At 59.5% G+C, this 56913-nt stretch carries 52 protein-coding genes and 1 pseudogene (1 of these 53 only partly in view); 25 read left to right on the top strand and 28 right to left on the bottom strand.

Annotated elements, in window-relative coordinates; genetic code table 11:
- From CPY51_RS21995 to bcoG, 10 genes are all read right to left on the bottom strand, one after another.
- Positions 1-1497, bottom strand: the 5' portion of a protein-coding gene (locus CPY51_RS21995; protein WP_111162376.1) for a CocE/NonD family hydrolase. Its footprint begins 504 nt before the window's first position; only the first 1497 of its 2001 coding nucleotides appear in the window; the start codon lies at positions 1495-1497; its stop codon lies off the left edge, out of view.
- Positions 1498-1577: 80 nt separating this feature from the next.
- Complete coding sequence (locus tag CPY51_RS21990; protein WP_111162375.1) at positions 1578-3209, bottom strand: ABC transporter ATP-binding protein; 1632 nt, start codon at positions 3207-3209, stop codon at positions 1578-1580.
- On the bottom strand, positions 3202-4029 hold the full coding sequence (locus CPY51_RS21985) for an ABC transporter permease (RefSeq protein WP_111162374.1): 828 nt from the start codon (positions 4027-4029) through the stop codon (positions 3202-3204). Before CPY51_RS21985 ends, CPY51_RS21990 begins: the two co-directional genes overlap by 8 nt.
- Positions 4026-5033 carry an ABC transporter permease gene (locus tag CPY51_RS21980; RefSeq protein ID WP_111162373.1) on the bottom strand — a complete coding sequence of 336 codons (1008 nt, stop codon included), beginning with the start codon at positions 5031-5033 and terminating at the stop codon, positions 4026-4028. The genes CPY51_RS21985 and CPY51_RS21980 overlap by 4 nt, the downstream gene beginning before the upstream one ends.
- A gap of 104 nt (positions 5034-5137) precedes the next feature.
- Complete coding sequence (locus tag CPY51_RS21975) at positions 5138-6730, bottom strand: ABC transporter substrate-binding protein (protein ID WP_111162372.1); 1593 nt, start codon at positions 6728-6730, stop codon at positions 5138-5140.
- Positions 6731-6900: 170 nt separating this feature from the next.
- Positions 6901-7683 carry a carnitinyl-CoA dehydratase gene (locus CPY51_RS21970; RefSeq protein WP_111162371.1) on the bottom strand — a complete coding sequence of 261 codons (783 nt, stop codon included), beginning with the start codon at positions 7681-7683 and terminating at the stop codon, positions 6901-6903.
- Between the two features lie 6 nt (positions 7684-7689).
- Entirely contained in the window at positions 7690-9747 is a 2058-nt protein-coding gene (locus CPY51_RS21965; protein ID WP_111162370.1) for an acetate--CoA ligase family protein, read from the bottom strand.
- A gap of 4 nt (positions 9748-9751) precedes the next feature.
- Entirely contained in the window at positions 9752-10912 is a 1161-nt protein-coding gene (locus CPY51_RS21960) for an acyl-CoA dehydrogenase family protein (RefSeq protein ID WP_111162369.1), read from the bottom strand.
- Between the two features lie 12 nt (positions 10913-10924).
- On the bottom strand, positions 10925-12415 hold the full coding sequence (locus CPY51_RS21955; protein ID WP_111162368.1) for a carnitine 3-dehydrogenase: 1491 nt from the start codon (positions 12413-12415) through the stop codon (positions 10925-10927).
- A gap of 7 nt (positions 12416-12422) precedes the next feature.
- A complete protein-coding gene (bcoG, locus tag CPY51_RS21950) occupies positions 12423-13325 on the bottom strand; it encodes a 3-dehydrocarnitine:acetyl-CoA trimethylamine transferase BcoG (protein ID WP_111162367.1) in 903 nt (300 codons plus the stop codon).
- A 107-nt stretch (positions 13326-13432) separates the two neighbouring features.
- Between bcoG and CPY51_RS21945 the strand changes: the two genes are divergently transcribed.
- Entirely contained in the window at positions 13433-14416 is a 984-nt protein-coding gene (locus CPY51_RS21945) for a GlxA family transcriptional regulator (protein WP_111162366.1), read from the top strand.
- Here CPY51_RS21945 and ggt read toward each other — a convergent pair.
- From ggt to CPY51_RS21915, 6 genes are all read right to left on the bottom strand, one after another.
- Positions 14410-15999, bottom strand: a complete 1590-nt coding sequence (gene ggt, locus CPY51_RS21940) for a gamma-glutamyltransferase (protein ID WP_111162365.1) — start codon at positions 15997-15999, stop codon at positions 14410-14412. The genes CPY51_RS21945 and ggt overlap by 7 nt on opposite strands.
- Positions 16000-16063: 64 nt before the next feature.
- Complete coding sequence (locus tag CPY51_RS21935; protein ID WP_111162364.1) at positions 16064-17443, bottom strand: dipeptidase; 1380 nt, start codon at positions 17441-17443, stop codon at positions 16064-16066.
- Positions 17440-18198 carry an SDR family NAD(P)-dependent oxidoreductase gene (locus tag CPY51_RS21930; protein ID WP_111162363.1) on the bottom strand — a complete coding sequence of 253 codons (759 nt, stop codon included), beginning with the start codon at positions 18196-18198 and terminating at the stop codon, positions 17440-17442. The genes CPY51_RS21935 and CPY51_RS21930 overlap by 4 nt, the downstream gene beginning before the upstream one ends.
- Positions 18195-19214: a ketopantoate reductase family protein gene (locus CPY51_RS21925; protein ID WP_111162362.1), complete on the bottom strand. Its 1020-nt coding sequence runs from the start codon at positions 19212-19214 to the stop codon at positions 18195-18197. Before CPY51_RS21925 ends, CPY51_RS21930 begins: the two co-directional genes overlap by 4 nt.
- A complete protein-coding gene (locus tag CPY51_RS21920; protein ID WP_111162361.1) occupies positions 19211-19912 on the bottom strand; it encodes a creatininase family protein in 702 nt (233 codons plus the stop codon). The genes CPY51_RS21925 and CPY51_RS21920 overlap by 4 nt, the downstream gene beginning before the upstream one ends.
- Before the next feature lie 19 nt (positions 19913-19931).
- Complete coding sequence (locus tag CPY51_RS21915) at positions 19932-20942, bottom strand: GntR family transcriptional regulator (protein WP_111162360.1); 1011 nt, start codon at positions 20940-20942, stop codon at positions 19932-19934.
- A gap of 187 nt (positions 20943-21129) precedes the next feature.
- Here CPY51_RS21915 and CPY51_RS21910 point away from each other — a divergent pair, with 187 nt between their 5' ends.
- From CPY51_RS21910 to CPY51_RS21855, 12 genes are all read left to right on the top strand, one after another.
- Positions 21130-22707 carry an ABC transporter substrate-binding protein gene (locus tag CPY51_RS21910; protein WP_111162359.1) on the top strand — a complete coding sequence of 526 codons (1578 nt, stop codon included), beginning with the start codon at positions 21130-21132 and terminating at the stop codon, positions 22705-22707.
- A gap of 77 nt (positions 22708-22784) precedes the next feature.
- Positions 22785-23723: an ABC transporter permease gene (locus CPY51_RS21905; RefSeq protein WP_111162358.1), complete on the top strand. Its 939-nt coding sequence runs from the start codon at positions 22785-22787 to the stop codon at positions 23721-23723.
- On the top strand, positions 23720-24577 hold the full coding sequence (locus CPY51_RS21900; RefSeq protein WP_111162357.1) for an ABC transporter permease: 858 nt from the start codon (positions 23720-23722) through the stop codon (positions 24575-24577). The genes CPY51_RS21905 and CPY51_RS21900 overlap by 4 nt, the downstream gene beginning before the upstream one ends.
- A complete protein-coding gene (locus tag CPY51_RS21895; protein ID WP_111162356.1) occupies positions 24574-25578 on the top strand; it encodes an ABC transporter ATP-binding protein in 1005 nt (334 codons plus the stop codon). Before CPY51_RS21900 ends, CPY51_RS21895 begins: the two co-directional genes overlap by 4 nt.
- Complete coding sequence (locus CPY51_RS21890; protein ID WP_111162355.1) at positions 25575-26591, top strand: ABC transporter ATP-binding protein; 1017 nt, start codon at positions 25575-25577, stop codon at positions 26589-26591. The genes CPY51_RS21895 and CPY51_RS21890 overlap by 4 nt, the downstream gene beginning before the upstream one ends.
- Before the next feature lie 14 nt (positions 26592-26605).
- Positions 26606-28120, top strand: a complete 1515-nt coding sequence (locus CPY51_RS21885) for a carboxypeptidase M32 (RefSeq protein WP_111162354.1) — start codon at positions 26606-26608, stop codon at positions 28118-28120.
- 173 nt (positions 28121-28293) lie between these two features.
- Positions 28294-29304: a substrate-binding domain-containing protein gene (locus CPY51_RS21880; RefSeq protein ID WP_195909598.1), complete on the top strand. Its 1011-nt coding sequence runs from the start codon at positions 28294-28296 to the stop codon at positions 29302-29304.
- Positions 29305-29549: 245 nt separating this feature from the next.
- Entirely contained in the window at positions 29550-30482 is a 933-nt protein-coding gene (locus CPY51_RS21875) for a sugar phosphate isomerase/epimerase family protein (RefSeq protein WP_195909597.1), read from the top strand.
- A gap of 11 nt (positions 30483-30493) precedes the next feature.
- Positions 30494-31618 (top strand): Gfo/Idh/MocA family protein, encoded by a 1125-nt coding sequence (locus CPY51_RS21870; protein WP_111162351.1) that lies wholly within the window; start codon positions 30494-30496, stop codon positions 31616-31618.
- A 207-nt stretch (positions 31619-31825) separates the two neighbouring features.
- Complete coding sequence (locus CPY51_RS21865; protein WP_111162350.1) at positions 31826-33073, top strand: ABC transporter substrate-binding protein; 1248 nt, start codon at positions 31826-31828, stop codon at positions 33071-33073.
- A gap of 72 nt (positions 33074-33145) precedes the next feature.
- On the top strand, positions 33146-34033 hold the full coding sequence (locus CPY51_RS21860; protein WP_111162349.1) for a carbohydrate ABC transporter permease: 888 nt from the start codon (positions 33146-33148) through the stop codon (positions 34031-34033).
- Positions 34030-34938: a carbohydrate ABC transporter permease gene (locus tag CPY51_RS21855; protein ID WP_111162348.1), complete on the top strand. Its 909-nt coding sequence runs from the start codon at positions 34030-34032 to the stop codon at positions 34936-34938. Before CPY51_RS21860 ends, CPY51_RS21855 begins: the two co-directional genes overlap by 4 nt.
- A gap of 67 nt (positions 34939-35005) precedes the next feature.
- Here the strand turns inward: CPY51_RS21855 and CPY51_RS21850 are convergent, their stop codons facing one another.
- Positions 35006-35557, bottom strand: a complete 552-nt coding sequence (locus CPY51_RS21850) for a glutathione peroxidase (RefSeq protein WP_111162347.1) — start codon at positions 35555-35557, stop codon at positions 35006-35008.
- Between the two features lie 87 nt (positions 35558-35644).
- The gene (locus CPY51_RS21845) at positions 35645-36538 is read right to left on the bottom strand and encodes a LysR family transcriptional regulator (protein ID WP_111162346.1); all 894 of its coding nucleotides are present in this window, start codon (positions 36536-36538) and stop codon (positions 35645-35647) included.
- Between the two features lie 126 nt (positions 36539-36664).
- On the opposite strand from CPY51_RS21845, the gene CPY51_RS21840 reads away from it, so the two are divergent.
- The 5 genes from CPY51_RS21840 (at position 36665) to CPY51_RS21820 (ending at position 43443) form a co-directional block, all read left to right on the top strand.
- Positions 36665-38083, top strand: coding sequence for an aldehyde dehydrogenase family protein (locus CPY51_RS21840; RefSeq protein WP_111162345.1), 1419 nt, complete (start codon positions 36665-36667; stop codon positions 38081-38083).
- 285 nt (positions 38084-38368) lie between these two features.
- Positions 38369-39865: an MDR family MFS transporter gene (locus CPY51_RS21835; protein WP_111162344.1), complete on the top strand. Its 1497-nt coding sequence runs from the start codon at positions 38369-38371 to the stop codon at positions 39863-39865.
- 112 nt (positions 39866-39977) lie between these two features.
- Positions 39978-41441: an MFS transporter gene (locus CPY51_RS21830; RefSeq protein WP_111162343.1), complete on the top strand. Its 1464-nt coding sequence runs from the start codon at positions 39978-39980 to the stop codon at positions 41439-41441.
- Between the two features lie 100 nt (positions 41442-41541).
- Complete coding sequence (locus CPY51_RS21825; protein ID WP_111162342.1) at positions 41542-41835, top strand: hypothetical protein; 294 nt, start codon at positions 41542-41544, stop codon at positions 41833-41835.
- A gap of 561 nt (positions 41836-42396) precedes the next feature.
- Positions 42397-43443, top strand: coding sequence for an NAD(P)-dependent alcohol dehydrogenase (locus tag CPY51_RS21820; protein WP_111162341.1), 1047 nt, complete (start codon positions 42397-42399; stop codon positions 43441-43443).
- A gap of 527 nt (positions 43444-43970) precedes the next feature.
- Here the strand turns inward: CPY51_RS21820 and CPY51_RS21815 are convergent.
- On the bottom strand, positions 43971-44897 hold the full coding sequence (locus CPY51_RS21815; RefSeq protein WP_244598748.1) for a GGDEF domain-containing protein: 927 nt from the start codon (positions 44895-44897) through the stop codon (positions 43971-43973).
- A gap of 273 nt (positions 44898-45170) precedes the next feature.
- Between CPY51_RS21815 and CPY51_RS21810 the strand changes: the two genes are divergently transcribed.
- The 3 genes from CPY51_RS21810 (at position 45171) to CPY51_RS21800 (ending at position 48664) form a co-directional block, all read left to right on the top strand.
- A complete protein-coding gene (locus CPY51_RS21810) occupies positions 45171-45737 on the top strand; it encodes a tyrosine phosphatase family protein (RefSeq protein ID WP_111162340.1) in 567 nt (188 codons plus the stop codon).
- Positions 45738-46146: 409 nt separating this feature from the next.
- Positions 46147-46854 carry an HAD family hydrolase gene (locus CPY51_RS21805; protein WP_111162339.1) on the top strand — a complete coding sequence of 236 codons (708 nt, stop codon included), beginning with the start codon at positions 46147-46149 and terminating at the stop codon, positions 46852-46854.
- A 226-nt stretch (positions 46855-47080) separates the two neighbouring features.
- Entirely contained in the window at positions 47081-48664 is a 1584-nt protein-coding gene (locus tag CPY51_RS21800; RefSeq protein WP_111162338.1) for a Na+/H+ antiporter, read from the top strand.
- A 197-nt stretch (positions 48665-48861) separates the two neighbouring features.
- On the opposite strand, the gene CPY51_RS21795 is transcribed toward CPY51_RS21800, so the two are convergent.
- The 6 genes and pseudogenes from CPY51_RS21795 to CPY51_RS21770 all read right to left on the bottom strand — a co-directional run bounded on the left by CPY51_RS21795 (position 48862) and on the right by CPY51_RS21770 (position 51806).
- Positions 48862-49632 carry an SDR family NAD(P)-dependent oxidoreductase gene (locus CPY51_RS21795; RefSeq protein ID WP_111162380.1) on the bottom strand — a complete coding sequence of 257 codons (771 nt, stop codon included), beginning with the start codon at positions 49630-49632 and terminating at the stop codon, positions 48862-48864.
- A gap of 290 nt (positions 49633-49922) precedes the next feature.
- Positions 49923-50225, bottom strand: a pseudogene (locus CPY51_RS21790) (transposase); the annotation flags it as partial.
- Between the two features lie 67 nt (positions 50226-50292).
- Positions 50293-50787 (bottom strand): SRPBCC family protein, encoded by a 495-nt coding sequence (locus CPY51_RS21785; RefSeq protein WP_111162337.1) that lies wholly within the window; start codon positions 50785-50787, stop codon positions 50293-50295.
- Positions 50780-51130 carry an ArsR/SmtB family transcription factor gene (locus CPY51_RS21780; protein WP_111162336.1) on the bottom strand — a complete coding sequence of 117 codons (351 nt, stop codon included), beginning with the start codon at positions 51128-51130 and terminating at the stop codon, positions 50780-50782. The genes CPY51_RS21785 and CPY51_RS21780 overlap by 8 nt, the downstream gene beginning before the upstream one ends.
- 5 nt (positions 51131-51135) lie before the next feature.
- Positions 51136-51408, bottom strand: coding sequence for a hypothetical protein (locus CPY51_RS34130; RefSeq protein WP_111162335.1), 273 nt, complete (start codon positions 51406-51408; stop codon positions 51136-51138).
- Between the two features lie 41 nt (positions 51409-51449).
- Positions 51450-51806, bottom strand: coding sequence for a VOC family protein (locus CPY51_RS21770; protein ID WP_111162334.1), 357 nt, complete (start codon positions 51804-51806; stop codon positions 51450-51452).
- A 79-nt stretch (positions 51807-51885) separates the two neighbouring features.
- Here CPY51_RS21770 and CPY51_RS21765 point away from each other — a divergent pair, with 79 nt between their 5' ends.
- Positions 51886-52140: a LysR substrate-binding domain-containing protein gene (locus tag CPY51_RS21765; protein ID WP_275540491.1), complete on the top strand. Its 255-nt coding sequence runs from the start codon at positions 51886-51888 to the stop codon at positions 52138-52140.
- Between the two features lie 281 nt (positions 52141-52421).
- On the opposite strand, the gene CPY51_RS34125 is transcribed toward CPY51_RS21765, so the two are convergent.
- The 3 genes from CPY51_RS34125 to CPY51_RS34120 form a co-directional block, all read right to left on the bottom strand.
- Positions 52422-52658 carry a hypothetical protein gene (locus CPY51_RS34125; protein ID WP_420820727.1) on the bottom strand — a complete coding sequence of 79 codons (237 nt, stop codon included), beginning with the start codon at positions 52656-52658 and terminating at the stop codon, positions 52422-52424.
- Positions 52659-52964: 306 nt separating this feature from the next.
- The gene (locus CPY51_RS21755; RefSeq protein ID WP_111162332.1) at positions 52965-53339 is read right to left on the bottom strand and encodes a hypothetical protein; all 375 of its coding nucleotides are present in this window, start codon (positions 53337-53339) and stop codon (positions 52965-52967) included.
- Positions 53340-53543: 204 nt separating this feature from the next.
- The gene (locus CPY51_RS34120; protein ID WP_195909595.1) at positions 53544-53690 is read right to left on the bottom strand and encodes a transposase; all 147 of its coding nucleotides are present in this window, start codon (positions 53688-53690) and stop codon (positions 53544-53546) included.
- A gap of 372 nt (positions 53691-54062) precedes the next feature.
- On the opposite strand from CPY51_RS34120, the gene CPY51_RS21745 reads away from it, so the two are divergent.
- From CPY51_RS21745 to CPY51_RS21735, 3 genes are all read left to right on the top strand, one after another.
- Positions 54063-54398: a type II toxin-antitoxin system PrlF family antitoxin gene (locus CPY51_RS21745; RefSeq protein WP_111162330.1), complete on the top strand. Its 336-nt coding sequence runs from the start codon at positions 54063-54065 to the stop codon at positions 54396-54398.
- A 1-nt stretch (position 54399) separates the two neighbouring features.
- Entirely contained in the window at positions 54400-54885 is a 486-nt protein-coding gene (locus CPY51_RS21740; protein WP_111162329.1) for a type II toxin-antitoxin system YhaV family toxin, read from the top strand.
- A 328-nt stretch (positions 54886-55213) separates the two neighbouring features.
- Positions 55214-56281 (top strand): hypothetical protein, encoded by a 1068-nt coding sequence (locus tag CPY51_RS21735; protein ID WP_146260158.1) that lies wholly within the window; start codon positions 55214-55216, stop codon positions 56279-56281.
- Positions 56282-56913 lie beyond the last annotated feature (632 nt).

The raw sequence follows: 56913 nt of genomic DNA, 5'->3' as shown, positions 1-56913 counted from the left end.
GTATGATGTTGACAGCGACAGGCGGATGCGATGGCCCTTGCCGAAGCGATAGCCGCAGGCATCGAGCATGAGGCGGATATGCGTGGGCGCGCCCGGCGTCATCGGCTGCGGATGTTCGTTGCCATCGCGATGGGCAAGGTTCAGCACGCCAAAGGAGACGCGCGTCGCCGTTCCGTCGGGATGGATATCGACGAGGCGAGCGCAAAGATTGGCGAGTTCAGCCTCGGACCTCAAGGAAATCGTCAGGACCGGTTGGCCGAGATAGTCCTGCGCCTCCGTGAGGGGTGCCGTCTGAAAAGTCATCGAGCCGGCATCGTCACTGCGCTGGTCGATCGCCAGTTCGGCGTCGGGCTTGAGCGTGAACCATTCGCCTGACGCAGTCCCGGTATCGAGCGGGGATTTCAGATAGAGCAGGTGTTCCGGCGCGTGCGGTATCGGCATGCCCTCCATCAGCGAACCGAACTGCTCGACATAGAAGCACTGCATTTCCGGCTTCTGCCAGGTTTCCATCGCCAGCCAGAAGCCTGGATCGACGTCGCGGCGCGGCGCCGGTTTCGGCCCGTCCAGGATATAGGCGCGCACCTGCGGCAGATTTTCAACGCCGTTCTCCTCGCGGCGCAGCCAGCGGTTCCACCATGCGATCGCCTCGCCATGGAAATCGGCACGCGGTTTCGGCCAGGCGAAATGCGGATATTTATGGACCCATGGGCCGATCAGCGCTTTGGATTTGTCGCCGAGACCCTCGACGGCCTTCAGCGGCGTATTGCGATATCCGTCGGCCCAGCCGGCGATGACCAGTGCCGGCACCTCGACAGCGGAAAAATCCTCCGAGATCGAGCCGTGCTTCCAGAAGTCATCGCGACGCTGATGCTGCAGCCACTCCTCCATGAAGAACGGCTCGTTTTCCAACCGCTCCAACCACATCGCTTTCCACCGATCGCCGACAAGGGCCGGATCGGGTGCACGAGACTGGTAGGCAAGCATGGTGGCTGCCCAGGAGAGTTGTGCCGAGAGATGGCAGCCGTTCTTATAGTGGATGTCATCATTGTAGCGGTCGACAGTCGACGCGATCGAGATGATTGCCTTCAGGGCCGGCGGACGAAGTGCGGCTACCTGCAGGCAATTGAAGCCGCCCCAGGAAATGCCCATCATGCCGACTGACCCGTTCGACCAGGGCTGTCCGGCAATCCAGGCGATCAGTTCGCAGGCATTGGCGAGTTCGAGCTCGGTATATTCTCCATCGATGACGCCATCGGATTCGCCTGAGCCGCGAATATCGACGCGCACGCCGGCAATCCCGGCGGCGGCAAAGACGGGATAGGTGGATTCGTCACGCGGACTAGTGCCGTCGCGCTTTCGATAGGGCAGGAACTCGAACACCGCCGGTACCGGGTCCGCTTCGGCGCCATCCGGCATCCAGATACGAGCTGCAAGCCGCGTGCCGTCTTTCAGCGTGATCCATTGGTTGTCGGTGACGGAAAATTCTCGGTCTGTCATGGGCAAAATTTAGCTCTTGTTTAAAGTGTCGAACACCTGCCAAGCGAGTATTCGTCAGTTTGGTCGCTGCTTCCGCAGCCTTAATTCCCTGCGCTTGCCATCTTTCGCGTCGTCAGCACCTTCTCCAGCCAGCCGATTTCCATTTCCGGCACGGACTTTAAAAGCAGGTCGGTGTAATCGTCGAAGGGCGGCGACAGGACCTTGGATTTCGGTCCGAAACGCACCAGCTTGCCGCGATGCATGACCGCCACGCTGTCGGCGATCGCACGGACGATGGCGATGTCGTGGGTGATGAAGATATAGGAGATTTGCGTCTCTTCCTGCAGCCGCATCAAAAGGCTGAGGATGCCTTCCGCCACCAGCGGGTCGAGTGCCGAGGTCGGCTCGTCGCAGAGGATGAGCTCGGGATTGGCGGCAAGCGCCCTTGCTATTGCAACGCGTTGTTTCTGGCCGCCGGACAGCTCAGCCGGATATCGGTCGACGAAGCCCTTGCCCATCTCGATCTGTTCGAGCAGTTCCTTGACGCGCGCCGTCTTTGCCGCGCCACGGAGACCATAATAGAAGGTGAGGGGCCGGCCGATGATCTCGCGCACTGTCTGGCGCGGGTTCATTGCCGTGTCGGCCATCTGATAGATCAGCTGGATTCGTCGAAGGTCGTCGTTCGAACGGCCCTTCAATGCCGGCGAGAGTGCTTTGCCGGCAAAGGTGATCTTGCCTTGCTGCGGCGGCAGCAGGCCGGTGATGACGCGGGCAAGCGTCGACTTGCCGGAGCCGGACTCGCCGACAACCGCCAACGTCTGTCCTTTCGGCACATGCAGCGAGACATCGAACAGCACCTTGAAGCCATTGGAATAGCCTGCGGTGACGTTTTCTACCTTCAATAGGGAATCCGTCTGATCGGACGCTTCCTTGCGCGTTGCTTGTCGAACATTGACCAGCGCCTGCGTATAAGCTTCCCGCGGAGCTTCGATGATCTGTTGGGCGCTGCCATATTCGACCATTTTGCCGTAACGCAGCACCATGATGTCGTCGGAAATCTGGGCAACCACCGCAAGGTCATGCGTAATATAGAGAGCGGCGGTGTTCGTCTCCTCAATCGCATGTTTGATCGCAGCGAGGACATCGATCTGCGTCGTTACATCGAGTGCGGTCGTCGGTTCGTCGAAAACGATCAGCTCCGGGTTCGAACAAAGCGCCATTGCCGTCATGGCACGTTGGAGCTGGCCGCCGGAGACCTGGTGCGGGTAGCGCTCGCCGAAGCTTTCAGGGTTCGGCAGGCCGAGAACCCGGAAGAGATAGAGCGCCCGGGCGTTGGCCTCTTCCTTCGTCATCAGGCCATGTTTCACCGAGGCTTCGATCACCTGGCTCCCCAGCCGATGGGCCGGGTTGAATGCCGCTGCTGCCGATTGCGCGACATAGCAGACCCTGGCGCCACGGACCTTGCGGATGCCGGATTTACCGAGTGGCAAGAGATCGTCGCCGTCAAGCAGCACTTGCCCGCCGGTGATTTCCGCGCCGCCGCGGCCGTAGGCCAAGGCAGAAAGGCCGATGGTCGATTTGCCGGCGCCGGACTCACCGATCAGGCCAAGCACCTTGCCCTTGTGCAGATCGAAGGAGACGCCGTCGACGATGGTGACGCGTTTTGGCGGCTCGCCCGGTGGATAGCTGGTGGCCTCGATTTTGAGGTCGCGGACAGAAAGAAGCTCAGGCATCGCCACGTCCTCCCTTGAGGCTGGAGGTTCGCTTCAAGAGCCAGTCGACCACCAGATTGACACAGATGGCAAGCGCCGCGATCGCGCCGCCCGGAACAAGCGCTGCAGAAATGCCAAAGATGATGCCGTCCTTGTTGTCCTTGACCATCCCGCCCCAGTCGGCCGCCGGCGGCTGGATGCCGAGACCGAGGAAGGAGAGGGTAGAGAGGAACAGGATGGCGAAAGCGAAGCGCAGGCCGAATTCGGCAAGCAACGGCGACAGCGTATTCGGCAGAATCTCGCGGAAGATGATCCAAATCGTGCCTTCGCCGCGAAGCTTGGCTGCCTCCACGAATTCCATCACGGCGACGTCAAGCGCGACGGCTCGGCCGAGCCGGTAGACGCGGGTGGAGTCGAGAACGGCCATGACCAGGATCAGCACGATCAGGTTTTGCGGCAGCACCGCGAGCACCACCAGTGCGAAGATCAGCGTCGGGATCGACATCATCAGATCGTTGAAGCGCGAGAGCACCGCGTCGATCATCCCGCGGGACACCGCTGCGGTGAAGCTCAGAATGATGCCGAGCGAGAACGAGATCAGCGTCGCGCCAAGCGCCACGAACAATGTCGTCCGGGCGCCATAGATCAGCCGCGATAGGATGTCGCGGCCGAGATTGTCGAGACCGAAGAAATACTGGTTGTCTGCCGGCGCCCAGACATCGCCGACGACCTGGGTCTCGCCGTAGGGTGCAAGCCAAGGCGCAAAGATGGCGCAGATGGCTGCGACAAGAATGCCGATGATGCCGACCCAGGCCGTGATGGGGATATCTCTCAATCTCATCGCGGATGCCTCAGCCGTGGGTTGGCGACAATGGCGAGGATATCGGCCACCATGTTGAGCAGGATATAGACGGCCGCGAAGATCAGGCCGCAGGCCTGAACGACCGGCATGTCACGCACCGTCACGGCATCGACCATATACTGGCCCATGCCGGGATAGACAAAGACCACCTCGACGACGACAACGCCGACGACGAGATAGGCGAGGTTAAGCGCAATGACGTTGATGATCGGCGCTAGCGCATTGGGTGCCGCGTGCTTGACGATCGCCCGTGCGGCACTGAGGCCCTTGAGTTCGGCAGTCTCCATATAGGCCGACGACATGACAGAGAGGATCGCAGCACGTGTCATCCGCATCATGTGGGCGAGGACAACGAGCACCAACGTCGCGGTCGGGAGCGCGATGGCCTTCAACCGATCGGCGAAATCCATGTCGGCGTAGACCGTCGCCGGAAAGGTCGCGACGCCGAACTTCACGGCGAAGAACAGGATCAGCAGATAGCCGATAAAGAACTCCGGCAGCGAGATTGCCGCGAGCGAGACGACGTTGATGATCTTGTCCGGTAATCGATTGCGGAAATGGACGGACAGCATCCCAAGCCCGACGGCTAGCGGCACCGAAATGATCGCGGCGAAGCCGGCGAGGAAGAGCGAGTTCCCGAGCCGATTACCGATTTGCTCGCTCACCGAGTTCTTGCTCGCCCAGGACGTGCCGAAATCGCCGCGAACCGCATTGCCGAGCCATTCGACGTAGCGCGTGGTGATCGGCCGGTTCAGGCCAAGTTCCTGCCGGATGTTCGCCACCGCCTGCGGTGTCGCCGACTGGCCGAGGTAGGTTGTGGCGAAGTCGCCGGGCAGGGCCTCGAGACCGCCGAAGATCAGGACCGATACGGCAAACAATAGAACCAGGCTTAGAACCAGCCGCTCGACGATCAGCGCCAGCAGTGGAAAGCGCTCTCGGAAGTTCCTCCCGGGCAAGCCTTCGGTTTCGATGGAATTGGACATGGGAAGGGCGCCTCGCTCTGAGAAAAATGGGCAAGGACCGCGGGCGCTATACCCGCGGTCCAGACCTCAGTTCTACGGGCGGCAAACAGCCGCCGGTTCAGGCATTAGGCGTCCAGCCAGACGCGTGTGGCGACATAGCCGTTCGACATATCGTTACCGATGTCGTGGACGTAGCCCTTCACCTTCTTGCTGCAGGCGTTCACGAAGTCGTTGAACATCGGCAGGATGACGCCACCCTCGTCGCGCACCATCATCGCCATGTCGCGATAGAGTTCCTTGCGCTTTTTCTCGTCAAGTTCCGAGCGGGCCTGTAGCAGGAGCTTGTCGAAATCCGGACGCTTGAAGCGGGTGTCGTTCCAGTCGGCGGTGGAGAGATAGGCGGTCGAATACATCTGGTCCTGGGTCGGACGGCCGCCCCAATAGGATGTCGAGAACGGCTGGACGTTCCAGACATTGGTCCAGTAGCCGTCGCCCGGCTCGCGCTTGACCTCGATGTTGATGCCGGCCTTCTTGGCGCTCTCCTGATAAAGGACAGCCGCGTCGACGGCGCCGGGGAAGGCGACTTCCGACGTGCGCAGCAGGACAGAGCCGTCATGGCCAGATTTCTTGTAGTGGAACGCCGCCTTGTCGGGATCGTAACTGCGCTGTTCGATGCCTTCAGGAAACAGGGCATATGTGCTGTTGATCGGGAAGTCGTTGCCGACCTTGCCGTAGCCCCCGAGGATCTTCTTCACCATCGTCTCGCGGTCCATGGCGTATTTAAGCGCCAGGCGCAGATCGTTGTTGTCGAAGGGTGCCGTGTTGCAATGCATGATGAAGACATAGTGGCCGCGGCCCGCTGTCGAGAGAATGTCGACGGTAGGGGCACGCTTCAGCATGGAGACGGTCTTAGGGTCAACGCGGTTGATATAGTGGACCTGGCCGGAGGAGAGCGCGGCAATACGAGCTGTTGCGTCGTTCATGGCGATGATTTCGACACTGTCGACATAGCCGCGGTCGGTGCGCCAGTCGTCCTTGTTCTTTTCGAAGGTGGCGCGCACGCCCGCCTCAAAGCTTGCCATCTTATAGGGGCCGGTCCCGATGCCGGCATTCGGGTCATCGATGCCGCCGTTCGGCTGGATGACCAGATGGTAGTCGCTCAAAAGCAGCGGCATGTCGGCATTGCCCTCGGTCAGCGTGACCACGAGGTTATTGCCGTCGGCCTTGATATCCTTGACCGACTTCATGACACCCAAGGCGCCGGATTCCGATTTCGGATCTGTATGGCGCTTCAACGTGGCGATGACGTCGTCGATCGTCATGTCCTTGCCGTTGTGAAACTTGACGCCCTTGCGAATCTTGAAGGTCCAGGTGACGGCGTCCTTTGACGGCTCCCAGGATTCAGCAAGCGCCGGGACAGGGGCGCCGGTCAGGGGATCGGATTCGACCAGCATGTCGCCCCAGCAGCGGCCGACGACGAACATGAACTGCGACAGATCCTTGGCGGGATCCTTGCTATCAGTCGCAGCAGCGCCTTCGAGGCCGAGCTTCAGATGCCCGCCCTTCTTCGGCGTCTCAGCAGCTGTTGCACTTGCGGCAAACAGCGTATCGGCGGCGGCGAGCGTCAGGCCGGCGGCCATGGCGCGGCCCATGAATTCGCGGCGGTTCATGCCTCCGGCAGTCAACTGGCCGGTCAGATATTTGGTGTAGTCGCTCATTCCCTGTTCCTCTTCTCTGGTTTGGTATTTTTCTTCACATGCCGGCTGCCGTTTTCGGCTTTTGTTTTCCCGGGATGCTTGCTCCTCATCGACGAACTATACGGAGATATCAGCCAATTCAAAGTGTTGATCGACCTCCGCTGCAATTTCTTCCAGCCATTCGCTGGGTCTCATTTTCCTTTCCATACCGGGTCCCTCTTCTCCGCGAATGCCTTTGCGCCTTCGCGCTGGTCTTCGCTGGAATAGAGGATGTCTACGGATTTGAACTGGCGTTTTGTCACCTTGTTCATCGTGGTGGAAAAGTCGCGGCCCTCGGCCTCGCGGACGATCTCCTTGATCGCCGCATAGACAAGGGGGGGCCCGGTTTCGATCAGACGAGCGAGTTCCCATGCCCGCCCCATCAGATTTTCGGACGATACGACCTCGTTGACGAAGCCCCACCGATGCGCCTCTCGTGCATCCAACCAGCGGCCGGTCAGGAGCATGTCCATGGCGATATGATAGGGAATGCGTTTCGGCAGCTTGATCGAGGCGGCGTCGGCAACCGTGCCTGAGCGGATTTCCGGCAAAGCGAAAGTCGCGTGCTCAGCGGCGATGATCATATCCGCAGATAGCGCGATCTCCAAGCCCCCGCCGCAACAGATGCCGTTGATTGCGGCAATGACCGGCTTGTTCAGATCGCGCAATTCCTGCAGTCCACCGAAGCCACCGACCCCATAGTCGCCATCGACAGCATCTCCAGCGGCCGCAGCTTTCAAGTCCCATCCCGCCGAAAAGAATTTATCGCCGGCGGCGGTGATGATGGCGACCCGCAGGTCGGAGTCGTCGCGAAAGTCGCGGAAGATTTCGCCCATGAGGCGGCTGGTGGCAAGATCGATGGCGTTGGCCTTCGGTCGGTCGATGATGACCTCGAATATGCCGCCGACGCGCCTGGAGCGAATGGGGCCGTTCAACGCACGCTACCTCCTTCGCCTGATCAGAGCGTCCGCCGCGATAACGCCATTGCCGTCGCGCAGAACCATCAACGGATTAATGTCTAGTTCTTCCAGCTTCGCAGCCGTTGCAACGACATAATTTGCCGCTGATGCGACGGCCATCGCGAGCGCGCGTCGGTCGCCCTTTGGTCTGCCGCGGTAGCCATCGAGCAATGTGCTGATTTTCAGGCGCGAAATGGCGAGGAATATGTCTTCCATCGTCGCAGGAAGAACCAAAATTACAGAATCTTCAAGCAGTTCTACAAAAATTCCACCTGCGCCGATCGTGAGAAAAAGACCGGCTATCGGATCGCGCGTCGCACCGATGATCAGCTCAACAACCGGTTTTTCGACCATCGCCTCGACGAGATATCCCGACGCAATCGCGCTCATCGCTTGCGCAGCCGCCCGAACTTCGTCCGCGCTTGCAAGGTTCAGTGCAACAGCGCCGGCCTCGGTCTTATGGGCTATACCGAGCCCTTTCAACGCCACGGGAAAACCGATGTCGACAGCAATGCCTGCGGCCTCTTCGGGTGTATGGGCCGATTTTCCTTCTGGAATCCGCAGTCCAAAGGCCGCAAGCTCCGCCTTTGCCTCGGCTTCCGTCAACACAACGCTGTCACCGTCGCTAAGTGCTACGTCGAGCAACGGTGGCGGCAATGCGCGTTCCCAGGCCTTGCCGATCGCCGCTGCGATTTCGGCGGCAGCCAGCGCTTCGGCAATCCCGCTGAGCGGAACGATGCCTTCGTCCATCAGTCGACCGGCAATCTCTTCCGGCATGTTTTCGGCGAGCGTGGCGACCACGCCAGCGCGCGCTCCCGACGTCTTGGCTGCGGCAATGACCGCGTCCGCCGTCGTCATCCAGTCGGCGCCGTTGCACCGATCCGCACGCGGGAAATCAAGAACGAGCAGGTTCAGCCCATAGTCGCCGGAGAACATGGCGCTGAAAGCCTCTGTCTGGCGGGCAAGGTCGCCCCAGACGAAAGTATGGTAATCGAGCGGGTTGGCGAGTGTCACCATCTCTCCGAGCGAGCGGCGCAGGGCCGGCAATTGCTCCTGCTTCAACGCGCGAAACTCGACGGCCCGACCGACGCCGGCATCAGCCATCAACGAGGCTTCCCCTCCAGAGCAGCTCATCGACGCAATAGCATTGCTGGTGAGCGGACCTCCCAGATGCAGAAGCTTCAACACTTCGATCAGCTCGGGGAGTGTGGCAACACGGCCGATACCGAGGCGTTCCAGCAATGCGGAAGAGACGGCGTCGCTCCCCGCAAGCGAGGCGGTATGCGAAATTGTTGCCTGCCGCGCCGCCTCTGATCGGCCGACCTTCAACACCACCACTGGCTTTCGAAGCACATGAGCGCGGACAGCGAGCCTTTGCAAGGCAGCGAGGCTGTCGAAACCTTCGACATGAAGGCCGACTGCGGTGACGCGGGGATCTTCAAGCACCGCGATCGCAATATCGCAAATGCCGATCTGGGCCTGATTGCCGGCTGTCATCAGATAGGCGATTGGCAGGCCGCGGGTCTGCATCGAAAGATTGAGTGCGATATTCGAAGACTGCGTCAGGATGGCGACGCCGTTTTCGACGCGGATCAGGCCATGCTGGTCCGGCCAGAGCAGTGCACCATCGAGCGCGTTGACGAGGCCATAGCAGTTCGGCCCGATGATCGGCATTTCCCCGGCCGCCTCGACAAGTGCCGCCTGCAGGTCGCCACCATCGGCCAGTTCGCTGATCGCTTCGAGAAATCCTGAGGCATAGCAGACCGCGCCGCCGGCTCCGCGCGACGAAAGCTCTCTGGCGATATCGACGGTCAGCAGCCGGTTGACCCCGACAAAGGAAGCGTCCGGCGCCCTGGGCAGATCGGCGATCGAGCGGTAACATTTGTGTCCCAGCACCTCGTCGAGCTTTGGGTGCACAGGCCATATCTCGCCAGAAAAGCCCATCCGGTCGCATTGCTCGATCACCCGACGCGCTTCCTTGCCGCCGAAGACGGCGATCGATTGCGGTCTGATGAGACGATCGAGCGAGCGTCGAGCCATCAGGTCATGCTCCGAACGGCCGCAAGAGATCGCGACTGATGATGTGGCGATGGATTTCGGAGGTGCCGTCCCATATGCGCTCGACGCGGGCATCGCGCCAGAAACGGGCAAGCGGCAAATCGTCCATCAGGCCCATGCCGCCGAAGATCTGGATCGCCTCGTCGGTGACGCTTGCCAGCATTTCCGTGGCAAACAGCTTGGCGGATGAAATCTCGCGATTTGACGGCAGGCCCTGATCGAGCCGCCAGGCGGCAGCGAGCGTCATCCACTCGGCGGCGTCAATCTCGGTGATCATGTCGGCGAGCTTGAAGGAAACACCCTGATTGGCGCCGATCGGCTTGCCGAACTGCTTACGCTCGGCGGCATAGGCGAGCGCCAGATCAAAGGCTCGCCTCGCCCGCCCGACACAGGTCGCCGCAACGGTCAGTCGCGTTCCGCTCAGCCATCGGTTGGCGATCTCGAAGCCCTTGTGGACTTCGCCCAGCACTTGGCTGGCGGGCAGGCGGCAATCGGTGAAGGTCAGGATGCTATTGTGATAACCCCGATGGGAGACCGACTCGTAGCCCTTGCGAATCTCAAACCCCGGCGTATCGCGATCCACCAGGAAGGCTGTGATCTTCTTCTTCGGTCCCTTGAAGGTCGTCTCCTCGCCGGTTGCGGCAAAGACGATGATGAAGTCGGCGATATCGGCGTGAGAGATAAAGTGCTTCGTTCCGTTCAGGACCCAGTCCGTGCCGTCCGGTCGTGCAGCACATTTCATGCCGCGCATATCAGAACCGGCGTCCGGCTCGGTGATCGCCAGTGCGTCGAACTTCTCACCACGTACCGCAGGGATCAGGTACTTGTCGCGCTGCTCGCCCTCGCAGGCCATCAATATACCAGAGGGGCGTCCGAAATAGACCGTGAGGCCGAGCGAGCCGCGACCAAGCTCGCGCTCGACCAGCGTAAACGTCAAATGGTCGAGCCCGGCGCCGCCGACGGCTTCGGGGAAATTGCAGGCGAAGAAGCCGAGATCGATGCACTTGCTCTTGATGTTTTCACCGAGCTCGCGCGGCACGATCCCTGTGCGCTCGACCTCGTTCTCATGCGGATATATCTCGGTTTCGACGAAGTCTCGGACCGTCTTGACGATCATTTCCTGTTCTTCGCTAAGGCCGAAATTCATGGGCTGCTCCTCCTAGCGCTTCTGTCCGACATGCCGCCCGGCGCCCTCCGGAATGGCAAGTTTGGCATGGCCTGCGGCAATCGCGTTCACCTTCACCAATACCTCCGCGGGAGCGGTAACGGCTTTTCCCTGCTTCGAATCCACATGCAGCAGCATCTGTTCGGCGGTGGCGATCGTCTCGCCGGTCTCAGTATCGTAGAGCGCGTGGAACAGCTGCAGCCGCTTTTCGTCCGCTGACAGGATCTGGCAAGTTGAATGGATCGCCTGTCCGAGCTTGGCCTCGCCGAGATGGCGGATGTGGGTTTCGACCGTATAGTAGCTGTGGCCGGCTTCCACATAAGCAAGATCGACGCCGATGAGCCGCAGCAGCGCATCGGACGTGTCACCGAAGACCTGGAGGTAACGGTGTTCCGTCATATGGCCGTTATAGTCGACCCAGGCGGGGCTGACCTTCGTCTCGATCAGGCGCAGTGGCTGCGAGGTATCACGCGGTGTCTCCGGGTTGCCGCCATCAGCCCAGAGCGTTGCCTCAAAATCCTTCAGTAGCTTGCCCGCGCCCCAGCCCTTGCCGCCGTCGCTGCCCTTCAGCGTCTGCAGTATGCCGACCAGGTTTTCGTCGCGGATGCGTTCGAGTTCGCGGATGGACCGGCCGTCAGCTTGCTCGTCTGATTGCTGGCCGATTTTTTCGACCAGCGCATCGTCGAGATCGACGACGTCGGTAAGTTTTGTCCAAGGCCAGGCCAGGCACGGGCCGAACTGTGCAAGGAAATGGCGCATGCCGGCTTCGCCGCCGGCGATGCGGTAGGTCTGGAAAAGGCCCATCTGCGCCCAACGCAGACCGAAGGAGTAGCGAATGACATCGTCCAGCGTCTCGACGGTGCAGATATCGTCGTGGATCAGCCAAAGGGCCTCGCGCCACAGCGCTTCCAGCAGCCGATCGCCGACAAAGGCCTCGATCTCCTTGGCGATATGAACGCCCTTCATGCCAATCGGCACCAGCCTGTCCATCGCGGCCTTGATCGTCGCGGCGGAGGTCTTTTCGCCGCCGACGATCTCGACCAGCGGCAGCAGGTAAACCGGATTGTAAGGGTGGGCGACAAACAGTCGCTCAGGATGTCGCATGTCGCGCTGCAGCTCTGTCGGCAGCAGGCCCGATGTCGAAGAGCCGATCAGCGCGTCCGGCCGGGCAGCCGCGTCGATCTGGTTAAGCACGCCACGCTTGAGATCGAGCCGCTCCGGCACGCTTTCCTGGATCCAGTCGGCATCGGCAACGGCCGCCTCGATGGTCGTCGTGAATGCCAGTTTGCCCCGGGGAGGAAGTGGCGCGCCGGTCAGCATGGCGTAGGCCTTCTCCGCATTCGCCAACACTTCTCCGACAATCCGCTGCGATTCCGGATGCGGATCGAACACCTTGACGTCGATGCCGGCCAAAAGGAAACGCGCGATCCATCCGCCGCCGATAACGCCGCCGCCGACACAGGCGGCTCTGTTGATCCTCGTCATGGCCACCTCAGCGCTTCGTCAATTTCAGTTTCTTGCGGACATCTTCCGGCCCGATTATGCGGGCGCCCATGCCTTCGATGACGGTCACCGCCTTTTCCACCAGCTGCGCGTTGGTCGCCAGCATGCCCTTGCCGGCATAGAGATTGTCCTCGAGCCCGACGCGGACGTTACCACCGGCAAGGACTGCCGCTGCTGGATAGGCAAGTGCGTTGCGGCCGATCGAGAACGCCGAGAAGGTCCAGCTCGATGGCACGTTATTGACCATCGCCACGAAGGTGTTGAGATCGTCGGGCGCACCCCAGGGAATGCCCATGCAGAGCTGGATCAGCACCGGGTCCTCGATCAATCCTTCCTCGGCCAGCTGCTTGGCGAACCAGAGGTGGCCGGTGTCGAATGCCTCGATTTCGGGGCGGACGCCGAGGTCCGTCATCTTCTTCGCCATGGCGCGCAACATGCCTGGCGTGTTGGTCATGACGTAGTCGCCAAGGCTGAAGTTCATCGTGCCGCAATCGAGCGTGCAGATTTCCGGCAGGCATTCGGCAACGTGGCTGACGCGTTCGGAAGCGCCGGCCATATCCGTGCCCTTGGGGTTCAAGGGGAGGGGGCTTTCGACATCACCGAAGATGAGATCGCCGCCCATGCCGGCGGTGAGGTTGAGAACCACGTCGATATCGGCGGAGCGGATACGATCGGTAACTTCGCGGTAAAGGTCATTGCGGCGGCTGGCGGCACCCGTCTCGGGGTCGCGCACGTGGCAATGGACGACAGCGGCCCCGGCCTTGGCAGCATCGATCGCGGAATCGGCGATCTGCTTCGGCGTGATCGGAACGTGGCCGGATCGGGACGTCGTATCGCCAGCCCCAGTGACAGCACAGGTGATGAAAACGTCGCGGTTCATCGCAAGAGGCATCTTGTTCTCCCTCGTTTCCGACATTACGAGGCAATCGGCGCCAGATTGCTTTGCATTTATGGATGCAGATTATACATTGTTGGAAACAGCAGGATTTCATTTGCTTCATGCTAGCGCCTTCCAACGAGCCACTCGACATTGACTTGCTGGTTTTGCCCGAAACAAACCTGATCTTGATCGCATCGGTGATCGAGCCGTTGCGCGGCGCAAACCGTATCGTCGGCAGCGAGATCTATCGTTGGCGCATCTTTACGCCCGACGGCGCGCCTGCGGATACGACGAGCCGGATCCCCGTGCCCGCCCATGCCGCGTTCCGGCCGGAGAAGGACAGGTTTCCGCTTTTCGTGCTGGGGAGCTACAATTGGCGACGTAGCGCCACCTCGGCGCTGAAGATGCAGCTGTCAAAAACGGCACGTCACCGCTCGATGATCGCCGGCATCGAATCCGGCAGCTGGCTGCTTGCCGAGGCAAGCCTTCTCGACAATTTTTCCGCCACGACCCACTGGGAGGATTTCGAGGAATTCGCCGCCGCCTATCCACAGGTGAGAATGATACGCGACCGGTTCGTCATCGACGGCAAGCGCATCACCACGGGAGGCTCGCTTCCGACGCTCGACCTCATGCTGGAAATCATCCGGCGCCGACAGGGATATTCACTGGCGCTCGAGGTCACGCGGCTTTTTATCTACGAACAGGGCAGTGCGCAGGTCATGCCGTCGACAGCAGGGCTTCGCATGAGCGACACCCGCGTCGCGCACGCCGTGCGGCTGATGGAAGACAATGTCGAGCAGCCGATCGTTCTTGCCCGACTGGCGAAACGGGTGGGCGTCAGCGCCAGGCACTTACAGACGCTGTTCCAGGAAGGCATGGGGGTAGCCCCGCATGTGCATTATCTTGCATTGCGTCTCAATGCTGCCCGCCGGAAAGTGATCGAGACCAGGGCCACCTTCGCCGATATCGCCGCCGCGACCGGCTTCAACTCAGCTTCGGCATTTTCCCGGAGCTACCGGGCTCACTTCAGCGAGAGCGCATCGGACACGCGAAAGCGCCTTCGTCGTCGAACACCGGACGCGAATGACCGGCCTCAGTAGCCGAGCGCCATGCCGTCCTTGCGGTGATCGGACGCGCCAAACAGCACGCCGCGCTCGTGGTCGATCAGGATGGCCTGCGCGCCGCCGATCGGTTCGTCGGCCCATTCGGTGATGTGGCCGCGACGATCGAGGTCGAGCTTCACCGCCTCCGAAATCGTCGGCTCCAGCGTAAGTCTGCCGCCAAAGCAAAAGCTGCGCGGCTGATCGCTTGCCCGCTGCGGGTCGAGATCGCGGTCGAATATCTGGCTGAGCATATGGGCATGGCCACAAGCCTGATACTGCCCGCCCATCACGCCGAAGCTCATCCGCGTCTTGCCGTTTTCCATCACCATCCCTGGTATGATCGTATGGAACGGCAGCTTGCGGGAGCCGATGGCGTTCGGATGCCCTTGCCTGACGACAAAGCCGGCCCCACGGTTTTGCAGCAGGACACCGGAGCGCGGCGCATAGATGCCGCTGCCGAAAGGCATGAATACCGAGTTGATGAGTGAGATCGCATTGCCGTCGCGGTCGACGACCGAAACATAGACGGTATCCCGGTGTGTGGGGGCGTCCCACACGGATAGGTCAGCGGCACGCTCCAGGCTGATTTCGCGGCGCATGGCCTCGATGGAGCGATCCGACAGCAGTTCCTCGACATCGAAGGTGATGTGCTCGGGATCGCTGATCAGCTGGTCGCGGCGGGCATAGCCGGCCTGGGTCGCCTCGGCAAGCAGATGGATGCGGTCGGCCTCGCTGAGCTTCGGGTCCCGCAGGTCGAAACCGTCGAGGATGCGGGTGATCAGCAGCGCCGCCAGACCCTGGCCATTCGGCGGGCATTCGAACAGGTCGCGACCGCGATATTTGCCCGAGATTGGCGTCGTCTCGAAAGCATTGTAGCTGGCGAAATCATCTTCCTCATGCAGACCGCCGAGCCCCTTCAGCACGCCGGTAATCTCCTCGGCGACAATTCCCCGATAGAAGCCGTCGCGGCCGTCGCGTGCGACCGATCGAAGCGTTGCAGCAAGGGCGGGGTTGATCATGCGACCGCCCACGCGCGGTGCGCGACCGTTCGGCAGGAAATAGGCGGCGGAAGCCGGGTTTTTCGCGACCCGGTCGCTATTGCGCTCCCAATCGCGGGCGACGCGCGGCGTCAGGAGGTAGCCATCCTCGGCGGCCGCGATCGCCGGGGCCAGCACACGCGCCATGTCGAATTTGCCATAGCTGCCGACCAGTCGGCACCAGGCATCGATCGCGCCAGGAACGGTAACAGCATGCGGGCTGTCGTCAGGGATATTGGTGAAACCGTGCTCGAGATAATAGTCGAGGCTCGCGCCCTTCGGCGAGCGGCCGGAGCCGTTGAGGGCGACCGGCGTCCCGCCCGCGGCGCAATAGAGCGCAAAGCAATCGCCGCCGATGCCGGTCATGAGCGGGTCGACAACCGATTGCAGCGCGACTGCAGCCACGGCGGCATCGACCGCGCTGCCGCCGGCGCGCAGGATATCGACGGCTGCAAGTGTTGCAAGCGGATGGGACGTCGCCGCCATGCCCTTGTCCGAAATCGCCACTGAACGGCCCGGCTTGAAAAAATCCCGCTGCGTCATCTCAAACGATCCTGCCTCTTTCGATGCCCATGGATGCCATCCAGCATTCGGGCCGTCCAATAAATTATGCGCCGGCTGCGCCGAGCCTCGTCAACAGCATCGCCCAGGCCGTCAGGCCGATGCGAAAGTTTGCCAGCCGGAAAAACTCGTTCGGCGCATGGTAATCCTCGTCGGACGTCGAGAAGGAAAAGAAGATCGCTTCCTTGCCGAGGTGTTTGCGGAAGGACGCGCCGATCGGGATCGTGGCGCCCATGGCAACCCGCAACGGCTTCTGGCCGAGCAATTCCGTCAGGACTGCCTCTGCGACTTCCAGCGCCGGCAGCTTGGGGTCCACGAAGAATGCCTCACTGCCGGGTCCATGCTGATGGATGTCGAGCGTGAAGCCGGGCGGCAGACGCGCCTTGAGGTGTCTCGTGATGACAGCAATGAGGTGTTCCGGCCTCTGGCCGGCAATCAGCCGGCAGGTGATCTTCGCGCTGGCGGAAGAGGGGATCACCGTCTTCGTGCCCTTGCCCTGATAGCCGCCGGAAATGCCGTTGAATTCGAGCGTCGGCTCCAGCCATTGGCGAATGAGCAGTTCGCGGCCCGATTTGATCGGGTCCGGCTTGGAAGAGCCGATCTCGCGGTAGTAGGCGTCGGCGTCGAAATCCGCGGCCTCGATGGCAGCGATGATCGTCGGATCCGGTGGGCTCGTGCCATCCAGGAAGCCATCCACCGACACGCGGCCGTCCCCACCGTGCAGCGAGGCCAACAACGACGCGAGTGCGCCGATGGGATTGGGTGCACTGCCGCCATGCCGGCCGGAATGCAGGTCCTTCGACGCGCCTTCGATGGTGATTTCGAGCGCGACCAAACCACGGCTTGCGACCGTGATCGATGGTCGGTCCGGCCGCCACATGGCGCCATCGGCAGAGATGACGAGATCGCAGGCCAGGCGGTCGGCATAGGTCTGCAATGTCGCTTCGAAGTGCGGACTGCCGGATTCCTCCTCACCCTCGATTAAGACCTTGAGGTTGACGGGAAGTTGTCCCGCCGTCTTCATGAAGGCCTCGGCCACGAGGATCGGGATCAGCAACGGCCCCTTGTCGTCCGACACGCCGCGGGCATAAAGCCGGCCGTCGCGCTCGTCAGGCTCGAATGGCGGCGTCTTCCACTTTTCCAGCGGATCAGATGGTTGAACGTCGTAGTGGCCGTAGACGAGGAATGTCGGCAGCGCAGCGTCAGTGACGATCTCGCCGAAGACCGCGGGATGGCCTCCGGTCACCAGCAACTCGACGGCAGAAAAGCCCGCACGCTTCAGCCGTTCGGCAACGAAATCGGCGGCGTCAGCTATTCCGTCTGCGAAGGCGGGATCGGTGCTGACGCTGGGAATACGGCAGAAGGCCTTGAGATCATCCAGCGCTTCGGCGAAATGCGCGTCGAGATAGGTTTGAATGTCGCTCATTTGCCGCCGTCCACGCTGATGACTTGTCCTGAAATCCAGCCGGCGAAATCCGAGGCAAAGAACATGACCATGGCGGCGATATCGTCCGGCACACCGAGGCGCTTCAACGCGATGGTCTGCAGCAGCTTTGCCTGACCGTCCGCACCCATCGCGTCCCATTGGCGCTCGGTCGTCGGATTGGAGCGGACGAAGCCGGGAGCGACGTTGTTGACCGTGATGTTCCACGCGCCGAGCTCGTGGGCGAGTTGCCGCGTCAGACCGATCTGGCCCGCCTTGGCACTTGCATAAGCCTGGATGCCGGTGAGCGAGATACCAAGGCCGGCACCGCTCGATATGTTGATGATGCGACCGGATTTCTGCTTCTTCATAACCGGCGCCACGGCCTGCGCCATGAAAAAGGCTCCCGACAGATTGACGTCGAAGATCGTTTGCCAGTCTTCCTCCGATATCTCCTCGATCGGCCGCCCGACCTGTCCCCGGACGCCGCCTGCGTTGTTGACCAGCACGTCTATCGAGCCGCAAGAGGTTGCAATGGCCGCGACCGTCAGTTGCACGGCGGAACGATTGCCGACGTCGAGAACATGCGAGTGGACCTTTTCGCCGCAAAGCGAGACGGTTTCCGCCAGACCCTGTTCGTTGACGTCGCAGATATGAACCGCTGCCCCGCGTGCGGCGAAAGCCTGTGCGATCGCTCGGCCGAAACCATGCGCCGCACCTGTGACGATCACGGTTTTTCGTTCGAAGTCGATGTTCATGCCGGTTCCCTCGCAAGCTCATCGAGATTGGCAAGATCGAGCGGCCGCTTGCCATCCTCGATCTCGTGGATCATCGCAACGACCCGCGCTGCAAGCGGCGTCGGGACGCCAAGCGAATGACCGATCTCGACGACGGGGAGAACCTGCGCATCCACCTCGGTCTTGCGTTTGCGGACAGCAAGGTCGCGCCAGATGCCCGAGTGTGATTTCAAAGACTTGCTGTTGTGGGCTACCATCTCGTCGAAGGAACGGGTGGTTTCGGAGGCGGCAGCCGTGGGTGCGAAGGCCGAGGGGTCAAAGCCGTCAAAGGGTTCCGGCACAATATTGTTGGCGGCAGCAACTGTGCCCACCTCGACTGCCAGCCTTGTGAGAACCGGGCGATACTTCGGGTTGGCGAGCACATCGACGATGCTGTCATTGCTGAGAGCAGTCCCGAAGAGCAGGGCGCCGTAGATGAGCTTGCCCCATAGGTATCCCCAGATGTTCTCGGTCAGGATCGCCTTCGGCTCGAATTCTCGCATCATCTCGTAGATCGCCTCGATGCGGCCCGTGAACTTGCCGTCCAATTCGCCGACGACGACGGCGCCATGGCCGCTATAGTGGACGACGCCAGGCTCCAGATAGTCGGCGCCGAAATTGACGAAGCAGCCGATGACGCGATGGATGCCGACGACCGGCGCAATGATCCGTTCATTGAGGCCGTTCTGGGCCGAGACCACATAACCGTCGGACGAAAGATGATCGACCAAAGCGTGGCTCGCCGGCTCAGTGTGGTGTGCCTTCACGCAGAGGAATATGCGATCATAAGTGCCCTCCAGGTCTTCCGGCAGAAAGGCCTTCGCCCGGACGGTGTCCTGGAAAATCGGGCCCTCGATCCTCAGGCCCTTCTCATTGATCGCCGCGACATGGTCTGCTGCGTTGTCGACAAAGATCACCTCATGTCCGGCCCTGATGAAAGCCGCCCCCAGCGTTCCGCCGATGGCGCCGGCGCCCCAGATGACAATCGGATTGCTCATGCCCAGCCTCCTTCGAGAAGCGCGCGTGTCTCCTTGACCGCAACATCCCAGATCGCATGCATTTCCTCATCGGGGCGCTCGTAGTAGCCGCCGAAATTTCCGTCGCCAAGATAGGCCTTGACGGCGTCCGGCCCCATGACGCGCATGCGGGCAAGGTCGATCATCGGTTTTTGTTGCGTCGGCAAGGTCGTGCCGGGCAGGCGGGTCCAGGGAAAATTCTCCATCCAGGACGCATGCGAGGCGACGGTGTCGATCTCCTGCACCTTGGCAAAGGTGTGCGGCGCATTCCACCAGTTGTGGAACTTGACGGCCATGCCTGGGTTATCGGCCATCCATTCGACGGCGAGGCTGCCCGCCGGCTGGTTGCCGCCATGGCCATTGACGATGAGAATACGCTTGAAACCCTGATGCTTCAGTCCGTCGAGAATGTCCCTGACGATACGCACATAGGTTTCCATGCGCAGGCTTATCGTGCCGGGATAGGCCAGAAAATAGGGCGTGATCCCGTAAGGGACGACCGGGAAAACCGGAATGCCGAGCGGTTCGGCAGCGTCGACAGCTATCTTTTCCGACAGGATCGAATCGACCGAGAGCGACAGTTGCGCGTGCTGCTCGGTACTGCCGAGCGGCAGGATCGCGCGGTCGTCGGTCTTCAGATAGGCTTCGATCTGTTGCCAGTTGGTGTCTGAAACTTTCATAATGTGTTCCTCCTAGTCCTTATTCGTCGTTGGTTGCCGGCCGCTTTGGCGGCGCCTCCGCTGGCTGCGTTTGCACACCGGCTGCGCGGATAATGGGGACGACGACCCTCTCGATATCGGCGGTATCGGGTGCGTGGCGATATTCGATGGCCTGGGTGCCCTCTGGAAGCAGGGCGAGGACGGACTCAGCTCCGGAGGCGTAGATCACGACACTTGCACGGGTGAGCAATGCATCCAACCCTTGCGTTTCGAGCGTCGCCGCGGCGATCTCGGTGACATGCGGTGCAAAGCGCTGCACGCCGCTCTTCATGATCGGCAGAAAATCCGGAAAGCGCGACACGACAGCGATGGACGCAAGGGAATCGAGCGACGCCAGCGCCAGCCGCGTTTCTTCGGAGGGCGTAAAACTGATGGTGACGACCTTGGTATTCGGCAAAAGGCCGGTCACCTCGCGGTGGCGGTTGGCGAAGGTGATGGCGAGGTCGGCGGAGTTTGCCCGAGCCTTGGCGAGCGTTTCCCGCTCAATGGCGGCCACGGTCAGCGGCTCGACGGTCACGCCACGGCCGAGCCGCGCTGCGACGAAGCGTGCATAACTTGCCGTCGCTTCCGCAAACAATCCGATCATCACGATCCGAAACTGCGGCCCGATGCTCTCGCGATAGAACACGCGCGAGCTGATCAAGGAGACGAGTTCGGTCGAGCGGATGCCAAGCGCATGGCTTTCGTCGATGAGTTGGTCGATGTGCCGATGTATGCCGCTTGCATCGGCACGGTTTGCCAGCCGCGATTGCAGGCTATCGGTGACGAAGGTACCCGAGCCCGGCCGTGCATCGATCAGGCCCGCGATCTTGAGATCGGCGTAGACCTGGCTGACCGTCATCGGCGCGACGCCAATCTTCTCGGCCAACTCGCGCACCGACGGCAGCGTTTCTCCAGCGGTTAATTCCCCGCAGGCGATGCCATATTCGATGAGACCCTGGAGCTGCGAGCGGATGGGTACCGGCAGATCGCGATCGATGAAAAACTCCATGAATGCGTTCGATCTAGCTGTTATAGTGAACTATGACGATTATCCTGCATCCGCGATTTTGGCATGTCAATTGCCAATCCTACGATCATTGAAACCTATAAGAATTCGATTGACTCCATTGAAAACGCGTGAAATCGTTATAGCCTACAAGAACACTTATTACTTATTTAAGAACAAGGGGAATGCCATGAAAACGATCGCCAAGGCGGCTCTCGTCGCAGCACTTCTTCTCGGCACCAGCGCATCGGCCTATGCGGTCGAGCGCGGCGGTACGATGACCTATGGCCGCTACGCCGACAGCCTTTTCCTCGATCCTGTTCTGAACGACGCCAATGTCGACATCTGGATCCTTTCCAACCTCTATGACACGTTGCTGCTGCCGACGGACGACGGCAAGGGCGTCCAGGCTGGTCTCGCCACCGAATGGAAGGTCGCGGACGACGGCTTGAGCGTGACGCTGACGCTGCGCGACGGCATCAAGTTCTCCGATGGCTCGCCGATCACGGCGGAAGACGTTGCGTGGTCGCTGAAGCGCGCCGCAAAGCCCGACAACGGCATCTGGAATTTCATCGTTGGCTCGGTCGCGGATGTGACGGCTTCAGGCGACAAGACAGTCGTCGTCAAGCTGAAGCACCCCGACCCGGCGATCCTCACGGCGCTGACCGTATTCAACACCAGCATCATGCCGCAGAAGGCGTTCGAAGCCTCGGCGGGTACGACAGACGCCGATAAGGCCAAGGCATTCGCCGAACATCCGATCAGCTCCGGCCCGTTCGTGCTGCAGTCCTGGGATCGTGGCTCGACCATGAAGCTTACCCGCAACCCGAACTACTGGGGCGTCGGTGAAGACGGCAAGCCGCTGCCCTATCTCGATGGGATCACCTTCGAGACCATTCCCGATGACGCGACGCGCATCCTCAAGCTCAATTCCGGCGAACTGGATGGCGCAGAGTTCATCCCCTATTCGCGCGTCGATGAGCTGAAATCGGCAAGCAATCTCGACATGAAACTCTTCCCCTCGACCCGGGTGGAGTATATTACGCTGAACGTGCGGCCTCAGCTTGCCGGCAAGGACAATCCGATGTCCAACCCCAAGGTGCGCCAGGCGCTGAACTATGCCACCAACAAGGAAGCGATCATCCAGATCGTCACCCATGGCGTCGGCACGCCGATGACCTCTTACATGTCGACGGCAACACCGCTGCATACCGGCGACAAGCCGCTGTTTCCCTACGACCTCGACAAGGCAAAGAGCCTGATGAAGGATGCGGGCTTCGCTGACGGGTTCTCGACCAGCATATTGGTGCTCGCCGGCAACCAGGACGAAGTCGGCATTGCGACCGCCCTGCAGCAGATGTGGGCCCAGATCGGCGTCAAGCTCGACCTGCAGCAGGTCGATAATCCGAGCCGCACCCAGCAATATCGCGACGGTACCTTCTCGATGCGCGAAGCGGCCTGGACCGACGATATCGCCGACCCGAACGAGATCACTTCCTATTTTGTCTACTCCCCGACGATCGGCGCATTGCACACGGGCTGGAAGAACGACGAGGCCGACAAGCTGTTCGACGCCTCGCAAAAAGAGATCGACGCCACGAAACGCGCTGCTCAATATGCCCGCATCCAGGAAATCTACAACGCCGACGGCCCGATCGTCCCGCTCTATGAGACGCCGTACCCGGTCGCGTTGAGCAAGAAGGTCCACGGGTTCCTGCAGATCCCGCTTGGCAACAACATCTTCTCCAAGGCCTGGCTCGACAAGTAATATTCAGGATCGGCGCGGACGGCATGATGCCGCTCCGCGCCGGCCTCTGATATCAGCAGGAATTCGGGGGCGGCGATTTGCCACTTTTCAGTTTTATAGTCCGTCGCATTCTTCAAATGATACCGACCGTGGTGTTCATCCTGGTCGTGACTTTCGTCTTGATCCGTCTTCTGCCGGGCGACCCGGCGAGCGCTATGCTTGGCGACCGCGCACTGGATGCGGATGTCCTGAGGATCAACGCGAGCCTTGGCCTCGACAGGCCTGTGATTATTCAGTTTTTCTATTTTGTCCGCCGCGTCTTTACCGGCGACCTGGGCAACTCCATCAGCCTCAAAATTCCCGTGCTACAACTGATCGCGCAGCGGCTGCCCGTGACGTTGATGCTGATCGGAATGGCAGCGGTCATCGCGCTGCTTCTTGCTGTGCCGCTCGCCTTCGTGGCGGCGCTGAAGCGTGAGCAGGCCCCCGATACTGCTATTCGCGGGGTCTTCCAGGTTGGCCTTTCAATGCCGGTCTTCTACATTGGCATCCTGCTGCTGACACTCTTTGCGGCGAACCTCAAATGGTTCCCGGTCGGCGGCTATGGCGACACGATCGGTAGCAAAGTTTACCACCTGTTCCTTCCAGCCCTGACGCTAGCCCTGAGCTTTGCCGCCGTCCTGATGCGCAATCTGCGAGCTGCCATCATCGGCGTCATCAATGCCGAATATGTCGACTTTGCGCGGTCAAAGGGGCTAAGATCAAGGATCATCCTGTTCCGGCATGTGCTTAGAAATGCACTGATTTCGACGATCACGCTCTTTGGCCTGCAGATCGGCTCACTGCTCGGTGGCGGCGTGATCACCGAGACGGTGTTTGCGGTCCCAGGTGCCGGACGGCTGATGATCGACAGCATCTATGGCCGCGACTACCCGGTTCTCCAAGGCCTGACGATTGCCCTTGCGGTGCTTGTCTCGCTGACCTTTCTGGTGACCGACATCGTTCAGGCCTGGCTCGATCCGAGGATCGCCCGATGAGCGTCGATGTCGCCGAAATCCCTGCTGCCAGGAAGTCGCGTTTCAAGCCGGCTGCCTTGCCGCGGACGCTGATCTGGGGCGCGATCATCCTCGTTGCCAGTTTGCTGCTTGCCTTCTTCCCATCGCTGTTTGCGCCCTACGACCCGATCGCCTTCGATTACAACGCGCTGCTGAAGGGGCCGAGCTGGGCGCATCCCTTCGGCACCGATAGTTTTGGCCGCGATGTGCTCTCGCGCGTCATTCATGCCTATACGATCGACATGCAGATCGCGGTCTTTGCGACCACCGGGCCATTTATCGTCGGCACGCTGGTCGGGGCTTTCGTCGGATATGCCGGTGGCATTACCGAGGCGATCTTCGGCCGCATCGTCGACGCCGTCGTCACCTTTCCGTTTCTGGTCCTGGTCATTGCCGTCGTCTCGGTTCTCGGACCGGGGCTTGGAAACATGTATGTCGCGATCGGCGTTGTCGGCTGGGTATTTTACGCGCGGCTGGTCGCCGCCGAGGTCAAGGTGCAGAAGCGCCTCGATTACGCCGATGCCGGTCGCGTCATGGGCTACACGCCGATGCGCATCATTTTCCGCCACCTGCTGCCGAATGCGATCACGCCCGCGATCATCTACTGGATGACGGACATGGCACTGGCGATCCTGCTCGGCTCGAGCCTCGGCTATCTCGGGCTCGGAGCGCAGCCGCCCGCTGCGGAATGGGGCGTCCAGATTGCCGATGGCAAGAACTTCATGACGACGGCCTGGTGGATCGCGGTTTTCCCGGGCGTGTCCATCGTGCTCACCGGGCTAGGTTTCAGCCTTGCCGGCGACGGCGCCGCCGAACTATTGAGGGTGCGCCGATGAGTGTTGCAATGGGCGAAAACACCGGACTGATCGTTCGTGGCCTGACCACGACGTTCGATACCACCCGCGGCGTGGCAATCGCCGCGGCCGATGTCGATTTCGATGTCGCACCGGGCGAGGTCGTCGGCCTTGTCGGTGAGTCCGGATCGGGCAAGAGCGTGACCCTGCGCTCGATCATGCGGCTCATCCGCGAACCGGGCCATGTCAGCGGCCGCGTCGAGTGGGGCGGTCGTGATCTCGTCGCCATGCCCGACGAACAGCTTAGGCGCATCCGCGGCAGCGAGATCGCGATGATCTTCCAGGAGCCGATGACGGCGCTCAACCCGGTGTTGCCGGTGGGTCAGCAGATCGAGGAGAGCCTCGTCGCGCATACAAGCCTTAACCGCCGGGAACGGCGGGCAAGGGCGCTGGAACTCATGAATATCGTCGGCATCCCGGCAGCCGAGCGGAGGCTCGGCGAGTATCCGCATCAGTTTTCCGGCGGCATGCGCCAGCGCGCGATGATCGCCATTGCCCTTGCCTGTTCGCCGAAGCTGCTGCTGGCCGACGAGCCTACCACGGCGCTCGATGTGACGATCCAGGACCAGATCCTCAAGCTGCTTCTCGATCTTCGCGACCGGCTCGCCATGAGCGTCGTCCTGGTCACCCATGACCTCGGGGTCGTCGCTGCGACCTGCGACCGGATGGCGGTGATGTATGCCGGGCGGATCGTCGAGACCGGGACGGTCGCCGATGTCTTCGCGCAACCGCGCCATCCCTACACCCGCGGTCTACTTGGCTCCGTGCCGCGCGGTCGAGCCGTGCGCACGATGCTGTCCTCGATCGACGGCACGCCGCCGAGCCTCACTGCCTTGCCGACAGGCTGCGCATTTCACCCGCGCTGCACCTTCGCGACCAAGGAGTGTCGGCGCGAACGGCCGCCGCTGGCTCCTGTGGCGCCGGGAAGGCTGGCCGCCTGTTTCCACCACGAGCAGGTTGCCGCGATGGAGGCGATCGTATGAGCTCGACCATTCCGATCATCTCCGTCGACGGAGTGACCAAGCGCTTTTCCGGACCCTTTTCGCTATCACGTCGGCTTGCGGGAAAGCCGCCGCTTGCAGTCCACGCCCTGAGCGACGTGACGCTAGAGGTCTATCGCGGCGAGACGCTCGGCATCGTCGGCGAATCCGGCTGCGGAAAGTCGACGCTTGCCCGTTGTCTCGTCCGGCTGCTCGATCCCGATAGCGGCGCCGTACGCTTCGAGGGCAAGGACATTGCCCAACTGAAACCGGGCGAACGCCGCGGCTTCAATCGCCGTGTCCAGATGATCTTTCAAGATCCGTACAGCTCGCTCAACCCACGCATGACGGTGAGCCAGGTCCTGAGTGAAGCGTTGAGTGTTCACAAGATGCGGCCGAAGGCGGAAATCCCGGGCCGCATCGCGGAGCTGCTCGAGCTGGTTCGCTTGCCGCAGGACGCTGCCGCACGATACCCGCACGAATTCTCCGGCGGCCAGCGCCAGCGCATCGGCATCGCCCGTGCGCTCGCTGTCGAGCCCGAGGTGATCGTCGCCGACGAGCTGGTGTCGGCACTCGACGTCTCGGTGCAGGCACAGGTCGTCAACCTGCTTTTGCAATTGCAGGACCAGCTACATCTGACCGTCATCTTCGTGGCGCATGACCTTAGACTGGTGCGCCACATTTCGCATCGCGTGGCGGTCATGTATCTTGGGCAGGTGATGGAGATCAGCCCATCCGAGGCGCTGTTCACGTCGCCGCGCCATCCATATTCCAAGGCTCTGCTTGATGCCGCGCCGGAACTCGATCCATCCCGCCGTAACCGGACAGCTGCAACGCGCGGTGAATTGCCGAGCCCGCTGGATCTCCCGCTCGGCTGTCCCTTCGCCAGCCGCTGCCCGCATGTATTCGAGCGCTGCATCGTCGAGCGACCGGTTCTGACGCCGCGCGGGCATGGCCAGAGTGCAGCCTGCCACCTGACGGGGTTCGGCGCTCCCGAAAGGTTAGCACAGTGGTAGAAGGCATTGATTCCATGAGCTTTGCTCGTTTCGAACTCGAAGTTGCCAAGGTCAACGACATCCTATGTGCCGTCAATCTCCTGACCTGGGATTCGCGCACCATGATGCCATCAGGCGGTGTCGAAGCGCGCGGCCGGCAGATTGCCACTTTGATGAGCCTCGCTCGCGACCTGGCCACAGGTGAGACGATGCAGCGGGCGATCGAAGATGCACGCGCAGAACTTAAAGGCATAGCGGCTGCCGACAACCGCAGCATCGCGCTTGAACAAGCGGCTTCATCCATCGGAACTCTCTCGCGAATCCCGGCTGAGCTTGTTGCGGCATCGGCAGAGCTGAAGACACGGGCGCAGGCCGCCTGGGCGGCGGCCAGGGCTGCCGATGATTTTGCCGGCTTCGCACCTATGCTCGAACGAACCATGGAAATGCAGCGGGAGATCGCCGCCGCAATCGGCTACCAAGAGCATCCTTACGATGCGCTGGTCGGCACCTACGAGCCGGGCATGAGCTGGTCGCGGTTGCGCCGCCTTTACAGCGAACTGCAGAAGGCGCTGATCCCGCTTCTTGCCGAAGCCAAGGGCGCGCGCACCAGAAGCGACATACTGGAGCGAGCATACCCGATCGAAAAGCAGCGCGCCTTCTCCAGCGCGATGGCCGCGCGCATGGGCTACGATTTCAGCCGCGGTCGTCTCGACGATACGGTCCATCCCTTCGAGATTTCCTTCACGCGCTCCGACGTGCGCATCACGGCGCGTTTTCGCGAGACGTGGCTGCCAGGCGGTTTGTTTGCCGTTTGGCACGAGGCCGGGCATGGAATGTACGAGCAGGGGGTATCGGAGAATTTCTCCCGCTCCACCTTCACCACCGATTTCGTCAATCTCTACGCTGTCGGTGGCTCGAGCTTCGGCATGCACGAGTCGCAGTCGCGGCTATGGGAAAATAGGGTCGGACGTTCGCGGCGCTTCTGGGATCTGCACTTCGGCGAGCTAAGAGGTGCATTCCCCGATCAACTGTCCGATGTGTCGATCGACGACTTCTGGCGATCCGTCAACGCCGCCCGGCCAAGTTTCATCCGCGTGGAAGCCGACGAACTGACTTACGATTTCCACATCATGCTGCGCTCCGAGGTCGAAGCCGGCCTGATCGCGGGCGAGGTCCGCGTGTCGGATCTGCCGGAGATCTGGCGCGAAAAGATCAAGGCCTATCTCGGGCTCGACGTGCCGACCGACACGCTCGGGGTGCTGCAGGACGTGCATTGGTCGTCGGGAATGGTGGGCTCGTTCCCGACCTATACGATCGGCAACGTCATGTCGTCGCAGCTGTTTGCCACTGCGCAAAAGGAGCGTTCAATCGCAAAGGGCCTGGACGGGGGCGACTATGCGCCGCTCAAGACCTGGCTGAACGATAAGGTCCACCAGTTCGGCCGCTCGAAAACCCCCAGCGAAATTCTCCTCGCCGCCACCGGATCCGACTTGTCGACAGACGCCTATATTGCGGATCTTGCACGGAAAGTCGCCGATCTGACTGCCTGAAACTCCCTTTCGCGACCGCGCTGATATCTCCGGAGGCTCTTCCGACCGGTTAGGCTTGCACGGGTTTCGACCAGAGGGCATTGTCGCCGCGGGAGCATTGGGAGTCGATGAAATTGCCGAAATCGCATGGACCTTTGGCCGCGCGAAGGCCCAGGCGAGATCCTGGCAAGCGCGTGACGTTGCGCACCGTCGCCAACGCGCTTGACCTGTCGGTGACGACAGTCAGCCGAGCACTGAAGGAAGGGCCCGAGGTCAACGGCGAGACGATCGAGCTGGTCAAGAAGGTCGCGCGCGAGCTCGGCTATCGGCCTAATCTCGGCGGGTTGAACCTGCGCACCGGCAAGACCAATGCTATCGGCATCATCCTGCCTTTCGAGCGCCAGGGCGACATGAACATCGTTGTATCGTCGCTGGTCGAGGGCGTGTCGAGCGGAATGAAGGCGCTTGGATATCGCACAACGGTCGTGCCGCAATTGCAGGCCGACGATCCGCTGCAAACGGTGCGGGACCTCGTCGAGGAAGGGTCTGTCGATGGCGTGATTCTGACCCACACGCGGCCGCAGGACGATCGCGTCAAATATCTGCTCGAAGTCGACATACCCTTTGTCACGTTCGGGCGCACTGAGCTCGTGAGTGCGCACCCGAGCGTCGATATCGATCATGAGCTGGTGGGTGAGGCGGCGGCGCGCATGCTTCTCGATGCGGGCCATCCGGCGCCGTTGCTGATCGCGCCGTCCAGCCAGTTCACCTACAGTCTGCAATTCGTCAAGGGCTGGACGAAGGCCTTCACCGCGCGCAACCTCAGCGTCCCGGATAAGCTGATCCATTTCACGCCGACGACGCCAAACAGCGGACAGGAAGTCGCCACCAACATCGCCGCATGGCACCCGGAAGCGACAGCTGCCTTCGTCGCCAGCGAAGAAGCCGCACTCGGCTTTCTTGCCGGCCTTCGGCTGGTCGGCCGGCAGGCGGGCCGGGATTTTGCCATCGTCACCTATGGCGGCACCAAGCTTCATGATTTCTTTAATCCACCACTGAGTGCTTTTTATTATTCGAACTACCTGATCGGTGAGAGGTTGGCTGCCTTGCTGCAGAGATCGATCGCCGGCGAGGATCCCGCCACTTTGCGCGAACTCGTCGTGGCCGAGCTGGTCGATCACAAAAGCCAGTTCCTGGCCGGCTAGGCAGACGCACCGCCCAGATATCGACGCGGCTCGACCCTGAAATTTGTAACGTTATGATTTTGCCGATGCGTTCAATTTTTGCTGCTTTGCGGCATGAGTAGGTGATTGACATGACTTGGCTCATCCTTCATTCGTAACGTTACAAATCGCAGGTTGGTTGGTTTTGGAGATCCGCACTGTGAGATAACAGCGAGGCAGAAGAGCAGGTGCCGACGCCATGGCGTCTGTCTTCACGGGAGGACGATGTGGCCCCAGGTTCACTTTTTTTCGGATCCACCATTTGGACATTCAACTGGAACCCGCCTTTCGAGGCCCCGCTTAGGCGGCTTGCAAAGACCGGATGCAAGGGTTTCGAACTGACAGCATGGTCGGTCGATATGCTTGGTGACTACTACACGCCTGGCAAGATACGCGAGCTCAAAACGCTCGCTGACAGCGAGGGACTGACCCTCACCAATTTCTTCTACAACCTGCCCTTCAGCTACAAAGCGGGCGCAGCATGCTCCACGATCGATCTCGATGCCTATAAGCGCGGCGTCGACGTCGTGGCGGAGATCGGCTCGCCGATCATGACCAGCATGACGCCCTATCCGTTCGGCTCTGAAGTACGACCGATCCTGCAGCGGCCAACGTCGCAGGAGTGGACCGCCAAGGTTGAGCCTCAATGGAACTGGACAGCGGAATATGATGCCGTCGTCGACGGCTTCGCCAAGGCTTGCGAGATCGCCGACAAGGCCGGAATTCGAGTTGCCGTTGAACCGCACCCCTATCGCTGGGTCAGCTCAGGGCAGGGCATGCTGCGCCTGATCGAGCGCACCGGCGCTGCCAACCTCGGGCTCAATTTCGATCCGAGCCACCTTTTCCCGGCCGGCGACATGCCACACTACGTCGTGCTGGCGCTGGGCGACCGCATCTTCAACACGCATTTTTCCGACAATGAAGGCCACACCAACGCCCACTGGCGTCCCGGTCGCGGCAAGATCGACTGGAAGGCGATTTTTGCAGCACTCCGGACCATCGGCTATTCCGGGCCGATCACGCTCGAGCTCGAGGATGCACCCGGGGCTTCGCACTGGACGCATATGCGCGAGGCCACGCCAGAGTTTGACGACGAAATGCGTCGCGGCATCAAATATTTGCGTGAAAGCGCTGCCGAACTCGATATCCCGATTTCCTGAGGACGATATAGATGAGCACCCAAACCCCAATGAAGGTCGGCATCGTCGGCGCCGGCAATATCAGCGCCACCTATGTGGCGACGTTGCATATGTTCGATTTCATCCGCGTGAAATCGATCTACGATGTCTACGATGAATCTGCCAAAAAGCTCGCGGCACAGTTTGGCCTAGAGGCCGTTGCTCTCGACGCGATGCTTTCCGACCCGGAGATCGGGTTGATCATCAATCTCACGACGCCAACGTCGCACTATGCGATCAGCAAGAAGGCACTTCTGGCCGGCAAGCATGTCTATTCGGAAAAGCCACTTGGCGTCACCATGGAAGAGGCCGACGAACTGATGACGATCGCGCGTGCAAGCGATCTGCGGCTCGGCTGCGCGCCGGATACTTTTCTGGGCGGCGGCCACCAGCTGACCAGGCGGCTGCTCGATGAAGGTCGGATCGGCAAGGCGGTCTCGGCGACAGCCATGCTGCTTTTGCCAGGCCACGAGCACTGGCACCCGAACCCCGCCTTCTTCTACGGTCGCGGCGGCGGACCGATGCTCGATGTCGGACCTTACTATGTGACTAACTTGATCGCCCTGCTTGGCCCCGTTCGCGAAGTCTTCGGAATGGCCAAGATCACCCGCATCGAACGCCAGGTCAAAACCGACCCGCGGCGCGGCGAGACCATCAAGGTTCTGGTTCCGACCCATCTGACCGGCGTAATGGAATTTCATAGCGGCGCGACGATCACCATCGCCACCAGCTTCGACGTGATCAAGCACAAGCATAACCAGGTCGAAATCTATGGGTCCGAGGGCTCGATGGTGACGCCGGACCCGAATAATTTTACCGGCAAGGTGGAAATCTTCCAGGATGGCGGCGAGGAATGGCAGGACATTCCGGTAGATCACCCTTACACCGAGGGCGTTCCGGGACATCTGGGGCTCCGTGGTCTCGGGGCTGCCGAAATGGTGGATTCCCTTCGGGCTGGCCGTCAACACCGTGTTTCTGCGGAGTTAGCCTTCCATGCGCTGGAGGTGATGACGGCATTCGAGCGTTCGGCGCAGTCTCGCAGGGTCGTGGCTATTCACAGCAGTTGCGGGCGTCCGGACCCAATTCCGCAAAAGGTTGAAAAAGGGCGTTTCACTTAAGGAGAGAATATGAATAGATTGTCTCTCAGCAGTCCTTCCAGACAGCAAAAATTGATGAACGGCAATTGCGGCCATCGCTTTTGACCGTCTGCGAGCCGGGAGAGGAGCCCGTCGTGGTTGTGGAAGGAAGAGCTTTGTGAGCCGATGCCCAACGGGTGCGGTGATCGATCAGGCGTATTTTGGCGTCATAAAAAGGAGGAGGAGCATATGCGTAACTTTTTGATGGCATTGATCGGGGCTACGGCGCTGATTACCGTCGGCGTCGCCGGCGCCCAGGCGGACGGCAAGAAAGCTGAAGTTCTCCATTGGTGGACATCGGGCGGCGAAGCTGCAGCCGTGCGGGAACTTGCCAACGCGTTCAACGCCGCAGGCGGAGAATGGGTCGACACGGCCATCGCCGGTTCAGGATCGACGGCACGCCCGATCGGCATCAACCGCATCGTCGGCGGAAATCCGCCAACGGCCATGCAGTTCAATACCGGCACGCAGATGAACGACCTTGCCGAGCAGGGTCTGCTTCGCACGCTCGACGATCTAGCGGAAAAGCAGGACTGGAAAACGGCGCTGACGCCCGCCTTCTACAACGCCATCCAGTATAAGGGCCACATCTACGGCGCGCCGATCAACGACCATGGCCAGAACTGGTTGTTCTATTCCAAGGCGGTTTTCCAGAAGGCCGGCGTGACTGACGAGCCGAAGACCTGGGACGAAATGTTCGCCGCCCTCGACAAGATCAAGGCAGCGGGCCTCATTCCGGTCGCGGTCGGTGGACAGCCTTGGCAGCTGCAGCTGATGTTCAACTCGATCCTGCTCGGCGATGGCGGCAAGGAACTCTATTCCAAGGTCTACAAGGACCTCGATCCGGAAGCCGTGAAATCCGACAAGTTCAAGCATGTCGCCGAAGTCTTCGCCAAGCTGCGCAAGTATCAGGACGAAGGCAGCCCGAACCGTGACTGGAACGTCGCGACCGGCATGCTGGTCGACGGAAAGGCCGGCATTCAGTTCATGGGCGACTGGGCCAAGGGCGAGTTCATCCATGCGGGCCTCGTCGCCGACAAGGATTTTGGCTGCGTCCTCGGACCGGGTGAAAGCAACTTCATGATGGGCGGTGACATCTTCGTCTTCCCGGTCCTCAAAGATCCGAATGCCGTAGAAGCGCAAACCCTGCTCGCAACGGTCATCATGTCCAAGGAAGGCCAGCTTGCCTTCAACTCTAAGAAGGGATCGGTTCCAGTTCGCCTCGACGTCGACACATCGAAGCTCGATGCCTGCGCCCAGAAAGGCTTGAATGCCCTTAAAGACCCGAGCCGGCAGATTCTCGCCGCCGACGTTCTGACAAGCCAGGACGTGCTCCAGAGCCTCAGCGATCTTGTCGCACAGTTCTGGACCACGCCGACGATGACTGCCGATCAGTTCGCTGACGGATGGGTCAAGGTTGTCGAGCAGGCCAAGTAGTCTCGATCCGACATTCGTACGGCGGCAGAAGATTTCTGCCGCCGGTTTCCGTATTCGGAAGAGGAGCTACACATGAAGCCAATGCGCAAACGCAAGATATCCCCCTATATCGCGCTGTTTCCGGCCTTCGTCATCGTGCTGTTCGCCTATGTCGTCACGGTCATCTGGAACATCTGGATTTCTTTCACCGATTCCAAGCTTCTGCCGGTCAACACCTTCATCGGCTTCAAGAATTATGCGCGCCTCTTTGACACGGATCGCTGGACGATTTCGCTGTATAACGTGGTGATCTTCGGCGTGCTCTTCATCATAGGCTGCCTGGTTCTCGGTTTCCTGCTGGCCGTCATGCTCGACCAGAAGGTGCGCTTCGAAAATACGTTCCGCACGATCTTCCTCTACCCCTTCGCCATGTCGTTCATCGTTACCGGCCTTGTCTGGCAATGGATCATGAACCCGACGCTCGGCGTGCAGAAGGTCGCCGATCTCTGGGGCATGGACTGGTTCCGGTTCGACTGGATCGTCCGCGGCGATCTTGCCATCTACGTCATCGTGCTCGCCGGGATATGGCAATCCTCGGGCTTGGTGATGGCGATCATGCTTGCGGGACTGCGCGGCGTCGACAGCGAGCTTTGGAAAGCGACGCGCATCGACGGCATCCCGACCTGGAGGGTCTACCTGCACATCGTTTTGCCGATCCTGCGGCCGACGATCATCACGGCAACGGTCCTGCTGGCGATCGCGGTGGTCAGGGTCTACGAGCTGGTGCTGTCCACGACTGGCGGCGGACCCGGCATCGCGACGGAAGTGCCCGGCAAGTTCATCATGGACTACCTGTTCGGTCGCGCCAACATCGGCCTTGCGACAGCCGCCTCGTCGGTCATGTTCGTCACCGTCGTCATCGCGGTAACGCCTTGGCTCTACTACGAATACTTCCGCGAAAAGCCGAGGTCAGCCTTATGACAGTGATAACGTCAACTACGCCGCTCGCCGAGGGCCCTTCGGGTCGCAAGCCGCAGCACTTTTCACCCGCCCGCATCGGCGTTTATGTATTCCTCATCATGGCGGCCGCGTTCTTCCTGCTGCCGCTTTACGTGATGGTCATGACGTCGCTGAAGACGATGCCCGAAATCAGGCAAGGCAATATCTTTGCCTTGCCACAGGCGTGGACCGTGGAAGCGTGGAGCCAGGCGTGGAGTTCGGCTTGCACCGGGCTCAACTGCGGCGGCATCCGCGTCGGCTTCTGGAATTCCGTCAAGATCCTGATCCCGAGCATGATCCTGTCAATCTTCATCGCGTCGCTGACAGGCTATGCGCTTTCCTTCTGGCGGGTTGCCGGGGCGAATGTCCTCTTCGCGATACTGCTTCTCGGTGCCTTCATTCCCTATCAGGTGTTCCTCTATCCGCTCGTTCGCCTCTATGCCGGCATCGGCATCTACTCGACATTGCCGTGCATCATCATCACCCATACCGTGTTTGGGCTACCCGTCTTGACGCTGCTGTTCCGCAATTATTATGCCAGCCTGCCGCTGGAGCTTTTTAAGGCCGCCCGCGTCGACGGGGCAGGGCTCTGGCAGATATTTTTCCTGTTGATGCTGCCGATGTCGATACCGATCCTGGTGGTGGCAGGCATCTTGCAGGTTACCGGTATCTGGAACGACTTCCTCTTCGGCGTCGTCTTTGCCGGTCGTGAAAACCTGCCGATGACCGTGCAGCTCAACAACATCGTCAATTCGACACAAGGCGAGAAGCTCTACAACGTCAATATGGCCGCAACCATTTTGACGGCTCTCGTGCCGCTCATCGTCTATTTCGGATCGGGCCGCTGGTTCGTGCGCGGTATCACGTCGGGCGCGGTCAAGGGATAACCCGGCCGGTGGGTTTTCGCTAAAGTGATCGACCTGCGGCGGCGGTTGCCTGCCGCAGGTTCAAGACTCAGTTGGTCTTTGCAAGCTCCCTGTCCACGACCGACAGAAAACGCGGATCCTCTGCGGTGACGTCTGGCGCAAAGCGCGCCGCTACCTTGCCATCCCGACCGATCAGGAACTTTTCGAAATTCCAGAGAACCTCGCTTCTGTCGCTGGTCGCGAGGCCGTGCCCCTTGAGGCGGTCGCGCATCGGGCCGTCGCCGATCGATTCAGGAGCCAGGGCGGTAAGCTGCCGGTAAAGCGGATGCTTTTCCTCGCCCTTCACCGAGATCTTCGAGAAGATCGGGAATTTCACATCGTAGGTGCTGGTGCAGAAGGCGACGATCTCCTCGTCCGAGCCGGGTTCCTGGCCCTTGAAGTCGTTGGCCGGAAAGGCCGCAATCATGAAACCCCGGTCCCGCTTGTCTTCAAAGAGTTTTTCCAATCCCTCATATTGCACCGTCAGACCGCATTTCGAGGCAACGTTGACGACGAGGATGACCTCTCCACTGTAGTCGTTCAGCGTGGTCTCGCGGCCGTCGGCGCGCTTTACTGGAATATCAAGCAGCTTGTCGCTCACAAATTCGCTCCTGTTTTCTCGCTTTGGATGGCTTAGGCCACATCGGTCGCCGATATGATCGCCAAGCTCTGGCGGTGTCAAATCACGTCATCGATCGTTCTCTCTGATCAGTGCTATGAATGCTCGCAGTGACGCCGGCATGTGCCTGCGGCTCGGATAATACAGGCAGAGACCTGGAAGCAGCGGCGTCCAGTCCTCGAGCACGCGTACAAGTTTCCCGGCAACAATGTCCTCTTCGACCGACCATTCGGACAGATGCGCCAGCCCGGCTCCTTGCCGCGCTGCTTCCAGAATGAGCGTAGGCTCGTCGAGCGTCAGGGCGCCCGCAACGTCGATACTGTGTGCTTCTCCGTCGCGCTCGAATTCCCAGCGATAGATGATCCCGCTCGGCAAACGGCTCCGGAGGCAGGTATGGGCGACTAGGTCCTGTGGGATAAAGGGCAGCGGACGCGTGTCGAAATAGCCGGGCGATCCAACGACGGCGTAGCGAAGCGACGGCCCGAACGGTACTGCGATCATGTCCTTGGGCACATTGTCGACCGTTCGGACACCCGCATCAAAACCATCGACAACGATGTCGACAAGTCGGCCGTCAGTGACGAGATCCACTTTCATATCGGCATAGCGGCGAAGATATTTCAGCACGATCGGCGTCAAAATCCGCCTTGCTGCCCCCACAGAACTATTGATCCTCAAGGTTCCGCCCGGCGTATGCCGACGGTCGTTCACTGCCTCCATTGCCCCGTGAATGTCCGACAGCGCCGGCGCGACCGTGGCGACGAATCCCTCTCCCGCCTCCGACAGCGACACACTCCGGGTCGTCCGATTAAACAGGCGGACGCCGAGCCGCGCTTCAAGGCCGGCAACGGCATGGCTCAGTGCCGTCGACGACATGCCAAGTTCTGTGGCCGCGGCCCGAAAGCTGCCGTGGCGCGCAACGGCGATTACAGCCTCGAGTTCGATCAGTCCCGATTTATGCATTATCCCGATTCCCGCACCACGTCATGCCGTTCTGTCCAACTTATCCAAATAGTCTATGCGCGTATATCAATGGAAACGTGACTGTCCCTCGATCAGCGGGCGCGGCCTCTTTCATTGGAGAAGAACATGCACATCATCGAAACGATCTACATAGACGGCAACTTCCTCACGCCGCACGGTAAGGAGTATTTCGACCTCTACAATCCCGCAGAGGAAACGAGCATCGGCAGGGTGCGGCTTGGAGACGTCGAGGATACGCGACTTGCAATTGCGGCGGCCAAGCGCGCGTTCCCGGCATTTTCGAAGACGAGCAAAGAGGAGCGAATAGCGATCCTGCAGCGCTTGCACGCAGCGGTGAACGCCCGGAGCGAAGCACTGACGGAAGCGACGGTTGAAGAATACGGCGCGCCGGTCGCCCGCGCTTCCTGGGGCGCGGGATATGCGGCCGAGTGTTTTCTCAATGCGGCAAAGACGCTCGAGCAGTATGAATTCGAGCGTACGATCGGATCGGCCAAAGTGGTCTTGGAGCCTCTCGGCGTCGTCGGGCTGATTACGCCGTGGAACAACAATTATGGCTTCATCTGCAACAAGCTCTCGATGGCAATCGCCGCCGGCTGCACGGCAGTCATCAAGCCAAGCGAAATGAGCGCTTTGCAGACGCAGATCCTGACGGAATGCCTGCACGAGGCGGGCGTTCCCGCCGGCGTGTTCAATATCGTCAACGGCCGCGGCGATGTGGTGGGTGCCGAACTGAGCGTCAACCCGGATATTGCGAAGATTTCCTTCACGGGGTCGACCGCCGTCGGCAAGTCCATCTTGCGCACGGGCGCCGAGACAATGAAGCGGGTGACGCTGGAACTGGGCGGCAAATCGCCAACTGTGGTCCTCGATGATGCCGACTTCGCCACGGCAATCCCGCAGGTGATCGCCGCCGGCTTCGGCAATAGCGGGCAAGCCTGCGTCAACGGCACCCGCATATTGGTGCCTGAAGCCCGTCTTGCAGATTTCATCGCGCAGCTGAAGTCCGCAGTCTTGAGGTTAAAGGTCGGCGATCCCCGTGATCTCGATACCTTGATCGGCCCGATGGTGAGCAAGAAACAATATGAACGAGTTCAACGATATATCGCGCTGGGAAGCGAGGAGGGGGCCACCGTGATCACCGGCGGGGAAGGGCGCCCAGCGGGGATGGAGAGTGGTTATTTCGTCAGGCCGACCGTCTTTTCAGGCGTCACCAACAACATGACCATCGCACGCGAGGAGATTTTCGGGCCGGTCGTTGCTGTTATCAGCTACAGGACCGAGGACGAGGCGATCGAGATCGCCAACGACACGATTTATGGCCTGCAGGCATATGTGATGTCGGAAAACCCGGATAGGGCGCGTGCCGTCGCGTCACGCATCGTCGCCGGTCGCGTTCACATCAATGGCGTCCACACAGAGACGCAAGCTCCCTTCGGCGGCTTCAAGCAATCGGGTATCGGCCGCGAGTTCGGCGTCTTCGGGCTGGAGGCTTATCTCGAGCCGAAGACTATTCTGGGCGTCTAGATCAGCGGTGCGCCGACGACGCAAACCTGCCAGCCAACCGGTAGCGTAACGCAGTTCTTTGCGCTTACGTCACATCTCATATAATCGTGAACGACGGCTCATCTTTTTAGAATGCGACCCCGTTGACATCTGCTCGAGCAGGGATGCAATGGCTGCGGAAAGATTGCGGACCTGCTTCGCGGTCGCTTGCCCCTCCCGGTTTCAATCTCAAATATCTGCTATTCGCCGCGCAGGCCGCTTGGCCAAGGTCTCTCTGACTGGGCGACACCGTCTGAAGGAAATGCCATGCTCGACTATGCAGACCGTTCGAAGCGTCCCCTGGTCGTCGGCTCAATCGTGCTGGCGACATTCATGGTGGCCATCGAGGCGACGATCGTGGCGACCGCCATGCCGCGCATCGTCGGGCAGCTTGGCGGCTTCACCTATTACAGCTGGGTCTTCTCGGCATTTCTGCTGGCGCAGTCTACAACGACGGTCATCTACGGCAAGCTGTCCGACATCTTCGGCCGCAAGCCGATCCTGATCGGTGGCATCCTGATCTTTCTCGCCGGCTCGGCACTTGCTGGCTTTGCCTGGTCGATGGCATCTCTGATCGTCTTCCGGCTCGTCCAGGGGCTCGGCGCCGGCGCCATCCAGCCGGTGACGACTACGATCGTCGGCGATCTCTACAAGCTCGACGAACGCGCACGGGTGCAGGGTGTGCTCGCCAGCGTCTGGGCCGTTTCCGCGGTCATCGGACCACTTGCCGGCGGTCTCATCGTCGACAACATCTCCTGGGCATGGATATTCTGGATCAATTTGCCGATCGGCTTCCTGACGATCGTCGGCTTCGTCCTCTTCCTGCACGAAAAGATCGAGCCTCGCGAGGCGAAGATCGACTACCTAGGCACGATACTGTTTTCGATCGCGATCGTTTCCCTGCTGGTCATTCTGACGGAGACGGACGCCGAGCTATGGGTTATCGCCTCTTTTGCTGCGCTGTTTATTGGAAGCGGCATCCTTTTTATCCTGCAGGAGCGCCGGGCGCCGGAGCCGATCATCTCAATCGCCCTGTGGGGCCGGCGACTGGTGGCAACCTGCAATGCGGCGACGCTTCTGGCCGGCATGGCGCTGATCGGGCTGACAACGATCCTGCCGATCTATGTCCAGGGCGTGTTGGGGCGCTCGCCGCTTGTCGCCGGCTTCACTCTGACCATGCTGATTGTCGGCTGGCCGCTAGCCGTCATGCTGTCCAGCCGGTTTTTTCGCACATTCGGTATTCGTCGGACATTGCGCGTCGGCAGTTTCATGTTCCCTTTCGGCGCCGCCTTCCTTCTGTTTCTGACACCGGACAGCAGCCCGATCCTTGCCGGCATCGGTTCATTCCTCATGGGCTTCGGCATGGGCCTCATCAGCCTCACCAGTATCGTCCTCGTACAGGACAGCGTCGAATGGTCGATGCGCGGCAGCGCCACGGCGTCGATCATCTTTTCGCGCAGCCTTGGCAACACGCTCGGCGCTACGGCGCTCGGTGCGGTGCTCAATATCGGCATCACCCATTTCGGCAGTGGTGCGCTGGCCGCAAAGCTTCACGACGTACTCAACCAGCCGACAGGACTGTCCGACCTGTCGGCAAACCCGGCGATCCGCCTCGTGTTCTATTCGGCGCTTCACTGGAGTTTCTGGGGTGTCTTCGTCGTGGCGATCCTGACCTTTGCCACCACTTGGCTGATCCCAATTACCCATCACGCCGGACGAAAGCCGTCTTCACGCGCGGACGCGCAGGAGGCGATGTCGCACTGATTGCCGTGCGGGTTTGAACGAGCCGTAAAAGCGGTGTAACTGCACTCGACAGCGGTCGGTGCCTGAACACATATTATCGGGCACCTTGGCCCGGAGTCGGAGCAATCTCTTCATGGCGGACTTATCTACAGACAAGCCGGCCGGCGCCGAGCTCACCTCACATTCCCGGCCCTTGCTGATAGCGCTGCTTGTCGCTGGTGCCTTTTTTATGGAAAATCTCGACGGGACGGTCATTGCGACCGCGTTGCCGCAAATGGCGGTTTCCTTCGGCGTCCGTCCGGTCGACCTTAATATCGGCATGAGCGCCTATCTTCTGACCCTTGGTGTATTCATTCCGATCAGCGGCTGGATTAGCGATCGTTTCGGCGCCCGTCCGGTTTTCACCGCTGCGGTCGTGGTCTTCACGCTTGCTTCCGTTCTCTGCGGTTTCGCGGATAGTATCGGGACGTTCGTTGCCACGCGGATACTCCAGGGCATAGGCGGCGCGATGATGGTGCCTGTCGGTCGCCTCGTCGTTCTCAACAACACGCCCAAGGACCAGCTTATATCGGCGATCGCGACGATCACTTGGCCGGCGTTGGTGGCGCCGATCCTCGGACCGCCGCTTGGCGGCTTCATCACCGACCACGCCACCTGGCGATGGATCTTCTTCCTGAACCTGCCGCTCGGCGTGTTCGCCCTCATCTTTGCAATGATCCTTATCCCGCAGACGAAACAGGCCGCCGCACCGCCTTTTGACTGGCTTGGTTTCGTCGTCAGCGGCTTTGGCCTTGCCGGTCTGATGTACGGCCTGGAGCTCATTGGCCGGCCGGACCCTGTTTGGCTGCAGGCCTCTGCCTATCTCGCCGTCGGCGTCCTGCTGCTAGTCGCGGCGATCATTCATTTCCGTCGCACCAATCATCCGCTGATCGACTTTTCCGGGCTGAGGCTGCCAACTTTCAAAGTGACGATTGCCGGCGGATCGCTTTTCCGCACTGCCATCGGCGCTGTTCCGTTCCTCTTGCCGCTGATGTTTCAGGTGGGTTTCGGGCTTAGTGCCTTTCATGCCGGTCTGATAACGCTCGCTGTATTCGCCGGCAACCTCGCGATGAAGCCGGGGACAACATGGATTCTCCGGCGTTTCGGCTTCAAGCGGGTGCTGGTCGTCAATGGCGTTATCAATGCGGTCCTCATTGCGGCCTGCGCGCTGTTCTCCCCCGCCACGCCTCTCCCCTTCATGCTGATCATTCTTTTCCTGGGCGGCATGTGCCGCTCGATGCACTTCACAGCGCTGAACACCATCGCCTTTGCCGATATTCCGGCGAAGCAGATGACCGGCGCCAACACGCTGTTCAGCACGGCGTTCCAATTGACGATGGGTATGGGAATAGCCGTCGGAGCCATCGGAATTCGCATCGGCCAGGCTATTTCAGGTCCGATGGGGCTTGGGGGGCTGACAGCTATTGAGTTTCGGCTGGCTTTTGTCATGCTGGGTATTATCGCTTTGCTTGCGACTGTCGACTGCCTGCGTCTCGATCCAAAGGCGGGCGACAATGTTTCCCGCAAGCAGAAGCCGGGCGCAAAGAAGACAGCCTGACGCGTCCTCGACTGCGGAGACTTTGCCGCCCGTTGCCGATGGCGCAGAAACGAACTTACCTTATGCAGGACCTGTTGAACCAATGTCAGTGGAGGAAGTCATGACCGGCAATCCAGTCGACAACGAAATGAACTCGGGCCCCTCAGCAAAACAGGCGACGGTGACCGGCGTCGAAGGCCTGGCCGAAGCCAAGGATCGCCCCGATCTCAAGGGCGTGTGGCAGGATGAAAAGGCGACCGCCAATGCCAAGCATGATCGCCCCGATCGCCAAAGCGGGGACGAGCCGCTAGGCGATGCGTTGAATATCGGAGCCGGACAGGTCAGCTCGCCCTACCTGACTGTCACGCAGGCGGATGTAATCGCGAAGCAAACAAACCGGAATAATGGAAAATGAAAACCGGCATCGTTCGAGCGGAGCTATTGCAGGAATATTGCTGGTAGTCCGACCAACAAAATTAGAAATAAGGCGATGCTTAGCAAACGAAGCGTCCTTGCCCGACGCGCGCGTTGTCCAGTCCAATCGTAGGCCATGATCGATTTAATGCTCCCCATCGATGAATTGTGCCTGCTGAAACAATAGTCAAGGATATTGATCGAGTAAGCTTGCTTGAAACTTTCCTAAATAAGATGCCTATAATGTAGCCAATTATCATATTGTAGCGGCGTGAAAGGCACAACCCCGGTGCAGAAGATGGCTAGTGTGCCAGTTTTGGGGCATGCTGGGGAGGCCGACAGGTTGGAACACTCGACGCCACGTGCGATGTTTGGCGGCTGCTCGGCAAGCAAAGTTTCCATCGGACGGTGCTGGAGCGACGGATCTACGAAATTGCTCTTTGATGCGCCGAATCGGCGAAAATCATTTTATCCCGCTCATCCCAACCTATATAAACACATGCATCTGCTCTCGCCGAACAGCGAGACCAATCCTAGACATAGACGCAAAGGAAATGTCGTGATGACGAAGGTGCGTGCCCTGGTTCTTGAGCGCCAACATGAGTTGGCATTGCGTGACATCGACCTGCCGCAGGCAGTCGGACCGGGAGAGGTCAAGATCAAGATCCACACTGTCGGCGTTTGCGGTTCGGATGTGCATTATTTTACACACGGCCGGATCGGTCCTTTCATCGTCAATGAACCGATGGTGCTCGGCCATGAGGCCGCGGGCACCGTGGTCGAGGTCGGGGAGGGCGTTACCCATCTTAAGATCGGCGACCGTGTTTGCATGGAACCGGGCATTCCCGATCCGAATTCGAGGGCGAGCCGTCTTGGAATGTACAATGTCGATCCCGCAGTGCGGTTTTGGGCAACTCCGCCGATCCATGGCGTCCTCACGCCCTTCGTTGTGCATCCGGCCAACTACACCTTCAAACTGCCTGATAATGTCAGCTTCGCCGAAGGCGCCATGGTCGAACCATTTGCCGTCGGTATGCAGGCCGCGACCAAGGCGAAAATCACCCCAGGCGACACCGCTGTGGTGCTCGGTGCCGGGCCAATCGGCACCATGGTTGCGATTGCGGCCCTTGCCGGCGGTTGCGCCCGGGCGATCGTTGCCGATCTCGCCCAGCCGAAGCTCGACATCGCCGCCAAGTATCAGGGCGTCATTCCAGTCAATATCCGGGAGACCAATCTGGTCGAAGAGGTCAACCGTTTGACTGATGGCTGGGGCGCCGATGTCGTCTTTGAATGCTCCGGCTCGTCGAAGGCATGGGAAACGGTCATGGATCTACCGCGCCCAGGCGGTGTGATCGTCGCCGTCGGCCTGCCGGTTGCTCCGGTCGGGTTTGACATTTCCACGGCATCGACCAAGGAAATCCGGATCGAAACGGTGTTTCGCTATGCACATCAGTATGATCGGTCGATTGCGCTGATCGCCTCGGGTCGCGTCGATTTGAAACCGCTGATCTCCGAAACATTCGGCTTCGAGGACTCGATCAAGGCCTTTGAGCGTGCGACCGAAGCCCGCCCCTCCGACGTGAAATTGCAGATCAGGCTCGACCAGTAGCCTCCGGACGACAGCCGTTTGCCAACTCAAAATGAGGAATGCGTGCTGCCCCTGCAAGGGCTAGCCCGCATTTCGCGTTCGATTGTGCCACTTGCCAAGCGGGCGCCTCTAAACGCTGCTGAAGCAGCCTGTCCCATGCGAACGCTTGCGAAACCAGCGATTGTTGTCCGGTTTCAGGGCGCAACGACAGCTCGCTTAAAATGCAAAGGAATATTGCGACGATCTGTTAGCGGCTCGAATGTATATTCATAAAAGACGATATTAGAGCCAAGGCTATGTCCACGGCCGGCAATTGCCTGCGAACACGATAATGCCGGTCCAGGACTACTTTGGCTGCGAGAAGACACAGACACATGCTCGGGAAGACGGCGGGTGGGATCGCCAGGACCTTTTCTACACCATCTCGTCCGCGTGCACCTCGGCCGATGGGGACGTTGTCCGCCTGACGCAATAAGGTGTGATAGGACAAATGGCCGATCCCGCGAGCTTTGAAGCCCGCGTGGTCGGCCATATTTTTATCCCCGGAGTTATCCTGCTATCTCCATGCGAAGGCGATCGCCGGAAGCCTTGGCGAAATACATGCGTTCGTCGGCCTTTTTCAAAAGGGTCGCGGGGGTATCCCTGGATGGGTCCAGCAGCGCTACACCGATCGCCGCGCCGATATTGATCGTGCGTCCATCCAACCCGATAGGCTCGAATACCCTTTCCATGATGCGCTTCAGCAGCTCGATATGTTCGTTGACGCCGATGGGATCGGTCTCGAGCAGAGCCACGAATTCGTCGCCGCCTATCCTCGCGACGAAATCCGTCGATCGGCACTTCTCGCGCAGGCGCTGTGAGACCACTTTCAGGATCTCGTCGCCAACGGCGTGGCCCATCGTGTCGTTTATAATCTTGAAGCCGTTAAGGTCGATGAATGCCAGCCTCAGCTGCTTGTTGGAAGTCTGTGCGTGCGATATCGAATGTGCCATGAATTCTTCGAAACAGGCTCTATTCGGCAGGCCGGAGAGGGCATCGGTCATAGCGGCTTTTCTTAACGCTAGGTCCATCTCGCGTTGAAGTTTCACTCGCGCCGACACATCGAGTATGACCTCGACGTCAAAAGACACACCGTTGACGACGGTTCGCTGGGCTGAGATCAACGTCGGGATCTCTGTCCCATTGGCATGGACAATATCCACCTCTTCAAGAACGTACGCACCCTCGTCCGCAAGCAGGCGATGGCGTCGGTCGCGGGCGGGGCTGTCGATCGCAGCCCCCTCGGTGGTCAGTTTCTTGCCGCGGATGTCACTCCATTTGCGGCCCGTAAGCTTCAAATACGCATCGTTGACTTTCACATAGCTCGACGTTGCCGCATCGCTCGTCGTGATTGCCATGGCAATGGGCGCGAACTCAAACATTCGCATCAGCATCGACGCAAGAATTGGCGGTGGAATCAGATCTGTCTCGTCCATTGTCTGTCTTAAGCTGCGATTTCGAGGGCGTTGCAAACGCTAGCACCTAATGTTTAAAATCTTCTGCTCGTCTGGTTCGCAACGATGAATTAGATCAACCGTCGATAGGTCGAGACGTGTGTTTTGAACAAATCGCTGGACAGCGGAGTGGTGCGGCCGGAGTGCCGGCAGGCTATTGTGTCTTCACGACGGACATCGAATCGTGGTCGTGTCGCCGGCGCGATCGGCGTCGCCGCCTCTTCAAGAACCTAATTATGGCAAGGAAGTAGTCACATGCAGATTTTAGAGGTCCCCGGTCAAGTCATTTGCGGCCTGGAGGAACTGGTCGGCCATTCGAGAAGCGGCGTCACGCACGTGCTTTCGCTCGTCGATCCAGACCTGCCTGAAATCGTTGATTTCGAGCGTTTTGGAATGGTGCACCGACTTGTGCTGCGAATGCACGACATTATCGATCCGCATCCGGGTATGATTTTGCCGAACCCGTCCCATGTTGAAACCATATTGGATTTCGGTGCGGCAATCGATAGCGAGGCGCCCAGCCGTCTTCTTGTGCATTGCCATATGGGCGTTTCGCGCTCGACAGCTGCCATGGCGGCCATCATGGCACAGGCTCAACCTGACAAGGACGAGGATCGTATCTTCGAAGTGTTACGCGAGATCCGGCCGCAAGCCTGGCCGAACTCCCTCATGATCCAATTTGCCGACGAGCAGCTTGAGCGGGAGGGCCGGCTGGTCGCAGCGCTCCGGCGTCATTATGGAACCCAGATAAAATCCAACGCGACACTCTCGGATTGGATGAGTGAACTCGGCCGCGGACGCGAGGTCGCCATGGCGCTGTAGCGAAGCACGACAAAGCTGCGACGCGAGGTCAAGAACCCCGCCATTTTCACGTCCCATTTGTTGAAAGCAAAGGCGAGTGGTGGAATCTGCCATTTCAACAATATGCTATAACCAGCAGATATATAAGGATAAAACGGATGTAGTTGGAGTGGCATCTGAAGGCCGATGGATTTTGGTCTGGTGCGAAACGGCAATTGCCAGGAAACCTCTATGTTCCGGTGTGGGTCTAGCCCGGCGCTAGAGCAGCCTAGGAATTCCGCAATGGGCTTCCTGGCGCCCGATCGATGCCGATAATGGCGCAATTTGAATCACAAGAGATGCGCCCGTTTTTCCCTGTGACAGTGATCCTGTTCGTCTTGATGGTCAGGCAGTTTAATGATGCGCGCGGGTAATAAAAGGGAAATGACCGATGTCCGTTGATGGAAAATTCTCCTTGATCGGTTTTGATGCCGATGACACCCTTTGGAAGCATGCTGATTTCTACAGGCAAGCGGAACAACGGCTGATCAATCTACTCGCCGGATTTGGCGACGACGCCGAAATCACGAAAAAATTGCGTGAGGTGGAACTCCGCAACCTACCGCTTTACAGCTTTGGCGTGAAAGGCTTTACGCTATCCATGATAAAAACCACCATTGAACTAACCGGAGACAGGGCACCTCTCAGCTTGATTAAGAGCATCATTTCAAGCGGGCACGAATTGTTGAAGCATCCAATTGAACTGCTCTCGCATGTCGCTGAAACCCTCGCTGAGTTGTCCGGTGTCTATAGATTGGTGCTGATTACGCGGGGCGATCTCTTCGATCAAGAGAGGAAACTGGAGGAATCTGGGCTGAGAAAATTTTTTGAGGCCGTGGAAATCGTTTCGGACAAAAATGTCGAGACCTATCGCCGGATATCGGAGAAGCACGGCATGCGGGCGGGGCGAGCGATGATGGTTGGGAACTCCTTGAAATCCGATGTGATACCGGCCCTTGAGGCGGGCTACTGGGGAGTGCATGTGCCCCAGCCAATAACATGGGTGGTGGAGCATTTCGAGACACCCATTTCAACGCCCAGGTTCCGGAAAATTAATAGCCTCGGCGAGCTTGTACAACTGATTGGAACGCTCGTTTAAGTTAGAATGGTTCATAAGCCTTTTCTTCAGTTCCTCGGCGACAGACGCGACTATTCCACTCGTTCTGTTGAAGTAACGGGCTGCGTCAAGAGGCTGAGCCGGGCGGGGCTCGGAAATACTCGTGGCAGGTCAGCATCTGGCGCGGCAGCGCTCTGCGCGATTGCGTTCCGACGGGACAAACCCTTTAATAGGTCGATTAAGAAGAGACCACACTTAAGGCGAGCGCATGGAACCAACCTATTTATTCGAGCTGGTAATCGTTATGTTTGTAGCGATCATCGTACTTCACTACGCCGGTCACAGGTTGGGAATGCCGCCATCCGTGGCGCTGCTCGCCGGTGGCGGGCTGCTTGCCTTCCTGCCGGGCCTGCCGACTATCGAAATTGACCCGGCCCTGGTGCTGGTCATCTTCCTGCCGCCTCTGCTTCTGGATGGCGCATGGTCTATCGCCGTTGGCCGTTTGCGCCACCATGTGATCGGGATCACGTCGCTCGCCGTCGGTGCGGTTTTCTTCACTTTCGCCGTCGTTGCTGTGGTGACCCACCTGTTGTTCCCCTCGCTTCCCTGGGCGGCTTGCGCTGCGCTGGGAGCGATCGTTTCGCCACCTGACGCTGTTTCTGCTCGTGCGGTGCTCGAGCGTGTAAAGCTGCCCCGGCGTCTTCAAATCCTGCTGGAGGGCGAAAGCCTGCTCAACGACGCGAGCGGTCTGGTGCTCTTTCGCTTCGCCATCGCCGCTGGAATAACCGGTTCCTTCAGCACAGCGGATGCGGTGGGCAGCTTCTTCCTGCTGGCATTCGGCGGCGCCGTCGTCGGCATCGCCGTCGGCACAGCATGGGTCCTGCTCGTGCGCCGGCTAGGCGACGAATATCTGATCATCGCCGCCACCGCTCTCCTGTCATGGATCTCTTATCTTCTCGGCGAACTGATCCATGTTTCCGGTGTCATCGCCACCGTAACCACCGGTCTAATCATGAGTTGGCACCAGCATACCGTCCTGTCAGCGTCAACACGCATGCGCGGTACGTCGTTCTGGACCGTCGTCGTTTTTCTAATGGAAGCCACGGTTTTCATATTGATCGGCTTATCCTTGCGAGGGGTCGTTGAACGCGGTGGCGGATTCGACGTTGTGATGGCAACGATGGGATTGCCGATACTCGTGATCCTGATCGCGCTCATTCTCGCGCGCTTTGCGTGGGCATTTGGATCTGACTTCGTAGTCCGGCTATGCAACCTCTTGGCGCTGGATCGATACACGCCTCTCGGGTTTCGGGGCGCCACCGTGCTCAGCTGGGCGGGCGTGCGCGGCGTGGTCACGCTTGCCTTGGCACTGAGCGTGCCTGAAAGCTTCCCTGGCCGCGACTTCATCCTTGTGGCTTCATTTGCCATCATTCTTGGGACCGTGCTTTTGCAAGGTACCACGCTAGGGCGCTTGATTACGTGGGCGCGGTTGACAGAGCCAGAATCGAGCAAGCCTCGCTTCAGCATGAGCCAGGCCGAAGCCGCCATGGCTCAGGCGCAATTTGCAACCATCCAAACGCTGGCTTATGACGGTCAAGGCAATCTTATTCACCCACAATTGCTGCAGCGGTATCAGGTCAGAGCCGAGAAGATTGTCGACTATGCCGAGCGCACGGAGCAGTACACGCCGCTCCTCCAAGCCCATTTCGATGTAGTCCTGCAGGCAGTCGCGACTGGTCGCCGTGAACTCATACGGCTTCACCGCGCCGGCGATATTGACGACGAAACTCTGGACGAGCTGGAACGGGACCTGGATTTAGAAGAGCTGAGTGCAATTTCTGCGAAATCCTGATGGCTTTTTGGGGGCTATTTGAAGCCCTGTGGGGCGCAGGGTGCCACCGCCCGCTTCCCATCTGCCATGCATCGTCGCAGCCTCCCATCATTCGGCAGCGACGTTGAATATAGCAGCTTTCTCGATCGCTGATGCGGCGACAAGCAGGCGTATTGTGTTCGTGCAACTGTGACTATTCTCTAGGACGCGCCTAGGCCTCAGGCGACGGACCATCCACCGTCCACGAGAAGGTTCGCGCCCGTGATTAGGCTCGCAGCCGGTGATGCGAGGAAGACTACGGCACCCACCACGTCATCGGTTTCACCGATCCGGCCGAGTGGAATGTGATCGAGCGTCGCTTTGCGATTGTCCGCATCGGATAAGAAAGGCGCTGTACCATCCGTGTGGATGAACGTCGGCGATACGGTATTTACGGTGACATTATAGCGCGCCCATTCGGCTGCAAGGCAGCGTGTGAGGTGGTTGATCGCCGCCTTGCTCATGCAATAGATTGCCTCGCCGCGCAGTGCTACGGTACCGGCCTGTGAGCTGATGCAGATGATCCGGCCGCCATTGCGCTTGATCATTTGACGACCTACTGCCTGCGTCATCAGAAAAGTGCCCTTGATGTTGACATCGAGTATTTCGTCAAGGTCCTTCTCCTCGACGAGTTCCGCCAGATTGCCCGGAGCCACGCCGACGTTATTGACAAGGACGTCTATCCGACCGAACGCAGCGAGTGCCGCGTCGATGGCTTGTGCGATGTGGGCCTTATTCGGAATGTCCAATTCAACGGGGACAACTTTTCGTGCCGCACCCTCAAGTTCGGCAACCAGGTCTGCCGACGCTGCGACATCACGGACCCCCAAAACAATATCGGAGCCTGCCGCGGCACAAGCAAGTGCGCAAGCTCTACCGATGCCACGGCTCGCTCCCGTTATGAAAGTTACCTTGCCCGCAAGGCTGAAATCCGGCGCATTCTTCTGCATAATGATGCCTCCCTCGATGAAGCTCATTTATGGCAGCGTCGACGTGCTGATGCCAGATGTTCTGCGCATGCCGCGTCGGATCTCTTTGACCCGTGGGCGGTTCTCCAACGTCTCTTGTGTCTGATTGGCCAACCCGAAGCGTCAGAACCGCGTTGGGGCGGATTTCGTTGATTTAGTCGCGAGTTCTACGAGCCCGCTGCCCCGGAACTGAAGTTCCGTGGGTCAGGCCCTGATTGATTAATCGGGCTTGATCGTTGGCGATAGGCTGTTTGGTTGGTATTTCGTGCTCCTTATGCCGCCGTCGGGCAGATTGAAGCGATGAAAGGTCGCAATTTTGCGAGCTTCCGAAGGTTCTGGGCGGTTGCGGCCAGTAGAAACTCATCTAGCGGACCTCGCAACCTCAAGCGGCCAAGTCTCAATATCCGCTTGAGATGCGCGAACAGCATTTCGCCCTTCTTACGCAGGTGCCGGGTACGCTCGCATTCCGGCGTCCCGACCAGGGCACGGGCGACATCACGCGCATCCGTATTCACATCGCGCGGGACCTTTCGAGCGACCATGTTCGGGCAGCACTTTGGCTTCAGATCGCAGACTGAGCTGCGCCAATTCCCTGTCTCGTCCCTGCTTTAGGCATGGCCGATTGAGTTGAAGCCCGGGCTGTCACACGCTCGCGCCCAAGGTGACGAGAAGTTCATCCAACTGTTCGAACTGTTCGGGCATCGCGTCTTCCATGCCGACGAAAGCCTCGTCGAGCGCTTCCTTCGAGGGATAGAGCTCCTTCAGTACTAGCAGGGTCCTGCCGTCCTCCTCTTCCTCAAAGGTCACCGTGGTGACGGCGGCGTCATCGCTTTCGTCATTGGTCCAGACAAGGCGCGAAGGCGGCGACACTTCGAGATACTTGCCGAAGAAGGCCATGGAGGCTGAGGCGTCGTGTCCAAACGCGATGCGATAGCTGCCCCCGGTGCGAACATCCATCTCACAGGAAAGTAGGGGGACGCCACTCGACTTCGGCGCCCACCACAGCTTGAACAGCTCGGGCTTGGTCCACGCGTCAAACACGAGACGAACCGGACCGTTGAAGGTGCGCGTCACGACGAGTTCGCGCTCGGACCTCCGTTCGACCGCCGTGCGGCCGTTACTCGATCTGTCACCCATCGGCTTTCTCCTTCCGTTTTAGGGCCTCGATGACTTGGTCCAGCGCATCGAAGCGTGCATTCCAGATTTGGCGGCGCGCTTCGATCCACGCAGCCTCTTCCTCGAGCCCGCGCAGGCCGAGCCTGCAGGTCCGCACGCGCCCGACCTTCTCCGTCGTCACCAGCCCCGCCTGCTCCAAGACGCCGACATGCTTCTTCATGCCCGTCAGGGTCATGTGGAACTTCTCAGCAAGCTCCGTGATCGAAGCATCAGCATTCCCGAGCTGCTCCAGAACACCGCGTCGAGTGGCGTCCGAGAGCGCGGCAAAGGAGGCATCGAGGCGAGCTGTCGAAAACTGAACCATATAGTTCAGTGTCTAGCACGCGGATCGGCATCAGGCAAGGGGCCGAGTTCGGCCGCTAGGTGATCGGCGAGCAGCAGGCCTTCTGCGCCGAACCATCGTAATGCCAGTGACTTGATGCCGAGGCTGGCGAAGAGGGAGGCACGCTGAACATCTATCCGACCGCTTGATCCGCCGAGGACAACGATGCCCCATTCGTTCAGCCCGTCCGGCACCAGCAGTATGCTTTGCACTTCTCCGGTCAGGTTGATTTGTGAATTAGTTGTCAGTGGTATGGCCATTGTCTTCCCAAAGTCCCGTCTGCGAAAAGTCACCTACGATCTCATTTTACCTGCATCAGCTCAATTCTATTGCCGAAAGGACCGCTGACATATCTTCGGTCGTATCCCTCCAGCGGCTGGTCTGCCGATGTCGGAAACCCGGCTGCGCCCAGCATAGCCGCGAGGGAGGGGAGGTCACTAACGACGAGGCCCGGATGGGCCTTCCTTGCGGACGAAAAATCATCCTCAACCCCCAAATGAATTCTGACACCGTTCCCCTCGAACCCGCCCCGGGCTGCGAGATGCGGGGGCTTTGCGACTTCCTTTAGGCCAAGCAGACGCTCGTAGAAGCCGCCAGCTGCGTCTTCCCGTCCGAGCGGCATCGCCAATTGAACATGATCAATTCCAATGACGGCCAATGTGGTTCTCCCAGTTGATTAGCGAGCCCGGTCTGCCATGTATTCACGAAACCGGCGGCTGAAGTAGAGTGCGAGGAGTTTGGAGCTGCCAATATCGTCGATGGCCAGCACGCTCGAACCGCTGATCAGCATGGCCGAAGCTGGGCTTGGTGTCGCCTGCTTGCCGCTTTTTACCATCGGCAGGCAAATTGCCGATCAAAGCCTCGTCTCCGTTCTGGCCGACCATGTCGAGGACGTTGGCGAATTCCGCGTCCTCTGGCCATCGAGCCGACATCTGTCTCCAAAAATACAGGCCTTTGTAACGTTCATGGCGGAAAATTTGTTTCGCCCCTGACGATAGGCAATTGGGCGATATCATTGAAGCCCCGACGCCATGCACGGCCGTGGCGGAGTTGCAGGTTTACACCGATGTACCATTGCAATGTTGAATGCCCGAACCCCACACAGAGTAAGCTTCTTTCGGTGGCAGTCGTCACGTGGTCAACGGCGGTGACAGTTTCGGTGTGAGACGAGGTCAGCGCCGCGCCTGAATTTGGCGGCCTGCGAAAATCGTGTAATGTGGCCGAAATCTGGGAGGATGGACGCAATGATTGATCATGCGGAGCAAAAGCTCATTCAAGTGCTGGCAATGTGGGGGACGGCGGCGGGCGCACTTATCGGGTTCTTTATCGGCGCACTCGGGGCTGATCCGTCCAGAACTGTCACGGCGCTTGGGATGCTGACCGCCATTGGTTCGCTCGCCTTCGTTGGCTGTTTGGCCGGATATTTGCTCGGAACTGAGGTGGTCCACGGACGTGCAGGAACGCCAGCTCCGCCTTTGGAGAAGTTAAAGCGGAATGGACCAGCTTTCACTGATTTTCGAAAATAGAACGGCACAGCACTCTCCCCTAAGGGAGGAAGCAATAGCCTAAAATCCTTTCAATTACCTATGGTAGCGATGAAATGGTTACTCGCAACTTCGCTCGGGGCTTTGCGGGTGCTAGAACTATTGAACCACATCGAGTGGCATAATCGACCCAGTGCATCGAACAATTCTCTGCGGCCTGAAGGTAGCGGCCATCTTAAATCTCCGCCGAAGCCGAGCGGGCGCACAAAGGTTCCCACCTTGATCCGGCGACGCCGCCAACCGAACTCTTTCCTGTAATCCCCAATAGCTAGTCAGCCATGGATCTTCAGATTGTGGTCACGGGTAGACGATGTCTCCGCCTGTTGAAGAACGAAAATTGCTTCCCCAAAGATTTCCCGTCTTCTTCGTATTCTGGCATTTATCGCTCGGGCTTGTTCTTCAGAAGGCGGGCTAGAGGTGGCCGTTGGAACGGAAGTCTCATTTTCGATCATGTCGATAAGCAGATTACGCATCACGACGTTTTCTTCCTTCAGACGGTTTAGTGCGGCGCCCGGACCAGAGGCCGAAAACTTGCGGGTGATCGTGTCTTCGATGGCCTTTTCGACGAGCCGGGTTTTGACGGCGAAGTAACGTGCAACGAAAAATGTGCACACGACAGCACACAGGACGGCAATAAGATACAGCATTTTCGTGGCTCCAAGTTCTAGCCTGACATCGTGATCGAGAGAGGCATTTTCAAGATGCGTCCCGGAGTGAGGATGTCCTGCGAGCGGCGTCAAACGTACACACCTGCGGCCATCGGCGACAAGCTCCGCCTAAGCGGGCCTTCTGTTGTGCCATATCTCCGGAAGGTGCCTCTCGTAGACCGAGTTTGAGGGTCCCACGCCAAGCTACATGCCCACCGAGTATCGGAAGCGGCGACGCCGGACGCTGTACGGCTCCAGGCATCCGCAGCGAGGGCAGTGCCGATTGCCGCCGTTGTGGGCCCAGCGGAAGTCTACGAACAGGCCGTAGCGTCGTGTTCGGTGAGAGACCAAACCTTCTCGGGATCGAGATCGCGGCCATCCTGACGGAGGAGCGGATGCTGTCCGAAGCTTTTTTCGGGTCAGGCCAGGCGCAACAGTTGTATTTCGAACCTCCGGTCTCCTGTGGAGAAGGGGTCGTCGGAGTTCGGCTTCAAGATGGGGATTCGCTGCTGGAGCATGTTCAGTTTTCCGTTCGATACGCGGGACCTAGGCGGGCAGCTCCATCGAAAGGACGGAAGCAGGAGGTCAGCGCCCCATTTGTATCAAAGTTGATGCTATCTCTGCGCAGGCTTGGAGGTAGTGCGTATGGAGGTCGTAGGCAGTGGTTGACATGGTAAGGGATATTCCTTACATTCTGCTCGAATGATTTCATGGAGGCTCGTCATGGGAGTGCTACTGAAAGAACATAGCACCATCACCGCCAAGGGACAGACCACCGTACCGAAGTCCGTTCGGCAGGCGTTGGATGTTGACTATGGCGGGCGCATTACCTTTTTCGTTGATGAGCAGCGTCGTGTGTATGTCCAGAAGGCCGAGGTTGAAGAAACCGCCGATCCCGTGATCGACCGTTTTCTTGAATTTCTCGCGAGGGATATGACCAAGCATCCCGAGAAATCCGTCCTACCGTTTCCGAAGTCCTTGCTTGACCGGGCAATTGCCCTCACGGCAGGCATGACGGTCGATCTCGATGCCGAGATCGAGGGGGACGTCTCGATCTGACATGCTGACGATCAATGGCTGGACCGTCCTCTCGCACCCTCTTTTTCTCGACCAGTGGGAAAGGCTGATCGAGACGGTCGAGGCGCTCAAGACGAAGAAACCGGAGGACTATAAAAAATCCGCCGACGCCAAGCTGCTCGCGGCCTTGGTCCACCTCGTCACAGTCACGGTCCCGTCGGACCCGACGGCAGCGATCTATCGCCAAGGCTCCACCCTTGGCGATGATCGCAAGCACTGGTTTCGCGCTAAGTTCGGCAACGGCCGTTTCCGGCTGTTCTTCCGCTATAACAGCGCCAGCAAGGTCATCATCTTCGCTTGGGTAAACGACGAGAACAGCTTGCGGACTTACGGTTCCAAAACGGACGCCTACAAAGTCTTCAAGGGGATGCTGGACAACGGCAACCCGCCTGACGACTGGGACGCGCTGCACAAGCAGGCTTCTGACCCTAAAGCTGTTGCACGACTGGCAAAAACTTCTCACTCCTGATCGTGACTGCTAATCTTTGAGAAGCTTGTCCTTCGCGCCGTGCTCTCCGCCGCGCCGGAATCACGCATGGGATATGACGACGTAATTACAACTCTCCAGTATTGAGGAGTTCAGGGTTCTGCGGCATCTTGTGGCACTTGCTCCATAATGCCGTAAATGTGCCCATGGCGTGTGATGCCAACCAGTGTAGCGTGACTGATGCCGCCCGCCGGACTTGTGCGCGCAAGGCTGGCATGTCGCTTGCGGCCCCGAGGTTCTTAGAATGATACGCCATCGAGAAGCCTTCTTCTTTGCCGTCATCATCGCGGCTCTGCTGCCAACGCTAGCAATGTCCGCCAGTATCTTCTCCGGCAACTCATCGCCGTTATGTCTCATTCCAGTCAAAAACGGCGAGCCAACCAAAGCCGACGTCTACCAGTCGTTTCGGCTGACGTCGAAGGTCGTCACCGTGAGTGGATTGGGTCGCCCGATTATTTTCCCATTGAACCGCGGTGGTGTCTGGACGATCAATGCCGCTGGGGCGTTCGTCCCGTTCGGAGGCGATTTCCCCAACCATTATCAAGACGAGTATGCCACCGACACTTCGACGGGAGACGTAGTTGGCGTGAGCTGGAAACTCGGAGTCTTCAGGCTTCGACCAGGTGAGACACAGTTCGAGCGCCTCTATGCGGCCGACGGAAAGCCGTTCGTTCATCCTGTTTCAGCGGCGTACGTGGCGCGTTTGGGAGGCACGGCCATCTCGGACAATTCGGGCCTTTATTTGCTTAGGCCTTCTGGGCAGGTCGAGCAGCTATACTGGGATACGCGCATCGGTGGGAAGTCGCCGGGAAGAGTGTTCGACCTGCCCGAGCTGAAGCTGCTTTTGTTCACCGCCGAAGGTTATATCTATGCGCGGGACGATCGCGGCAACTTGACGGTTTTCGACAGGGGTTTTGAAGGCATTGAGGCAGCGCGTGTCACGCCGGACAGACACATCTTCCTGAAGCGAAATGAGCAAAACGTCATCGTGTCGTGGCCTCCTCTGGACCCGACACTTCCTGCGGCCCTACAGGAAACACCCACCGACGAAAACTTCGAGGGCGTCGAGACTTACGTCGGCACATTGGTCAAAGTGCATGGCAAGACAATATCGGTCGGCTTGCCACAATGGGTTGTCACCGCTCCAATCGAGTTTCCAAGTGGCGTCATGGTGGCAAGCGCGGGTAGGGACGGTCTCTACACCTTGAACGCTGAGAAAAAATGGGATTCGGTCGACAAGAGCCGCGAGGTCGCGGGGATTGCCACCGACGTCTTTCAACTTCCCATCGAAAATCAAGCGTTGTTGGTGAACGGAAATGATCGGCTTTTCCTTCTGGTGCAAAAGACCGACTCGCGCGCGTCCGGGTGCTTAAGATGAACTGCATGACGAGCGGATCGATCATGTTTCCGGAGTTCGGATGTGGCGTTCTTATCATCCTATGCGCGGTCATCATGAGCTTCGTTGCGAAGCCAGGCCGCGTGCGCATTCAGCCTAGAGGATGCCTCGTCGATCTGCACTTGCTCCATAGTGCCGAGAAACTGCGATCGCTATAGTGTTACGGCCCTGGTGATCGGCTTCTTGTCCACATCATCAGATATAGATTTTGCTGGGCGGCAGGCCTGGAATGTCTGGGCTTTGCACCGCTTCTAAACAGCGCAAAGCTGCTCGCCATGAAATGAAAACGCCTGATCGATTCAATGAATTGTCGGAATTAGCTAAAGCGTCGCTTTTAACAGCAACACACATTGAGGCAATCCAGAGGGGCATATGAGTTCAAAACAATACGGATTGAGCAAAACCTGTGCGGCTTTTACAAGGTGACAGAAGCTAGGTGCGCCTGGATGTTCCATAACATACGTTATGTGACATTGTTTTGTAGCGGGGGTGGGTTCAAGGATGAAGTGCGACTTGCGATAGATAACAGCGGCTTATCGCTTGCAAGGAACATGACATGAAACGCACCTACTCCCAGATCGACATGGATGAACGCCGCAAGATCGCGCGGTGGC

The organism is Arminella tubonensis, assembly GCF_003240585.1.
GTDB lineage: Bacteria > Pseudomonadota > Alphaproteobacteria > Rhizobiales > Rhizobiaceae > Rhizobium > Rhizobium tubonense.
This window is presented reverse-complemented; position numbering and strand designations above follow the sequence as displayed.

What these genes read in the sequence shown, in the direction of transcription:
- CPY51_RS21990 (WP_111162375.1), bottom strand. Translation starts at nt 3,209, where the DNA reads ATGCCTGAGCTTCTTTCTGTCCGCGACCTCAAAATCGAGGCCACCAGC.
- CPY51_RS21985 (WP_111162374.1), bottom strand. Translation starts at nt 4,029, where the DNA reads ATGAGATTGAGAGATATCCCCATCACGGCCTGGGTCGGCATCATCGGC.
- CPY51_RS21980 (WP_111162373.1), bottom strand. Translation starts at nt 5,033, where the DNA reads ATGTCCAATTCCATCGAAACCGAAGGCTTGCCCGGGAGGAACTTCCGA.
- CPY51_RS21975 (WP_111162372.1), bottom strand. Translation starts at nt 6,730, where the DNA reads ATGAGCGACTACACCAAATATCTGACCGGCCAGTTGACTGCCGGAGGC.
- CPY51_RS21965 (WP_111162370.1), bottom strand. Translation starts at nt 9,747, where the DNA reads ATGGCTCGACGCTCGCTCGATCGTCTCATCAGACCGCAATCGATCGCC.
- CPY51_RS21960 (WP_111162369.1), bottom strand. Translation starts at nt 10,912, where the DNA reads ATGAATTTCGGCCTTAGCGAAGAACAGGAAATGATCGTCAAGACGGTC.
- CPY51_RS21955 (WP_111162368.1), bottom strand. Translation starts at nt 12,415, where the DNA reads ATGACGAGGATCAACAGAGCCGCCTGTGTCGGCGGCGGCGTTATCGGC.
- bcoG (WP_111162367.1), bottom strand. Translation starts at nt 13,325, where the DNA reads ATGCCTCTTGCGATGAACCGCGACGTTTTCATCACCTGTGCTGTCACT.
- CPY51_RS21945 (WP_111162366.1), top strand. Translation starts at nt 13,433, where the DNA reads ATGCTAGCGCCTTCCAACGAGCCACTCGACATTGACTTGCTGGTTTTG.
- ggt (WP_111162365.1), bottom strand. Translation starts at nt 15,999, where the DNA reads ATGACGCAGCGGGATTTTTTCAAGCCGGGCCGTTCAGTGGCGATTTCG.
- CPY51_RS21935 (WP_111162364.1), bottom strand. Translation starts at nt 17,443, where the DNA reads ATGAGCGACATTCAAACCTATCTCGACGCGCATTTCGCCGAAGCGCTG.
- CPY51_RS21930 (WP_111162363.1), bottom strand. Translation starts at nt 18,198, where the DNA reads ATGAACATCGACTTCGAACGAAAAACCGTGATCGTCACAGGTGCGGCG.
- CPY51_RS21925 (WP_111162362.1), bottom strand. Translation starts at nt 19,214, where the DNA reads ATGAGCAATCCGATTGTCATCTGGGGCGCCGGCGCCATCGGCGGAACG.
- CPY51_RS21920 (WP_111162361.1), bottom strand. Translation starts at nt 19,912, where the DNA reads ATGAAAGTTTCAGACACCAACTGGCAACAGATCGAAGCCTATCTGAAG.
- CPY51_RS21915 (WP_111162360.1), bottom strand. Translation starts at nt 20,942, where the DNA reads ATGGAGTTTTTCATCGATCGCGATCTGCCGGTACCCATCCGCTCGCAG.
- CPY51_RS21910 (WP_111162359.1), top strand. Translation starts at nt 21,130, where the DNA reads ATGAAAACGATCGCCAAGGCGGCTCTCGTCGCAGCACTTCTTCTCGGC.
- CPY51_RS21900 (WP_111162357.1), top strand. Translation starts at nt 23,720, where the DNA reads ATGAGCGTCGATGTCGCCGAAATCCCTGCTGCCAGGAAGTCGCGTTTC.
- CPY51_RS21895 (WP_111162356.1), top strand. Translation starts at nt 24,574, where the DNA reads ATGAGTGTTGCAATGGGCGAAAACACCGGACTGATCGTTCGTGGCCTG.
- CPY51_RS21890 (WP_111162355.1), top strand. Translation starts at nt 25,575, where the DNA reads ATGAGCTCGACCATTCCGATCATCTCCGTCGACGGAGTGACCAAGCGC.
- CPY51_RS21885 (WP_111162354.1), top strand. Translation starts at nt 26,606, where the DNA reads ATGAGCTTTGCTCGTTTCGAACTCGAAGTTGCCAAGGTCAACGACATC.
- CPY51_RS21870 (WP_111162351.1), top strand. Translation starts at nt 30,494, where the DNA reads ATGAGCACCCAAACCCCAATGAAGGTCGGCATCGTCGGCGCCGGCAAT.
- CPY51_RS21865 (WP_111162350.1), top strand. Translation starts at nt 31,826, where the DNA reads ATGCGTAACTTTTTGATGGCATTGATCGGGGCTACGGCGCTGATTACC.
- CPY51_RS21860 (WP_111162349.1), top strand. Translation starts at nt 33,146, where the DNA reads ATGAAGCCAATGCGCAAACGCAAGATATCCCCCTATATCGCGCTGTTT.
- CPY51_RS21855 (WP_111162348.1), top strand. Translation starts at nt 34,030, where the DNA reads ATGACAGTGATAACGTCAACTACGCCGCTCGCCGAGGGCCCTTCGGGT.
- CPY51_RS21845 (WP_111162346.1), bottom strand. Translation starts at nt 36,538, where the DNA reads ATGCATAAATCGGGACTGATCGAACTCGAGGCTGTAATCGCCGTTGCG.
- CPY51_RS21840 (WP_111162345.1), top strand. Translation starts at nt 36,665, where the DNA reads ATGCACATCATCGAAACGATCTACATAGACGGCAACTTCCTCACGCCG.
- CPY51_RS21835 (WP_111162344.1), top strand. Translation starts at nt 38,369, where the DNA reads ATGCTCGACTATGCAGACCGTTCGAAGCGTCCCCTGGTCGTCGGCTCA.
- CPY51_RS21830 (WP_111162343.1), top strand. Translation starts at nt 39,978, where the DNA reads ATGGCGGACTTATCTACAGACAAGCCGGCCGGCGCCGAGCTCACCTCA.
- CPY51_RS21825 (WP_111162342.1), top strand. Translation starts at nt 41,542, where the DNA reads ATGACCGGCAATCCAGTCGACAACGAAATGAACTCGGGCCCCTCAGCA.
- CPY51_RS21820 (WP_111162341.1), top strand. Translation starts at nt 42,397, where the DNA reads ATGACGAAGGTGCGTGCCCTGGTTCTTGAGCGCCAACATGAGTTGGCA.
- CPY51_RS21815 (WP_244598748.1), bottom strand. Translation starts at nt 44,897, where the DNA reads ATGGACGAGACAGATCTGATTCCACCGCCAATTCTTGCGTCGATGCTG.
- CPY51_RS21810 (WP_111162340.1), top strand. Translation starts at nt 45,171, where the DNA reads ATGCAGATTTTAGAGGTCCCCGGTCAAGTCATTTGCGGCCTGGAGGAA.
- CPY51_RS21805 (WP_111162339.1), top strand. Translation starts at nt 46,147, where the DNA reads ATGTCCGTTGATGGAAAATTCTCCTTGATCGGTTTTGATGCCGATGAC.
- CPY51_RS21800 (WP_111162338.1), top strand. Translation starts at nt 47,081, where the DNA reads ATGGAACCAACCTATTTATTCGAGCTGGTAATCGTTATGTTTGTAGCG.
- CPY51_RS21795 (WP_111162380.1), bottom strand. Translation starts at nt 49,632, where the DNA reads ATGCAGAAGAATGCGCCGGATTTCAGCCTTGCGGGCAAGGTAACTTTC.
- CPY51_RS21785 (WP_111162337.1), bottom strand. Translation starts at nt 50,787, where the DNA reads ATGGGTGACAGATCGAGTAACGGCCGCACGGCGGTCGAACGGAGGTCC.
- CPY51_RS21780 (WP_111162336.1), bottom strand. Translation starts at nt 51,130, where the DNA reads ATGGTTCAGTTTTCGACAGCTCGCCTCGATGCCTCCTTTGCCGCGCTC.
- CPY51_RS34130 (WP_111162335.1), bottom strand. Translation starts at nt 51,408, where the DNA reads ATGGCCATACCACTGACAACTAATTCACAAATCAACCTGACCGGAGAA.
- CPY51_RS21755 (WP_111162332.1), bottom strand. Translation starts at nt 53,339, where the DNA reads ATGCTGTATCTTATTGCCGTCCTGTGTGCTGTCGTGTGCACATTTTTC.
- CPY51_RS21745 (WP_111162330.1), top strand. Translation starts at nt 54,063, where the DNA reads ATGGGAGTGCTACTGAAAGAACATAGCACCATCACCGCCAAGGGACAG.
- CPY51_RS21740 (WP_111162329.1), top strand. Translation starts at nt 54,400, where the DNA reads ATGCTGACGATCAATGGCTGGACCGTCCTCTCGCACCCTCTTTTTCTC.
- CPY51_RS21735 (WP_146260158.1), top strand. Translation starts at nt 55,214, where the DNA reads ATGTCCGCCAGTATCTTCTCCGGCAACTCATCGCCGTTATGTCTCATT.